55 protein-coding genes (2 of these 55 running past the window's edge) are annotated in these 57671 nt (G+C 62.6%); 19 read left to right on the top strand and 36 right to left on the bottom strand.

The features are described from left to right. Both F758_RS0102610 and F758_RS0102605 read left to right on the top strand, forming a co-directional pair. On the top strand, window positions 1-342 hold the final stretch of the coding sequence (locus F758_RS0102610; RefSeq protein WP_035720449.1) for an NAD(P)-dependent oxidoreductase. It extends 555 nt beyond the left edge of the window; only the last 342 of its 897 coding nucleotides appear in the window; its start codon lies beyond the left edge, outside the window; its stop codon occupies window positions 340-342. After that, window positions 339-1271, top strand: a complete 933-nt coding sequence (locus F758_RS0102605; protein ID WP_024506383.1) for an AEC family transporter — start codon at window positions 339-341, stop codon at window positions 1269-1271. Before F758_RS0102610 ends, F758_RS0102605 begins: the two co-directional genes overlap by 4 nt. Window positions 1272-1297: 26 nt before the next feature. Here F758_RS0102605 and F758_RS0102600 read toward each other — a convergent pair whose 3' ends face one another. After that, on the bottom strand, window positions 1298-2155 hold the full coding sequence (locus tag F758_RS0102600; protein WP_024506382.1) for a LysR family transcriptional regulator: 858 nt from the start codon (window positions 2153-2155) through the stop codon (window positions 1298-1300). 135 nt (window positions 2156-2290) lie between these two features. Here F758_RS0102600 and F758_RS0102595 point away from each other — a divergent pair, with 135 nt between their 5' ends. From F758_RS0102595 to F758_RS0102590, 3 genes are all read left to right on the top strand, one after another. Further along, a complete protein-coding gene (locus tag F758_RS0102595; RefSeq protein WP_157449825.1) occupies window positions 2291-2824 on the top strand; it encodes an MFS transporter in 534 nt (177 codons plus the stop codon). A gap of 26 nt (window positions 2825-2850) precedes the next feature. Beyond that, window positions 2851-2982 (top strand): hypothetical protein, encoded by a 132-nt coding sequence (locus tag F758_RS52715; protein ID WP_283805838.1) that lies wholly within the window; start codon window positions 2851-2853, stop codon window positions 2980-2982. Window positions 2983-3081: 99 nt separating this feature from the next. Then, on the top strand, window positions 3082-4521 hold the full coding sequence (locus F758_RS0102590) for an MFS transporter (RefSeq protein WP_035720580.1): 1440 nt from the start codon (window positions 3082-3084) through the stop codon (window positions 4519-4521). Window positions 4522-4564: 43 nt separating this feature from the next. Here the strand turns inward: F758_RS0102590 and F758_RS0102585 are convergent, their stop codons facing one another. Further along, entirely contained in the window at window positions 4565-5500 is a 936-nt protein-coding gene (locus F758_RS0102585) for a lactate/malate family dehydrogenase (RefSeq protein WP_024506379.1), read from the bottom strand. Window positions 5501-5884: 384 nt separating this feature from the next. On the opposite strand from F758_RS0102585, the gene F758_RS0102575 reads away from it, so the two are divergent. From F758_RS0102575 to F758_RS0102555, 5 genes are all read left to right on the top strand, one after another. Then, window positions 5885-6778: an SDR family oxidoreductase gene (locus tag F758_RS0102575; protein ID WP_024506378.1), complete on the top strand. Its 894-nt coding sequence runs from the start codon at window positions 5885-5887 to the stop codon at window positions 6776-6778. A gap of 250 nt (window positions 6779-7028) precedes the next feature. Beyond that, entirely contained in the window at window positions 7029-8051 is a 1023-nt protein-coding gene (locus F758_RS43190) for an AraC family transcriptional regulator (RefSeq protein WP_024506377.1), read from the top strand. A gap of 512 nt (window positions 8052-8563) precedes the next feature. Continuing rightward, complete coding sequence (locus F758_RS0102565; RefSeq protein ID WP_035720446.1) at window positions 8564-11470, top strand: ATP-binding protein; 2907 nt, start codon at window positions 8564-8566, stop codon at window positions 11468-11470. A 408-nt stretch (window positions 11471-11878) separates the two neighbouring features. Beyond that, entirely contained in the window at window positions 11879-14710 is a 2832-nt protein-coding gene (locus F758_RS0102560; RefSeq protein WP_024506375.1) for an ATP-binding protein, read from the top strand. Window positions 14711-14796: 86 nt separating this feature from the next. Next, on the top strand, window positions 14797-15537 hold the full coding sequence (locus F758_RS0102555) for a hypothetical protein (protein ID WP_245286400.1): 741 nt from the start codon (window positions 14797-14799) through the stop codon (window positions 15535-15537). A 19-nt stretch (window positions 15538-15556) separates the two neighbouring features. On the opposite strand, the gene F758_RS0102550 is transcribed toward F758_RS0102555, so the two are convergent. From F758_RS0102550 to cyoA, 7 genes are read right to left on the bottom strand one after another with little or no spacing between them, the layout of a single operon-like run. Next, the gene (locus F758_RS0102550) at window positions 15557-16090 is read right to left on the bottom strand and encodes a response regulator transcription factor (RefSeq protein ID WP_024506373.1); all 534 of its coding nucleotides are present in this window, start codon (window positions 16088-16090) and stop codon (window positions 15557-15559) included. Then, window positions 16080-17474, bottom strand: coding sequence for an ATP-binding protein (locus F758_RS0102545; RefSeq protein ID WP_024506372.1), 1395 nt, complete (start codon window positions 17472-17474; stop codon window positions 16080-16082). Before F758_RS0102545 ends, F758_RS0102550 begins: the two co-directional genes overlap by 11 nt. Further along, window positions 17446-18303 (bottom strand): SURF1 family protein, encoded by an 858-nt coding sequence (locus tag F758_RS43185; RefSeq protein WP_035720576.1) that lies wholly within the window; start codon window positions 18301-18303, stop codon window positions 17446-17448. The genes F758_RS0102545 and F758_RS43185 overlap by 29 nt, the downstream gene beginning before the upstream one ends. 17 nt (window positions 18304-18320) lie before the next feature. Continuing rightward, complete coding sequence (gene cyoD, locus F758_RS0102535; RefSeq protein ID WP_024506371.1) at window positions 18321-18698, bottom strand: cytochrome o ubiquinol oxidase subunit IV; 378 nt, start codon at window positions 18696-18698, stop codon at window positions 18321-18323. After that, window positions 18695-19324, bottom strand: a complete 630-nt coding sequence (cyoC, locus tag F758_RS0102530) for a cytochrome o ubiquinol oxidase subunit III (RefSeq protein ID WP_024506370.1) — start codon at window positions 19322-19324, stop codon at window positions 18695-18697. The genes cyoD and cyoC overlap by 4 nt, the downstream gene beginning before the upstream one ends. Further along, window positions 19324-21330 carry a cytochrome o ubiquinol oxidase subunit I gene (gene cyoB, locus F758_RS0102525; RefSeq protein WP_024506369.1) on the bottom strand — a complete coding sequence of 669 codons (2007 nt, stop codon included), beginning with the start codon at window positions 21328-21330 and terminating at the stop codon, window positions 19324-19326. The genes cyoC and cyoB overlap by 1 nt, the downstream gene beginning before the upstream one ends. An 11-nt stretch (window positions 21331-21341) precedes the next feature. Then, entirely contained in the window at window positions 21342-22508 is a 1167-nt protein-coding gene (cyoA, locus tag F758_RS0102520; RefSeq protein ID WP_024506368.1) for a ubiquinol oxidase subunit II, read from the bottom strand. A 186-nt stretch (window positions 22509-22694) separates the two neighbouring features. On the opposite strand from cyoA, the gene F758_RS0102515 reads away from it, so the two are divergent. Beyond that, on the top strand, window positions 22695-23993 hold the full coding sequence (locus tag F758_RS0102515) for an MFS transporter (RefSeq protein WP_035720574.1): 1299 nt from the start codon (window positions 22695-22697) through the stop codon (window positions 23991-23993). A gap of 18 nt (window positions 23994-24011) precedes the next feature. Here F758_RS0102515 and F758_RS0102510 read toward each other — a convergent pair whose 3' ends face one another. The 5 genes from F758_RS0102510 to F758_RS0102490 are packed head-to-tail and all read right to left on the bottom strand — an operon-like array spanning window position 24012 to window position 29066. Beyond that, window positions 24012-25037: an aromatic ring-hydroxylating dioxygenase subunit alpha gene (locus F758_RS0102510; protein WP_024506366.1), complete on the bottom strand. Its 1026-nt coding sequence runs from the start codon at window positions 25035-25037 to the stop codon at window positions 24012-24014. A 15-nt stretch (window positions 25038-25052) separates the two neighbouring features. Then, window positions 25053-26414: an amidohydrolase family protein gene (locus F758_RS0102505; RefSeq protein WP_024506365.1), complete on the bottom strand. Its 1362-nt coding sequence runs from the start codon at window positions 26412-26414 to the stop codon at window positions 25053-25055. Beyond that, on the bottom strand, window positions 26411-27211 hold the full coding sequence (locus tag F758_RS0102500; protein ID WP_035720443.1) for an ABC transporter permease: 801 nt from the start codon (window positions 27209-27211) through the stop codon (window positions 26411-26413). Before F758_RS0102500 ends, F758_RS0102505 begins: the two co-directional genes overlap by 4 nt. Beyond that, on the bottom strand, window positions 27208-28062 hold the full coding sequence (locus F758_RS0102495) for an ABC transporter ATP-binding protein (protein WP_024506363.1): 855 nt from the start codon (window positions 28060-28062) through the stop codon (window positions 27208-27210). The genes F758_RS0102500 and F758_RS0102495 overlap by 4 nt, the downstream gene beginning before the upstream one ends. Window positions 28063-28070: 8 nt before the next feature. Then, window positions 28071-29066, bottom strand: a complete 996-nt coding sequence (locus F758_RS0102490) for an ABC transporter substrate-binding protein (RefSeq protein ID WP_024506362.1) — start codon at window positions 29064-29066, stop codon at window positions 28071-28073. A gap of 261 nt (window positions 29067-29327) precedes the next feature. Between F758_RS0102490 and F758_RS0102485 the strand changes: the two genes are divergently transcribed. Next, window positions 29328-29723: a RidA family protein gene (locus tag F758_RS0102485; protein ID WP_024506361.1), complete on the top strand. Its 396-nt coding sequence runs from the start codon at window positions 29328-29330 to the stop codon at window positions 29721-29723. Window positions 29724-29920: 197 nt separating this feature from the next. Here F758_RS0102485 and F758_RS0102480 read toward each other — a convergent pair whose 3' ends face one another. Genes F758_RS0102480 through F758_RS0102460 form a run of 5 tightly spaced genes read right to left on the bottom strand, consistent with a single transcriptional unit; the run spans window position 29921 to window position 33942 of the window. Then, window positions 29921-30505: an NAD(P)H-dependent oxidoreductase gene (locus F758_RS0102480; protein WP_024506360.1), complete on the bottom strand. Its 585-nt coding sequence runs from the start codon at window positions 30503-30505 to the stop codon at window positions 29921-29923. 1 nt (window position 30506) lies between these two features. After that, window positions 30507-31862 (bottom strand): FAD-binding oxidoreductase, encoded by a 1356-nt coding sequence (locus F758_RS0102475; RefSeq protein WP_024506359.1) that lies wholly within the window; start codon window positions 31860-31862, stop codon window positions 30507-30509. Window positions 31863-31868: 6 nt separating this feature from the next. Further along, window positions 31869-32678, bottom strand: a complete 810-nt coding sequence (locus F758_RS0102470) for a cysteine hydrolase family protein (RefSeq protein WP_051386613.1) — start codon at window positions 32676-32678, stop codon at window positions 31869-31871. Between the two features lie 3 nt (window positions 32679-32681). Next, window positions 32682-33101 (bottom strand): cupin domain-containing protein, encoded by a 420-nt coding sequence (locus F758_RS0102465; protein WP_024506357.1) that lies wholly within the window; start codon window positions 33099-33101, stop codon window positions 32682-32684. Window positions 33102-33126: 25 nt separating this feature from the next. Beyond that, a complete protein-coding gene (locus F758_RS0102460; protein WP_024506356.1) occupies window positions 33127-33942 on the bottom strand; it encodes a creatininase family protein in 816 nt (271 codons plus the stop codon). A 157-nt stretch (window positions 33943-34099) separates the two neighbouring features. Between F758_RS0102460 and F758_RS0102455 the strand changes: the two genes are divergently transcribed. Next, the gene (locus F758_RS0102455; protein WP_245286399.1) at window positions 34100-35005 is read left to right on the top strand and encodes a LysR family transcriptional regulator; all 906 of its coding nucleotides are present in this window, start codon (window positions 34100-34102) and stop codon (window positions 35003-35005) included. Between the two features lie 36 nt (window positions 35006-35041). Here F758_RS0102455 and F758_RS0102450 read toward each other — a convergent pair whose 3' ends face one another. From F758_RS0102450 to F758_RS0102405, 10 genes are all read right to left on the bottom strand, one after another. Then, window positions 35042-35908, bottom strand: a complete 867-nt coding sequence (locus F758_RS0102450; protein WP_035720442.1) for an aromatic ring-hydroxylating oxygenase subunit alpha — start codon at window positions 35906-35908, stop codon at window positions 35042-35044. 18 nt (window positions 35909-35926) lie between these two features. Beyond that, complete coding sequence (locus tag F758_RS0102445) at window positions 35927-37312, bottom strand: amidohydrolase family protein (RefSeq protein WP_024506353.1); 1386 nt, start codon at window positions 37310-37312, stop codon at window positions 35927-35929. Continuing rightward, complete coding sequence (locus F758_RS0102440) at window positions 37309-38901, bottom strand: GMC family oxidoreductase (protein ID WP_024506352.1); 1593 nt, start codon at window positions 38899-38901, stop codon at window positions 37309-37311. Before F758_RS0102440 ends, F758_RS0102445 begins: the two co-directional genes overlap by 4 nt. 2 nt (window positions 38902-38903) lie before the next feature. After that, complete coding sequence (locus F758_RS0102435) at window positions 38904-39512, bottom strand: thiamine pyrophosphate-dependent enzyme (protein ID WP_024506351.1); 609 nt, start codon at window positions 39510-39512, stop codon at window positions 38904-38906. Beyond that, window positions 39509-40009, bottom strand: a complete 501-nt coding sequence (locus tag F758_RS0102430) for a thiamine pyrophosphate-binding protein (RefSeq protein WP_024506350.1) — start codon at window positions 40007-40009, stop codon at window positions 39509-39511. Before F758_RS0102430 ends, F758_RS0102435 begins: the two co-directional genes overlap by 4 nt. A 95-nt stretch (window positions 40010-40104) precedes the next feature. Beyond that, window positions 40105-41028 carry a LysR family transcriptional regulator gene (locus F758_RS0102425; RefSeq protein WP_024506349.1) on the bottom strand — a complete coding sequence of 308 codons (924 nt, stop codon included), beginning with the start codon at window positions 41026-41028 and terminating at the stop codon, window positions 40105-40107. Window positions 41029-41032: 4 nt separating this feature from the next. Next, window positions 41033-42835 carry an adenine deaminase gene (locus F758_RS0102420; RefSeq protein ID WP_024506348.1) on the bottom strand — a complete coding sequence of 601 codons (1803 nt, stop codon included), beginning with the start codon at window positions 42833-42835 and terminating at the stop codon, window positions 41033-41035. 33 nt (window positions 42836-42868) lie between these two features. Continuing rightward, window positions 42869-43501: a glutathione S-transferase family protein gene (locus F758_RS0102415; protein WP_024506347.1), complete on the bottom strand. Its 633-nt coding sequence runs from the start codon at window positions 43499-43501 to the stop codon at window positions 42869-42871. Next, window positions 43498-44211, bottom strand: coding sequence for a Rieske 2Fe-2S domain-containing protein (locus tag F758_RS0102410; RefSeq protein ID WP_024506346.1), 714 nt, complete (start codon window positions 44209-44211; stop codon window positions 43498-43500). Before F758_RS0102410 ends, F758_RS0102415 begins: the two co-directional genes overlap by 4 nt. Window positions 44212-44259: 48 nt before the next feature. Then, entirely contained in the window at window positions 44260-44499 is a 240-nt protein-coding gene (locus F758_RS0102405; RefSeq protein ID WP_024506345.1) for an acylphosphatase, read from the bottom strand. 397 nt (window positions 44500-44896) lie between these two features. Between F758_RS0102405 and F758_RS0102400 the strand changes: the two genes are divergently transcribed. Genes F758_RS0102400 through F758_RS0102375 form a run of 6 tightly spaced genes read left to right on the top strand, consistent with a single transcriptional unit; the run spans window position 44897 to window position 51924 of the window. Then, window positions 44897-46009: a BMP family ABC transporter substrate-binding protein gene (locus F758_RS0102400; protein WP_024506344.1), complete on the top strand. Its 1113-nt coding sequence runs from the start codon at window positions 44897-44899 to the stop codon at window positions 46007-46009. 31 nt (window positions 46010-46040) lie between these two features. Next, window positions 46041-47633 (top strand): ABC transporter ATP-binding protein, encoded by a 1593-nt coding sequence (locus F758_RS0102395; RefSeq protein WP_024506343.1) that lies wholly within the window; start codon window positions 46041-46043, stop codon window positions 47631-47633. 2 nt (window positions 47634-47635) lie between these two features. Further along, the gene (locus F758_RS0102390; RefSeq protein WP_024506342.1) at window positions 47636-48679 is read left to right on the top strand and encodes an ABC transporter permease; all 1044 of its coding nucleotides are present in this window, start codon (window positions 47636-47638) and stop codon (window positions 48677-48679) included. Window positions 48680-48692: 13 nt separating this feature from the next. Further along, window positions 48693-49628 (top strand): ABC transporter permease, encoded by a 936-nt coding sequence (locus F758_RS0102385; protein ID WP_024506341.1) that lies wholly within the window; start codon window positions 48693-48695, stop codon window positions 49626-49628. A 3-nt stretch (window positions 49629-49631) separates the two neighbouring features. Then, entirely contained in the window at window positions 49632-51032 is a 1401-nt protein-coding gene (locus tag F758_RS0102380) for an 8-oxoguanine deaminase (RefSeq protein ID WP_024506340.1), read from the top strand. Between the two features lie 31 nt (window positions 51033-51063). Further along, window positions 51064-51924 carry an aromatic ring-hydroxylating oxygenase subunit alpha gene (locus F758_RS0102375; protein WP_024506339.1) on the top strand — a complete coding sequence of 287 codons (861 nt, stop codon included), beginning with the start codon at window positions 51064-51066 and terminating at the stop codon, window positions 51922-51924. A 37-nt stretch (window positions 51925-51961) separates the two neighbouring features. Here F758_RS0102375 and F758_RS51540 read toward each other — a convergent pair whose 3' ends face one another. The 7 genes from F758_RS51540 to F758_RS0102340 form a co-directional block, all read right to left on the bottom strand. Beyond that, window positions 51962-52405 carry a hypothetical protein gene (locus F758_RS51540; protein WP_245286398.1) on the bottom strand — a complete coding sequence of 148 codons (444 nt, stop codon included), beginning with the start codon at window positions 52403-52405 and terminating at the stop codon, window positions 51962-51964. A gap of 87 nt (window positions 52406-52492) precedes the next feature. Beyond that, entirely contained in the window at window positions 52493-53296 is an 804-nt protein-coding gene (locus F758_RS0102365) for a lytic transglycosylase domain-containing protein (RefSeq protein WP_245286397.1), read from the bottom strand. Window position 53297: 1 nt separating this feature from the next. Continuing rightward, a complete protein-coding gene (locus F758_RS43175) occupies window positions 53298-53774 on the bottom strand; it encodes a hypothetical protein (RefSeq protein WP_024506336.1) in 477 nt (158 codons plus the stop codon). A gap of 59 nt (window positions 53775-53833) precedes the next feature. Next, on the bottom strand, window positions 53834-54364 hold the full coding sequence (locus F758_RS0102355; RefSeq protein WP_024506335.1) for a YbjN domain-containing protein: 531 nt from the start codon (window positions 54362-54364) through the stop codon (window positions 53834-53836). 27 nt (window positions 54365-54391) lie between these two features. Continuing rightward, window positions 54392-55444, bottom strand: a complete 1053-nt coding sequence (locus tag F758_RS0102350) for a peptidylprolyl isomerase (protein WP_024506334.1) — start codon at window positions 55442-55444, stop codon at window positions 54392-54394. After that, window positions 55441-56034 carry a hypothetical protein gene (locus tag F758_RS0102345; RefSeq protein ID WP_024506333.1) on the bottom strand — a complete coding sequence of 198 codons (594 nt, stop codon included), beginning with the start codon at window positions 56032-56034 and terminating at the stop codon, window positions 55441-55443. Before F758_RS0102345 ends, F758_RS0102350 begins: the two co-directional genes overlap by 4 nt. A gap of 2 nt (window positions 56035-56036) precedes the next feature. Further along, window positions 56037-57671, bottom strand: partial view of a putative porin gene (locus tag F758_RS0102340; RefSeq protein WP_024506332.1) — the 3' portion only. 231 nt of this gene lie beyond the right edge of the window; only the last 1635 of its 1866 coding nucleotides appear in the window; the start codon falls outside the window, past its right edge — the gene reads right to left on this strand; its stop codon occupies window positions 56037-56039.

Here is a 57671-nt window from a genome sequence, read left to right as displayed (position 1 = left end):
ATGGTCACGGGCCTTGCGGAGGCAACGCATTTTGCAGAGCGCCACGGGCTGGATCTTGAGCGGTTCGTGGCAGTGCTCGATGCCGGACCAATGGCAAGCGATGTATCGCGCGTCAAGGCTGCGAAGCTGTTGCACCGGGATTTCGCCCGGCAGGCGGCCATCGCTGATGTGCTGAAAAACAATCGCCTCGTGGTCGAGGCCGCGCGCGAGGCGGGGATTGCATCGCCGCTCATCGATGTCTGCTCCGCGCTTTATGGACAGACCGAAGCACTGGGATTCGGCGAGGAAGACATGATCGCGGTCATCCGCGCGATCGAACGACGCTCCGCCGCGCTTCCGTGATCAGCTTCGTCCTGCTCAGTCTGCCGATCTTCGGCATGGTCGCGCTCGGCTGGGCCGCGGTCAAAGCGCAGCTTACGCCGCCATCCGCACTCGACGTGCTCGGCGCATTTTCCTTTCGCTTCGCGCTTCCCGCCCTCGTGATACGGCTGATCGCCAGCGAGCCGCTGGGTCGCTCGTTCAATCCGGTCTTTTTCGCAGGTTACCTGGCGAGCGGATGTCTCATGTTCGCGCTCATGTTCGCCGTTTTGCATCTGCTGCAGCGACAAAGACCCTCTGTCGCCGGCGCGCGCGCGACCTCGGCGACTGTCAGCAATCTCGGCTTTCTCGGCCCTCCCATCGTTCTTGCGTTTTTCGGCGAGCGTGGAGCCGGTCCGCTCGCGATGGCGATCGTCGCCGAGGTCATGATCCTCATGTCGGTTGGCGCCGCCATCATGGCTGGCAACGAGAGCGGCCGCGTGGGCGTCGGTCCGCTCATTCTCAAAAGCACCATCTACAATCCGATCATTGTGGCGATCGTTGCCGGCGCGGCCATCGCCGCTGCCGGGTTTGCGCTGCCTGTGCCGATGGATCGCTTTCTGGCGCTGCTGGGCGCCTCGGCCGCGCCGACGGCCCTCTTCGCCGTGGGCGGTGCGCTCGCCGTACAACGGATCAAGCGTTCGACCGGTTTGGCTGCGGCGAGCGTCACGATGGTCAAGCTCGTGATCTATCCCCTGACCGTGTGGTGCGTGCTCGCGCATGTGCTGCATATCGATGCGTTCTGGAGCGGCACGGGAGTTTTGATCGCCTCATTGCCCTCCGCCGGCAGCAACTATGTCCTCGCACAGCGTTACGCCGCAGATGCGGATCAGGTTTCGGCGGCGATTGTGCTGTCGACGATTGTCAGCGTTGTCACGGTACCATGGGTCGGATGGCTGATAGCGCCTTCATGAATGCCCGTTCTCGGGTGAACGAGGCGTCACGGCGACGGAGCCCGATGCTCCCTGAAAGCAGCCGCGACTGTGCGTAGTGCTCCCTTTGAGCGCGCATCCGATACGCTCGAGTGGAGCACGATCTCGGATGGAGGAAGCGGAGGAAGAGCGAACCGCTCGCCAATCTCGACCACTCCAACCGGCGCGACGCGGTGCGCCAAGGCGCCGACGGCAAGGCCGGCCGATACGGCCGCAATGACCGCCGCAGTCCCGCCTCCGGTAAAGACCTCGACCCATCTCACGCCGGCTGCATCGAGCGCCCGCGTGGCGATGTTGCGGACGCCGCAGGAAGCTGCCAGCGAGGCCAGCCGAAGCGCCTGGCCTTGGCGATGTTCGAAGCCTGGCGCGGCAAACCAGCCAAAACGCTCCTGCGCCAGGATCTCGCCATCGCGCCGATCATCCTCGCGGCGAACGATCGCCGCATCGAGCGCGCCGCGGTCGAACGCATCCAGGAGGTTGCGCGACGCTTCGATCTGAACCTCGATCAAGAGCGCGGGATCGTAGGCATGAAGCCGTGCCAGCAGAAGCGGCAACTCGGGACCGGCGACTTGATCGGCAATACCGAGCGTGAAGCGGCGGGACGTAGACGACAGACCCGCCAAAGCGCGCTCATGCGCCGCGATGAATTCGCGTGCGACACCAAGAAAGGCTGCGCCTCGCGCCGACAGGCGTACCAGGCGCGGCGTCCGCTCGATCAGCTTTTCGCCCAGCCTGTCCTCGAGCCGCTTGAGCTTGACGCTGATCGCAGCCTGCGAGGTGTCGAGCGCCTCGGCGGCTCGCGTGAAGCTCTGAAGATCGGCCACCAGGACGAAAGCCTGTACGGCATCGACATCCAAGGTCAGCACAGGAAAAATGCCAATACGTTATCTCTGAAATATTCAATCATCCTATTTTTATATGGTCAAGCTCCCTCTATGTAGCTTTCCGGCCGCACATGAGGATCGGGCGGGTACTGCGCCGCCAGCGATCGAGGAGCCTGGATGAGCGCGGAAACTGACCAACTGCTGGATCGACAACTAACCCCGATGGATCCGGGCATTGCGACGCTGCCGTATGTGAGCGGCAGTTTCGTCGCCTCATTGGCGTCCTCCTACCTCATGCAACGGCTCGGATCTTATGCGCTGACCCTCGGCTTCGGCCTTCAGGCGCTCGGTTTCTTCCTCCTCATGCTGGCCGTCGAATCCATGCTTCCTGACGGCGGCCTTATCGGCCTCGTCGCAGCGGGGATGGGCTTTGGCATCATCATGCCCTCGGTGATCAAGGCTGTCGGCGGCGGCGTTGATCTCCGTCGCGCCGCGCTCGCGTCAGGCGCTGTTATCTCCGCCCTGCAGATCGGATCCGCGCTCGGCATCGCGATCATCGGTGGCGTCTTCTATGGCGCGCTCGGAGCTGCGCAGAGTTCAACCGCTTATGCGCACGCCTTCACGCTTGCGCTTGGTTGTGCGGTTGCGGTCCTGATCCTTGGCGGCGCCCTGTCTACCTTGGTGGCGAAAGAAAGCCGCCCAACTGTTTAACCCCCCGCTCCAATTGAGAGTAACGGATGCTCGATATGTACTACGCGACCCTGCTCGAGGCGGCCGATGCTGTTCGATCACGCAACGTCTCCCCTGTTGAACTCACCCGCGGATTGCTCGAGCGCATCGGCGGGCCACGCCTATCAGCAGGCGACTGATTGGCATTGCAAGCATCCGCTGCCCTGAGATCTAAGCGTCCACCAATTCACAACATGCCGGCCGATCGACCGGATCGCGCCGGTGAGCGGGAGCAAGTCATGAGCGTCAACGCAGCAGCCCTTGCAAAACGGAGCGTTTTGGAAGCGGAAGGCGATCCGCGCCGCTGGTTCGCGCTTCCTGTCCTCTTGATCGGCGCGTTCCTGCCGGTGCTCGATTTCAACGTCGTCAATCTCGCACTACCTGCAATCCGCCAGAGCCTTGATGCGACGTCGAGCGACGTGCAATTCGTCATCTCCGCCTACGCCGCGACTTACGCCGTCTTCCTGATCACGGGCGGTCGGCTCGGCGACTGGCTGGGGCGCAAGTGCATGTTCGTGCTTGGCGTCGCCGGCTTTACGCTCGCATCCGTACTTTGTGGCCTTGCGTGGTCGCCGGGCGTCCTGATCGCCGGACGTATCCTGCAGGGGCTGACGGCGACGGTGATGGCGCCGCAGGTGCTGGCCTCGATCCGCATCCTGTTTCCCGCTGCCGAGCAGGGCACGGCGTTTGCGCTCTACGGCGCAACGTTCGGGCTCGCCAATATCGCCGGCCAGATCCTCGGCGGCGTTTTGGTGTCGTCACATCCCTTCGGTTTTACCTGGCAGGCGATCTTTCTCGTCAATGTGCCGATCGGTCTCGTTGCTATTGCGGGCAGCCTGCTCTTTCTTAGCGACTCGCGAGCTGACCACGGACAGCGGCTCGATATCGGCGGCGTCGTGCTGCTTTCGGCAACTCTCGGCCTTCTCGTCTATCCTCTGGTCCAGGGTCGCGAGACGGGGTGGCCGCTCTGGATGATCATCATGCTGGCGCTGTCACCGGTCGCGCTGTTCGCCTTCATTCGGTTTGAACGTCGGCTGACCTCGCGGGGCGGCTCACCTCTCGTCGACCTCTCGCTGTTCCGGGAATCGGGATTTGCGATCGGCGTGGCCATGGCGCTCGTGTTCTACATGCTCTCGTCCTTTTACCTGACCTTTTCGGTCTATCTGCAGGGAGGTCTCCATCTGACGCCCCTTGACGCCGGCCTTCGCACGCTTCCTTTCGCCATCGGCTATTTCGTCGCCTCTTTCGCCTCGGCGGGCATCATGCAACGCCTCGGGCCGCGCGCCCTGACGCTCGGCTTCGTTGTCCAGGTCGTCGGCTTCGGCACGGTGATCCTGTCTGTCCTGGGCGCAACGCCGGGATATCTCGAGGTTGCGCTTCTTGTGGCCGGCCTCGGCTATGGCATCGTGGTACCCTCGGTGATCAAGGCGGTGGTCGGAGGCATCGACCAACGTCATGCCGGCCTGGCATCGGGAGTTGTGATCTCCACCTTCCAGATCGGCGCGGCACTCGGCGTAGCAATCGTCGGCGGTGTCTTCTTCGGCAGGCTTGGTACCGAACCGGACCTAGCGGCCTATGCGCATAGCTTTGCTGTTGCGCTCGGCTGCAACGTCGGCCTCCTGGTCCTCGGCAGCGTGCTGTCGCTGTGGCTGCCTGATCCGAAGAGACTTGGGGCCTAGTTCTCAACCGAAGACTTAACGTCGGCTGCCAGAGGCCGCGTGCTCAAATTTTCATTCGGCCGATTGCGGCCTTCAACGCATCGACGCTTCGCATCAACGCATCCTGCTCGCCTTTGGAGAGCTCCGGCTGCAGCGTCTCGATGACGCCCGCTCGACCGACGACGGCTGGCAGGGACAGCGTAACCTTGTGCTCCGGATGATAGCGGCCGATCGGTATCACCGCGCGTTCATCGCGCAGGATCATCTCGGCAATTCGCGCACAGACCATGCCGATGCCGTGTTGGCTCGCGCCGATGCCTTCAATAATGGAGATATTGGCGTATTTTACCTCTTGCTCGACTTCGCGCCGAAATTCCTCGAAGTCCCCTTTCGGTCGGCGCGACAACAAGGCTTGGATCGGCACACCGTTCACCTGTGCCGAAGACCAGACGAACACTTCCGACGTGCCATGTTCGCCCAAGACCTGAGCACTGGCTGAATGAGGGCTAACGCCAAACCGCTGCGCCAGATGAAACCCAAATCGCAGACTGTCGAGATAGGTCCCGGTGCTGAGGACACGGCTGTGCCCCATCATACGTACCGCATCGGCAAGCGGGTCCGGGGGATCGGTCACGACCAGCGTCAGCATCTCGGGCACGACGGCATCAAGCTGCGAGATGATGTCTTTATAGACGGCGACATTGGTATCGAGCAGGCGCAGCCGGCCGGCGGGATCGCTGCGATCGGTCGCGCCGCCAGCCTTCTCATTGACGCCGGCCGTAATGATCACCAATGCGGCGCCCTTCAGATCGGCATAGTCGCCGGCTCGCACCGTGACCGAGGGTGAGAGTGTCGCGCCATAGCGAACATCTGTCGCCAGGCCTTGCGCCTTCTCCCGCGTCTTGTCGATCAGAACAATCTCGGTTGCACAGCCGCGCATCACAAGAGCCATGAGCGACGCAGCCCCGACCGCCCCCGTGCCAATGATCGCCACTTTCATATTATTTCTCCCGAGAAAGCCGCTGACATACCGATTGGCATTCATCTCCGCTGTTTCGAGGTCCGAAGGTATCACGGCGATCGGGAGCGAGTGAAATCAGCAAACCGCGAACGAACGGCTCAGGGCGACAAGATTTCGACGAGGCACGGCAAATTGCAAACTTGCACGGCGATGCCCTGTCCCAGCCTTGTGCGAATCACGCAACGCGCCAATGACAGGCGGGTTCGCGAGCGGTCTCCTCGGTCAAAATACGGGCCTTTCCGAAAATCTCGTTCGTTTTGAAAATCGCTCGTGAGGCCCGAAAGACCTGGCGCGCCGAAACCGCGTACACCCGCGCGTCCATCGCGCGATAACGATATAATCGGAATACGGTCAGGGAATGGAATGCGCAAAATCATCGTCGTCACCGGCGCTTCAAATGGCATTGGACGAGCGACATGCAAGGAATTGGCACTCGCTGGGCACACTGTGTACGCTTCGATGCGCGAAACCAAAGGCCGCAACGCGCATTGCGTGGAGGAGATCGAAGCATTTGCACGGGAGCATGGCATCGATCTGCGCAGCATGGAGCTCGATGTCTCGTTCCAGGATTCGGTCAATGCGGCAATTGACGCAATCGTCTCCGAGAACGGCCGGCTCGACGTGGTGGTCCATAATGCAGGCCAGATCGTTTATGGACCGGCCGAGGCGTTTACGCCGGAACAGCTCGCCCAGATTTACGATACGAACGTTTTGAGCACGCAAAGGGTCAATCGCGCCGCCTTGCCCCAGTTGCGAAAACAGGGACGGGGTCTGCTGGTCTGGATTTCCTCAAGCAGCGCGCGAGGCGGCACATCCCCCTATCTGGGGCCCTATTCCTCTTCAAAGGCTGGTCTGGACGCTCTGGCCTTGAGCTACGCTGGCGAGCTCGCGCGCTGGGGCATTGAAACCACCATCGTCGTCCCGGGCGCTTTGGGACCCAATCATTATATCCGCTCTGGCAGGCCCGGCGACACGATCAGGGCGGAGGAGTATGCGGATGGGCCGACTGCCGATATCAGCGAAACCGCGCTCAGGGGATTGGCCGCGCTCTCTGCGCTAGATCCCGATGCCCAGGGCATCGCAAGTGCGATAGCGAAACTCATCGACACTCCGTTCGGTACACGCCCCCTGCGGATCCACTTCGACCCGGACCATGACGGCGCGGCTACCGTCTGCGGAGTTGCCGATCGTGCGCGCGCGGAACTGCTGCGGCGGATCGGGCTTGAGGACATCCTCAAGCCGGCGATTATCGAATGAAAGGCGACACGACTTCCGCCAGCATTGCGCGTTAAGCAGTGTGAAGGCCCGCCAACCCATTCAAACCGTGACGATATTTGCGCGTCTTGCCTGGCGCGCCGGCAAGGGCGATTTGCGATATCTAACAGACGCTAAGCATCTATAACGAGCTTCATCGCGGGAAACGTCTAAGCTGTCGAGCATCGCAACTGTTGCATTCGCGAGTTCTGCGGTCGCCCTCGGGCCGGCGGGAACTCAGAAAGGATCAGCGATGCTTACAGAGAGCTTCAGCGCTCAAACTGGCCGCCCCTACATCAACGTTCAGCCCGAGCCGCAATTTCGGCATGGCAGCGACGACGCGAAAGGCCTTCGCCTTGAACCAAAATGGCGTCACCTGGACCTAGAATCGGACGCTGCAGAAGATGTCGTGGTGTCGCGGTGGGTCGATGGCCGAAGCTCCTCCCGATGGGAGGCAGCAGCAAGACCGGCCGACCGTTACGTCGTCGGAATCGCCCTGAAGACGACGCGCCTGAAATTGACAAGCGGTCGTCAGATCATATTCGACGGCATCATGCCGGCGGGTACGCTGCATGTGACCGCGCCGGCCAGGCAGCTCAGTGCCGAGTTTTATGCACCCTGCGACTTTCTGCACTTCCACATCTCGGCCGATTATTTACGCAGGCATCGCGATGCGACCGATCCTGACTTGGCCGAGACCAGCTTGAACGACCTAATTTTGTTGCGCGACTCTTTCGCTGAGCAGCTCGGCAAGACGCTGATCAAGCACGGTAATGCTGACTATCGGGATTTCACCCGCTGCATCGGCCAGGCCCTTGCAATGCATCTCGCCCGCCTCAAGCTGCCGCGGGCCAGAGTGAACGCGCTGCCCAAATGGCGCCTCAGGCGCGTAGAGGACTACGTCGACGCACACCTCCATCGCCGCGTCAGTCTCCCTGACCTGGCCAGGGCTGCCAACCTGTCACGCATGCATTTTGCCGCCCAGTTCCGAACAGCAACCGGATATCGTCCTCGCGAATACCTTCTGCATCGGCGCATCGAACGTGCCAAGCACATCCTGTCAACCACGGAGATGCCCCTTGCCGAGGTCGCGCTGGCCGTCGGTTTCTGTACGCAGGCTCATTTCTCAACCGTGTTCAAGCGCATCACCGGAGAAACCCCGGCGCGCTGGCGAAGCGGCAACAGAATGGCGTCGGTCCTCAGCCAACAGCTTCCGTTGAAGTCCAACATCGGCGCGTTCGGCCTCGAGACATCCGACGCGGCCAGGCTCGGCTAGAACCTGGATCACCGCCGTCATTCCGCAACGGTCGGGATGCCCACATCTCCCGCATCCGCCGCGTGACGCTTGCTCATCAGAGCGGCCGACCCATTAACGGTCCGCATCGCGCTCTCCGCTTCACGATGGCGTCCAATCCACGCGCTGTGGAACCATCCGATCCCGGACTGGGTCCTCCGATGAAGACGCCGACCAGCCCGCAGCATTCAACCAGCCCGCAGCATTCAAAAGGAAGAATTCGGAATCATCTGTTTCACCGGACCAAGAACTAAACGTTCGGATGACTAACCCCGCCCGGACAACTGCGCTACAAATGGGCATGGGATTTTCCTGCCAAACCTCAGGATATGTTGCGCCGGTCCAGAGCTGCGGCGATTTGGCAGCCGATGTCCGCAGGATTGCTGGCCGTAACGCGCCAAGCGGATACAACGACCCAACCGCATACCAAGTCTCGTCGCTGACGCCGCGGGCAGGATCGGCCCGTCGCCTGGCTTCCCAAAACGGGCGGCCGCATGCGAAGCATAATCGGCAATAGTGATATGGACCCGACCGCCGAACATGTCGTGTCCTTTGGACCCTTTCGGCTCCATGTCGCGGAAAGACGAATTGAAAGGGATGGCAGCGCCGTCCACCTGGGCGGCCGCGCACTCGACATACTCATTGCCCTGATCGAGCAAGCGGGGACAGTCGTCGGCAAGAACGAATTGATGGCCAGGGTGTGGCCGAACGTCACCGTCGATGAGGGCAGCCTCAGGGTCCATGTGGCCGCCCTTCGAAAGGCGCTCGGCGATGGCAAGGATGGCGCGAGATATCTGACCACCGTTTCGGGACAGGGCTATTGTTTCGTGGCGCGACTGTCCCGTCCCAGTAATCCAAAATCGTCCCTGATGCGACCGAGCTGCGAGCCGCAGCACAACCTGCCGGCACTGCCGATGCGGCTGGTGGGGCGCGATCAAACCATTTGCGACATAGCGGACAAGTTGAGAGGCGAACGCTTCGTCACCATCGTTGGACCGGGCGGCATCGGCAAGACGACCGTGGCCATCTCTGCAGGTCACGCCCTGCTCGGCGAGTTTGCCGGTGCGGTGTCCTTTCTTGACCTCGGAGCAATCCACGACGCCGCCCTCGTGCCTGATGTCGTCGCCTCGACGCTCGGGCTGATGGGGCAGTCCGAAGATCCGTCGGACGGGCTCGTCCAATTTCTCCGTAACAAGCGAATGCTGCTCGTTCTGGATTGCTGTGAGCATGTCATCGAGAACGCAGCAGCGCTGGCGGAGCGGCTTTACAGGGAAGCGCCGCGGCTCCACATCCTGGCCACCAGCAGGGAATCGCTGCGCGTCGAGGGCGAGCACATTCACCGCCTGCTGCCGCTGCCGAGTCCGCCGGATCACGCCAGTCTGACGGCGACGCAGGCACTCGCCTTCCCTTCGGTTCAGCTCTTCGTCGAGCGCGCCAGCGCCAGCAGCGGCCAATTCGAGCTGAGTGATGCGGACGCCCCTCTGGTCTGTGAACTATGCCGCAGGCTGGATGGTATCGCCCTTGCAATCGAGCTCGCAGCCAGCCGCGTCGGCGCCTACGGCGTCAAGCACACGATCGAGCTCCTGAACGACAAGTTCAAACTGCTGTGGGAAGGACGACGCACCGGGCTGCCGCGGCATCAGACGCTACGCGCAACGATGGATTGGAGTTATAATCTCCTATCGGAGCTGGAGCGCATCGTGCTTCGCCGGCTGTCCGTTTTCGCTGGCAATTTCACCCTGGAAGCCGCTTGCTCGGTGGCCGGATCAGATGATGCCGATGACAGCCAGGTGATGGCTGCCTTGGCCAACCTGGTCGCGAAGTCGATGTTGACCGCGAGCGCCACCAGCTCATCGACGCGATACCGGCTGCTCGATACGACACGGGCCTATGCGCTAGAGAAACTGGCGGCCAGCGCCGATTCCCAAACGACGGCGCGACGTCACGCATGCTATTTTCTGCACCTGCTCGAACGCATCGGCGACCAGTCGAGCGAGACGCTTACCGAAGCTGCCGACCAGTTCGGAAACATACGTGCTGCGCTGATGTGGTGCTTCTCCGAACGCGGCGAGCGCGCGATCGGCGTCGCGCTGGCCGTGGCTTCGATGCCTCTCTTTCTCGAGCTGTCGCTTTTGACGGAATGCCAGCTCTGGGCCACGCGCGCCATCGAAGCGCTCGACGACGGCAACCGAAATGCCAGGCGAGAACTCAAGCTTCGCGCGGCCTTGGGTCTCGCGCTGATGCTGACCAAGGGAACCACCAGCGAGGTCGGCGCTCTCTTCACGACGGCGCTTCGGCTCGCCGAAGATGTCGGCGACGTGGCGAGCCAGCTCTGCCTGGTCGAGCGACTCCACCTGTTCCACATGACCGCCGGCAATTTTGGCGAAGCATTGGACGTAGCCAAACGAGGCGAAGCTGCCGCCTCCAAGGCAAACGATCCTGTCCGGCTCGCGCACATGCAGGTGGCGCTCGGCATTTCCCACCATCTTGCAGGCGAGGCTGCCCTGGCGCGCTTCTACGTCGAGGCGGCATTGTCACGGTTGGCGGTGGCGAGACCTGGCATCCACGGTCAACTGAGTTTTGATTATCCCAGTCGCGCCAGAATTACCCTGGCTCGCATCCTTTGGCTGCAGGGATACCCCGACCAGGCTGTCGAGATCGCGCGAGCAGCAGTTGCCGACGCGATCCGCGTGGGCCATCCCGTCAAACTCTCAAGAGCCCTGCTCTGGTCCCTCGCCATTTTCGTTTGGAATTGGGACACGGAAAATTTCGAAGAATATGTCGACAGGCTCCTGCTGGAAGCCGGCAAGCATTCTCTTGCGCCGTACCAGGCGGTTGGCGAGGGCGCAAAGGGGATGGCCATGATGGCGCAGGGCCGGCTGGAAGCCGGAATCGATCTGCTGCGAGGCGCGATGGAGAAAATGCGGAACCATCGCTATGGCCCGCTCACGGATTTCAGAATCCAGCTCGCGGAGGGCCTGGCCGCGCTCGGAAAAACGCAGGAAGCGCTGGACACGATCGATCAAGCGATCGCTCACGACAGGCCTGGCAAGTACCTGTTCAATATGCCCGAGATGCTTCGCGTAAAGGCCGAAGTGCTGATCGCGACGAACGGCGCCAAGTTTGCGCAGGCGGAAAGCTGCCTTGAGGAATCGCTTGATCTCGCGCGACGTCAGTCCGCATTGGCCTGGGAGCTGCGGACAGCCACCAGCCTTGCGAGGCTGTGGATGGCACAGGGGCGGTATGACGAAGCGCGCGAGGTCCTTGCGCCGGTTTACGTTCGATTTTCCGAGGGATTCGGCCGCCGCGATCTCAAGGCGGCCGGCCAATTGCTGGATCAGTTGGCATCGCTGCAGCCGAATGTGTGGGCCTGCGTTTCTGCTTCTTCAGCCCGGCGATGAGAACCGCTCAGAGACATTGGCCGCAACAAACAGGCGCGGGCTGCAGGAGACGCAAGGCAAATCGTGCCAGCTCGAAAATGACATGCGCGTGCGAAAGATTACGCTGGTCCGAGTTGATAGGTTGAGCCTATCAGAGGACCACCAGCTTTCTCTGCAGGCTCGAAGCCCCCTCCCCGCAATCGAGCCTCGGGGCCGTCCCACCCCCAAGGACGGCCCCTTTTCGTCTCCATGATGCATAAGTTGGCCGGGATGCGGCTCACGCGAGCCTGCTTCCTTACTTTGCCTTGCAAATCGGGTTGCCGGTTCCGTCGAGAGACGTTACCCGTAGCGAAACAGGCTGCAGATTGCCTTGGTCCGGGCGCGAATTGGTGCCGAACCAAGGCTGCCGGCCCAGCAGGCAGGTAACGCGTGCACAGCAATGGTATCGACGAGTCTGCGCTGATCTTCGACCGATTCCGACTGTTGCCGAAGGCGCGGCTGCTCGAGAAGGATGGCGTTCCGCTTCCTGTCGGAGGTCGGGCGCTGGACATCCTCATCTGCCTGGCAGAGCGCGCTGGTGAAGTCGTCAGTAAGAGGGAGCTGGTCACGCGGGTCTGGGCGGACGTCAATGTCGACGAAGGCAGCCTCCGCTTCCACATCAGTGCTTTGCGCAAGGTGCTCGGCGATCGCGCATCGGGCGCGAGATATGTGGTGAACGTTCCGGGACGAGGCTATTGCTTCGCTGCGCCGATCGTGCGCTCGGAGGCGGCGGCACGCATGGCGGCGCCGGCCGCTCGTCCGCCTATTCCCGCCCCGATCGGGAGGATGATTGGACGTGCCGAGACGATCGACAGACTGTGCAATGAGCTCGCGCTTCATCGCCTGGTGACGATCGTGGGTCCGGGCGGCATTGGCAAGACCACCGTCGCCTTGGCGGTTGGCCATCGCCAGCTCACCGCTTTTGCCGGAATGGTCCGCTTCGTGGATTTCGGCGCCCTGAGGGATGCACGCCTGGTGCCGAGTGCGGTTGCCTCGGTCTTAGGCCTCACAGTCAGTTCGGAAAACCCGGTGCCGAGCCTGCTGGCGTTTCTGCGCGAGAAACGTCTTCTATTGATCTTTGATAGTTGCGAGCATCTCCTGGAAAGCTTGGCAACGTTGGCGGAGAGCATCATCCAGGAGGCGCCTGAGGTTTGCGTCCTGGCCACCAGCCGTGAATCGCTCCGCGCCGAAGGCGAACAGGTTCATCGCCTCTTTCCGCTCGATTGCCCGCCTGACCGAGCAGCACTGAGGGCATCCGATGTGCTGGCCTACCCTGCGGCACAGTTGTTTGTCGAACGTATTGCCGCGAGCCTGGGCGGATTCGAACTCGGTGATGCCGATGCGCCGCTCGTTGCGGAAATCTGTCGCAAGCTCGACGGCATCGCGCTTGCGATCGAGCTTGCCGCCGGCCGCGTCAACGCCTACGGAATCCAGGGCATCGCCACTCTGCTCAACAGCCGCTTCTCGCTGCTGTGGCAGGGCCGCCGCACCGCGATACCCCGGCATCAGACGCTCAGTGCTGCACTGAGCTGGAGCTACGACCTGCTGCCTCCGGCCGAAAGTCTGACGCTGCGCCGACTGTCCGTCTTCACGGGTCCGTTCACGCTGGAAGCCGCCCTGGCGGTTGCCTGGGGCGATAGCATCGGCGAACCCGAGGCGGTCGAGGCCATCGCCAATCTTGTCGCAAAGTCGCTGATCTCGCTGCCGTCTGCGGCTCAGCCCATACGCTACCGGCTGCTCGACACCACCCGCACCTTCGCTGCGGAAAAACTGATCGAAAGCGGGGAGGCGACAAAAGTATCGCGCAGTCACGCGATCTATTTCCGCGACCTCCTTGCAAGCGTCTCGAACGGAGCCGACGGTCTTTCGCCCGCCGTCAGTTTCGCTCCTTACGCCGATCATCTCGCCAATATCCGCGCCGCTCTGGATTGGAGTTTTTCGGACCATGGTGATCGCGCAATCGCCATCGCGCTGGCCGCGGCCGCCGCTCCGTTCTTTCTCGAGCTGTCGTTGTTGACGGAATGTCATCGCTGGACGCAACAGGCGATCGCGGCAGCCGATGCCGCTTCCGTCCCCCCTCGCGACGAGATGGTGCTTCAAGCCGCGCTTGGCGCGTCCTTGATGTTCACCCGCGGCAATAGTGAAGACGTTCGTGTCGCCTTCAACCGTAGCCTGGAACTGGCGCAGGCTCTGGAAGATCCGCACTGGCAATTGTGCCTGCTGCGGGAATTTCACATCTATCTCACCCGCATCGGCGACTTTCAGGGCGCGCTCCGGGTCGGCGAGCGCGGCGAGGCGGTCGCGAAGCCCTTGAATGATCCCGCCGCAACGCGCACGGCCGAGTGGATGCTCGGCGTTGCCCATCACCTGATCGGCACCCAGGACAAGGCCGTCGTCCTTTGCGAAAGCGCGATGATCCATGGTCCGGACTCCAGACGGATCAACATGCTGCGTCTCGGATATGACGACCGGATCATTGCCCTCGTGGCGCTGGCCCGGAGCCTCTGGCTGACCGGACGTCCGGACCGGGCGGTTGAGGTGGCAAGATACGCGGTCAGCGAAGCCGAGTGCACCGAGCAGCCGCTCACGCTCGGCATTTCCATGATCTGGACCATCTATGTCTTTCTTTGGGTGGGTGATTGGGACAGCGCGGACAAGCTCATCGATCGGCTCGTCGGCCATGCCGCCAGGCATTTCCTCGGTCCCTACCAGGCCGTGGGACTTGGGCTGAAGGGCGAGCTGCTGATCCGCCGCGGCGACGTCAGGCCGGGCGTCGAACTGCTCCGACAAGGCGCGGGAACGCTCAGAGAGACGCGCCACGCGATCTTAAGCACGGTGTTCGCGGCAGCTCTCGCGGAGGGCCTGGTGCAGATGAGGCAATATGAGGAGGCGCTGGCAGCAATCGACGAAGCCATTGCGCAACGTGAGCAGATCGGCCAGTCATTCGATTCCCCGGAGATGCTTCGCGTCAGGGGCCATGTTCTTGCCTGCTCCGCACATGCGGCGGAAGCCGAGAGCTGTCTTCTGGAAGCGCTGACATTGGCGCGCAAGCAATGCGCGATAGGCTGGGAACTGCGTACCGCCTTGAGCTTGGCGCAGCTCTGGCGTGATCAGGGTGATGCCGCGAAGGCGCACAGGCTGATCGCTCCGCTCTATGCGCGATATCAAGAGGGCCTCGACAGTGCCGACCTCAGGAGCGCAAAGGTCCTGCTCGACAGTTGATACGGCGATACCGCTGGCCGACATGCCCGCCTTTCAGCATCTAACAACATCTAACAGGCCAAGCGTCCCCTTCGGGTTCATCTTCGATGGCCGCATGTGTGCTGCGCCGAGGACCCGCGAAAATGGCATTGCTTGACGACGTTCTTGCAGCCTGCGGCGGACTGGATCGGTGGCGTCGACTGAAGCAATTTACGATCCATGTTTCCATGGACGGCGACTTCTTCTCGCGCATCGGGAGAGCTGGGCTCTTCAAGGACATGGTCGCGGAGGGACCCACGCAAAGCCAGTCCCTGCAATTGACGGGATTCACCGCTCCCGACAAATGTGCGCTGTATCAGCCCGATCGTGTGGCAATTCAAGACCTGGGCGGTGAGGTTCTCCAATCATGCAGCGATCCGAGGCAAGCATTTCCGGTCCGGAACGGTGAGCCGTGGGATGACATCCATCTCGTCTATTTCTGCGGCTTCTCAATCTGGAATTATCTGACCACTCCCTTCCTGCTCGCGCAGCCGGGTATCGAAATCGAAGAGCTGGAACCCTGGAATGTCAACAACCAGGTTTGGCGACGTTTGCGCGCGTCGTTTCCTCCGAGCATTGTTACGCATTGCCGCGAACAGATCTTCTATTTCGATGCCGACGGTCTTCAGCGGCGCACCGACTACCATGTCATGGGGACTTCGATCGCTCACCTCAGCTGGGCGCACCAGAGGTTCTGCGGCATCCTCATTCCGACCCTCCGCCGATCGCTGTTGCGTCAGCCGGATGGCACTGTTGTCGCCAGACCGGCTCTCATCGACATCGAGATATTTGACGCATCCTTCGAGTAGGCGCGCTCGAAGCGATGCTTCACCTCACCTGCCGCTTCTCAAGCTTCCGGGCAAGGGTGCGGCGATGCATGCCGAGACGCCTTGCAGTCTCCGATATGTTGAAGTCGGTTTCGATCAGCGTCTGGTGGATGCGTTCCCACTCGAGGGTCTTGATCGATGTCGGCCGCTCCGCCAGGGCAATTTCGGCGTTGCCTGCGGCTTTTTGGAATGCCGCTTCGATATCGTCGGTGTTCGAAGGCTTGGCAAGATAATGGCACGCACCGAGCTTGATGGCTTCGACCGCGGTTGCGATACTCGCAAATCCGGTTAACACCACGATCAGCATCTCCGGATCGTGCGCATGCAATGCCTCCACGCAGGCGAGCCCCGACGCCCCTCCGAGCTTGAGATCCACGACGGCATAGCCCGGAGATTTCTCTTCCAGGACCTTGCGCACTTCCTCGAGCGAGGCGGTGACGACGACCTCGTAGCCGCGGCGCTCGAAAGAGCGTTTGAGCGTACGGGCAAAGCCGGCATCGTCCTCTACGATCATCAAGGTCCGTTCAGGCATCAAAATCGTCTCCGATCGCAAGCGCCGCCAAGGGCAGCGAGAGCCTGACGGTCGCGCCGCGCTTCCTGTGATTTTGCGCCGTCACCACGCCGCCGAGCTTGCGTATGACGTTGACGACCAGGAACAGGCCCAAGCCGCCTCCCGCACGGCCCTTGCTCGATTGATAGGGCTTGCCCAGTTGCGCCAGCATTTCCGGCGCGAAACCGGGGCCGCGATCGCTGACGGACAGCGCGAGGGTGTCGCCGTCGCGTTCGGCCACGAACTCCACCCAATCCCGCGACACTTCGAACGCATTGTCGAGGACGTTGAAAATGGCCTGCTTCAGCGCGACGTCCGAAACGATCGCGACATCGGCGCCGATCGAATTGGTAAAATGCAAGCTCGTGACCGAACGCGCCCTGCGCCATTCCTCGACGAGGTCGGTCAGAAACGCAGTCACCGTCGTCGGAACCGATTCCTCGCCACGCGCCTGGCCCGCCGACACGAGAATGCCCGTCACGATCGACTTGCAGCGCTGCAGCGAGTTCTCCATTTCGGCCAAATCGTCAGCGATCTCGGGATTCGAGGTGAGCGCCGGCATACGGCGCCAGTCGCTGAGAATGACTGAGAGCGATGCGAGCGGCGTTCCGAGCTCATGTGCCGCCCCGGACGCGAGCAGCCCCATCCTGACGATGTGATCCTGCTCGGCGGCGTGCTGACGCAGCGCAGCCAGATGCGCATCGCGCTCACGCAGGTTGCGATTGATGCGGGTCATGAACACTACAAGCAGAACCGCGTTCAGGCCGAAACCGATGAACATACCGATGACGTGCAGCCTGAACGGATCACTGAACTCCTGATGCGACAGTTCCAGCGGCCGATACGAGAACGTCAGCCAGGCGAAGCTCATGCAGGTGACGGCAACGAGCGACCAGGTCGAGCGCGAGTCGAGCAATACCGCCCCAAGCGTGACCTGCAGCAAATATAGGGATGTGAAGGGATTGGCGGCTCCCCCGCTCAAGTAGAGTTGAGCCGTCAACGCCGCGACGTCGAGCATGAGCGCGAGGAGCAACTCGCGATTGTTGATTTGGGCGCGATAGCGCACCCAGATCAGGCTCACGACATTGAGCAGGACCAGCGCCCAGATCACCGCGCCCATCGATTCGAGCGGCAGCTTGATTCCGAGCCACGAATAGACGAACGCGATGGTTCCGATCTGACCGATGACGGCTGTCCAGCGGAGCTGGATCAGCAACGCCATGTTCTTGCGATTGGTCTCGTCGTCCGTCGGACTCGATTCAGCCGGGCTATTGGGGTCGGGATTCCTCTGGAGGGAAGACGCAGCCGCCTCGCTGCCGGAGGCCGTTTTTTCCCGGGGATCAGCCAGATTGGATGGCGGTTTCAGCATCTGCTCCGGTCCTGCGGGCGGAGATCGAGTCTCCGCCTACCGGGGTGCTGTCCCGGGTACCCGAGCCGCGGAGATGCATTCCGCCCCTTGCGACAAACATAAGCCTGCCGGCAATCATAAGAGCCAGGCCAAACCATGTCAGCGCATAAATCAGGTGGTTGTTGGGGAATCTGACCACCGTCAGTCCGCCGAGCGGGTAGCCGCCCGGATTGGGTGTCGCGTCGGCATCAATAAAGAATGGCGCCGTCTGCGGCAAGCCCCGCGCCGCAGCGATCGCGGCAACGTCCCGCGAGTACCAGCGGTCTTGCTCCGGGTCGTTCTTCCGCAGAAAAGCGCCTTTCGGCTCGGTCATCCGCAGCAGGCCGGTCACCTTCACCGGCCCCGCCGGGTTGCCCTCACGGCGGGTCGCCTGGTCGCGCCGGTCTGGCGGGACGAAGCCGCGGTTGACCAGGACGATAGCGCCATCCGCGGTTTGCAGCGGCGTGAGGACCCAGAAGCCACCCCCGGCTTCCGTCACCGCTTGAACCAGCGTTTCACGGTCGTGGAGGAACCGACCGGCAACACTGACGCGCCGGTATTCGTCATCGGCGGTATTAATCGCCGGCCATGATGAAGACACCGGCATGGGCGAGGGTGCGGCATGGATGCGCTGCTCGACGCGATCGATCAGCGCCAGTTTCCAAACCCGGCGCTCGAGCTGCCACACGCCAAGCGCAGTGAGAACGGCCACGCAGACGAGAGCCACGATCCCAAGAACCAGGGACCGCGCGGTCCGCCTGCCTTGCCCTGGTCCCCTCGGCCATGGGCCATCCGGCGCAGGCTCGTTCATGACGGGCGGCACCCCGGTCACTGCATCCGGCTCATCTCATGGGTCGGCATCATGTTGGTGTTGAGGTGGCGCATGATCCACAGCGACCCCGTCATCGTGATGACCAGCAGGATAAGCGTGAAGATGAGCGCCAGCATGGACCAGCCGCCCTCCGAGCGGGTGTTCATGTGCAGGAAGTAGATCATATGAACCACGATCTGCACGGCGGCGAACCCGAGGATCACGACGGCCGTCAGGCTCTTGTCGCCAAGCGCGTTGGTCATGACGAGCCAGAACGGAATCGCGGTCAAGATGACCGACAAGCCGAAGCCGGTCAGATAACCGGAGAGCGTGATGTCCCCGTGCGCCGTAGCATGGTCGGCGGCGTGGTGCGCGGAGTGGCTGTGTGCGGTCATCGCAGCATTCCCATCAGATAAACGAAAGTGAAAACACCGATCCAGACCACGTCGAGGAAGTGCCAGAACATGCTGAGGCACATCAGTCGCCTCTGGTTGGCCTCGATCAGGCCATGGCGCCAGACCTGCGCCATCAGCGTCACCAGCCAGACCAGGCCGAACGTGACGTGCAACCCGTGGGTACCGACCAGCGTGAAGAAGGACGACAGGAAGGCACTGCGCTGCGGCGTCGCGCCTTCATGGATCATGTGAGCGAATTCGGAAAGCTCGATTCCGATGAATGCCAGACCGAACAGCCCGGTGATGGCGAGCCAGGCCTGCGTGGCGCCGACGCGCGACTTCTGCATCGACAGCATGGCAAAGCCATACGTGATCGATGACAAGAGCAGCATCGACGTGTTGATGGCGACCAGCGGCAGATCGAACAGATCCTTGGGCGCCGGGCCCGCGGCATAGTTGCCGCCGAGCACGCCGAAACTGGCGAACAGGATCGCGAAGATGAGACAGTCGCTCATCAGGTAGATCCAGAAGCCGAGCATCGTCGAGGCACCCTCGGGATGCTCGTGCTCGTCGACGACGTAGAAGATCGGCTCGTAAGCCTGCGCGGGATTTACGTTGATGCTCATCACTTCGCTCCTGAGGCGAGCAGCTTGGTCCGCGCATTCTCGACCCGGGTGACCTCGTCAGCCGGGATGTGGTAGTCGCGGTGGTAATTGAAGGTATGGCCGATGGCGACCGCGAGGAGCGCGATGAAGCTCGCCGCAGCCAGCCACCACATGTACCAGATGAGGCCGACCGCCATCGCCGTGCTCAAGCCGGCGAGGATGATGCCCGTCCCGGTGTTGCTCGGCATGTGGATCGGCTTGAAGCCGGTCAGTGGACGCTTGTAACCGCGGCTCTTCATGTCCCACCAGGCATCGGTCGTATGGACGACCGGCGTGAAGGCGAAGTTGAAGGCCGGCGGCGGCGACGAGGTCGCCCATTCCAGCGTCCGCGCGTTCCATGGATCGCCGGTGGCATCGCGGAGTTGTTCGCGCTTGAGCACGCTCACCGCGATTTGCACCAGGAAGCACATGATGCCGCAGAAGATGAGAAGCGCGCCGAACGCCGCGATGATAAACCAGATCTGCAGCGACGGATCATCGAACACGCGCAGGCGGCGGGTGACGCCCATCAGGCCGAGCACGTAAAGCGGCATGAAGGCGAAGTAGAAGCCGACCACCCAGAACCAGAACGACATCTTGCCCCAGAACGGATCGAGCCTGAAGCCGAATGCCTTCGGGAACCAGTAGGCGATGCCCGCGAAGATCCCGAACACCACGCCGCCGATGATCACGTTGTGGAAATGCGCGACGAGAAACAGGCTGTTATGCAGCACGAAGTCCGCCGGCGGCACCGCGAGCAGAACGCCGGTCATGCCACCGATGACGAAAGTCAGCATGAATGCGACCGTCCACATCATCGGCAATTCGAAGCGGATGCGGCCGCGATACATCGTGAACAGCCAATTGAACATCTTCGCTCCCGTCGGGATCGAGATGATCATGGTGGTGATGCCGAAGAAGGAGTTGACGGATGCGCCCGACCCCATGGTGAAGAAGTGGTGCAGCCAGACCAGATACGACAGGACGGTGATGACGACCGTGGCGTAAACCATCGAGGTGTAGCCGAACAGCCGCTTGCCCGAGAAGGTCGCCGTGACTTCGGAGAAGATGCCGAACACAGGCAGGACCAGGATGTAGACCTCGGGATGGCCCCAGATCCAGATGATGTTGACATACATCATCGGATTGCCGCCGAAATCGTTGGTGAAGAAGTTGGTGCCGACGTAACGGTCGAGCGTCAACAGCGCGAGCACCGCGGTCAGCACCGGGAAGGATGCGACGATCAGGATGTTGGTGCAGAGCGTGGTCCAGGTGAAGACCGGCATCTTCATCAGCGTCATGCCAGGCGCGCGCAGCTTGACGATAGTGCAGATCAGGTTGACGCCCGACAATAGCGTGCCGACGCCTGCGACCTGCAGCGCCCAGATGTAGTAGTCGACCCCGACGTCGGGACTGTAGCCGATGTTGGAGAGCGGCGGATAAGCGAGCCAGCCGGTACGTGCGAATTCGCCGACGAACAACGACATCATCACCAGCACGGCGCCGGCGGTAGTCATCCAGAAACTGAAATTGTTGAGGAAGGGGAACGACACGTCGCGTGCGCCGATCTGCAGCGGCATGATGTAGTTCATCAGCCCCGTGACCAGCGGCATCGCCACGAAGAAGATCATGATGACGCCGTGCGCCGTGAAGACCTGGTCGTAATGGTGCGCCGGCAGGAAGCCGTCGGAGCCGTTGAAGGCCATCGCCTGCTGCGCGCGCATCATCAGCGCGTCAGCGAAACCGCGCAGCAGCATCACGATGCCGAGGATCATATACATGATGCCGATGCGCTTGTGGTCGACCGTGGTGAACCACTCGCGCCACAAATAGCCCCACAGCCTGAAATAGGTGACGGCGGCAAACAAAGCGAGGCCGCCGGCAGCGACCACGGCGAAGGTGCCGACGATGATCGGCTCGTGCAGGGGCAGCGACTCCAGCGTCAGGCGGCCGAAGACGACTTTTGCGAGGGTTGAGCTATCGAACATGGCAGTCTCGTTCAGGACTCGGACTTGCGGCGCAGGCCGGGGAGGAAGGATGTGGAGGACGCGTCGGCCGGAGTGAACAGAGAACGCGTCGCGCCGTTGCCGAGAAGGGGCGTGGCGTTCTGCGACACGCGATTCGCGATGGTCTCCTGCCCCTGTGGCGCATCAGGCGAACACAGCGCCGCCACATAGGACGGCTCGGCGCCAAACACCGCGCCGCGTCGGGCGTACTTGTCGTAAGCCAGCGGCAGCGTGTTGCGGATGCCGGCGAGCCCCAGTCCGCCCTTCTCATCGACCGCCATCATGTCGCTCACGCACATCTTGCCGGGCTCGACGCACATGTTGACGATCGCGCGGTAAAGGTCCTTATCCACGGAGGCGTAACGACGCACGGGCTCGTTGAGGCTCGGACGCTCAAGCGCGAGATAGTCGCTCTTCTCGAGAGCGCCCCCACCCGCCTTCACGCCGGCAATCCAGCCATCGAAATCCTTATCCGACAGCCCCTTGAAGGTGAAGCGCATGCTGGAGAAGCCGGCACCGCTGTAATTGGCGGAGAAGCCCTTATAGGTACCGGCCTTGTTGATCACGGCATGTAGTTGCGAGTCCATGCCGGGCATGGCGTAGATCTGACCGGCAAGCGCAGGGACGTAGAAGGAGTTCATCACCGAGGAAGCGGTGATATGGAAATCGATCGGCCGATCGACCGGCGCGGCAACCTCATTGACGGTTGCGATCCCCTGCTCCGGATAGATGAAGAGCCACTTCCAATCCAGCGCCACGACATTCACCGTCAGCGGTCTGACGTTCGGGTCGACGGGCCGCCCGGCCGCGATGCGCCCCAACGGGCGGAATGGATCAAGCAGATGGGTGCCGGTCCAGGTCAGCGCGCCCAGGCAGATGATGATCAGGAGCGGCGCGGACCAGATGACGAGTTCGAGCTTGGTGGAATGGTGCCACTCGGGCTCATAACGGGCCGTTGTATTCGAGCTCCGATAGCGCCAGGCGAACAACGCTGTCAGCGCCATCACCGGTATTATGATAAGGAGCATCAGGACGGTCGAGATGAGGACCAAATCGCGCTGCTGCGCCGCAATATCACCGGAAGGGGAAAGGACGACGAAGTCGCATCCGCTCAATAATGCCGCAAAGGGCAGCAAAGCCAGGATCTTGAGACGATTCAAGACGGAACCTGCAAGTTGGAATTACTCTTAGTCGCACGTGCCTAGCGGCGACAACGGCAGTGCAACATTGGACAATTTGTCCAATGTCGCACTGCACACTGAAGTCTACCAACGCGGATTTCGGCAACCTCAGGGGATCCCATTCGTGCTATGTCGGCAGCAAGAAGCGCGATTAAGAGGAATCTGATGGTCTTTTTCGGCGATCCCGGCGTGGTCAAGGTCGGCCACGACCATGCGAATCCTGGCGAGATTGCAACCGGCGTCATCATCGGCCGGACGTCGGAATTCTTCGATTTCTTCGTCTATGCCATCGCCTCGGTAATCGTTTTCCCGCGCCTCGTGTTCCCGTTCACTGACCCGCTCACGGGCACACTCTATTCTTTTGCGATCTTCGCGCTCGCCTTCATCGCGCGGCCGTTCGGAAGCGCTATCTTCACCACGATCGACCGCAAATGGGGCAAGAGCGCCAAGTTGGTCGTCGCGTTGGTGCTCCTGGGGACCGCGACGGTCGCGATCGCGTTCCTGCCCGGCTACGAGTTGATCGGTGCGGCAGCAATCTGGCTGCTTGCGCTGGCCCGCGTAGCCCAAGGCCTGGCCTGGGGCGGCGCATGGGATGGCCTTGCCTCGCTTCTCGCGCTCAACACGCCGCCGCATCATCGCGGGTGGTACGCCATGATCCCCCAGCTTGGCGCGCCGCTGGGGCTGATCGTGGCCAGCGCCTTGTTCGCATTTTTCGCGAGCAGTCTTTCCGCGGATGATTTCTTCGATTGGGGCTGGCGCTATCCTTTCTTTGTCGCCTTCGCGATCAACGTCGTGGCGCTGTTTGCGCGGCTGCGCATCGTGGCGACGTCGGAATACGATTTCCTGTTCGAAAGTCGCGAACTACAGCCGGCGCGCATCTCCTCCACGCTTCGTCATGAAGGGCGCAACATCCTGCTCGGCGCCTTTGCGCCGCTCGCAAGCTTCGCCCTCTTCCACATGGTCACCGTGTTCCCGCTGTCCTGGGTGTTTCTCTTCACCCGTGAAAGCCCCGTGCGGTTTCTGGTGATCGAAATGATCGGCGCCGTCTTCGGGGTGGTCGCGATTGTGGCGTCGGGCTTGATCGCGGACCGGATCGGCCGCAAATCGCTGCTGATGGCTTCCGCCATGGCGATCGCAGCCTATAGCGGTTTCGCCCCGCAATTGCTCGATGCCGGTCCGGCCGGCGAGACGACCTACATGGTGCTCGGCTTCGTCCTGCTCGGGCTTTCGTTCGGACAATCCTCGGGCTCGATCGCCTCAAACTTTGCGCGGTTCTATCGCTACACCGCTTCCGCGCTGACCTCAGACCTTGCCTGGCTGTTCGGTGCCGGATTTGCGCCGCTGGCAGCGCTGCTGCTCGCCGCCCATTTCGGCCTGATGTCCGCCGGCGCCTATCTTCTCTCCGGTGCGGTGTGGACTCTGCTTGCGCTCTGGCTGAGCGGGGTGCGCCCAGCCGAACGTTAGTCGCCTTCGACCAACAGCTCAGGCTGTTTCGTGCCTGGGCTGCTCCTCTTCATTGTGTTCGCGCAGCAATTCGAGCAGGCGCTTGCGCATGATCATGCCCGGTCGATCCGAGGGCATGTGCATCTCGATCTTCCGGCTCATGTCGACGATGGCGTCGGGATCGGTCGATTCCAGCATGTCGCGATCCTCGGCGATGATCGCCGCGTCCCAATCGATCAGCTGCTGGGTGGAGCAGTCCGCCTCGGTGTCGTTGCGGAAGAGAAGCTGAACCACCTGGATCTGCCCGTCGGCAATCGGCGTGGCGCAGTTGAAGATGATGTGGCGGATACCCGAGGGATATTCCATGTCGAGTCGACGGCAGAACGGCATGAACCATTTGTTGCGCTGATGCCGTTTCGTGGTCGGCTCGCTCGTACCCGTGATCCTGAAGGCCCCCGGCGGGTTCTTGACCGTGATGATCGTCTCGGCATCGAAGCCGTAATCCGTTTCAGTGATCTCGTACTTCTCCGGCTTCGGCTGGCTGATGTCGCCAAAAGTCCCCTTGTGGACGAAAGCGAAATGGGCGTTGTCGAAAGAGTTTTCCATCAGCCGCAGCGCCGCCGTGTTCCATTTGTCATAGAACTGGTGGATACGGCGATAGCGTGGATTGCCCTCTTCGGGAATGTCAGGAATGTCGCTCAGAGGCTCATCAAGCGCGACCCAGACGTAGCCATAGCGGGCCCTGGCGCGGAACGATCGCGCCTTGGCATCGGGGACCAGCTGCTCGAACGGAAATTGTGGAATCATGACCAGCCTGCCGTCGCGATCGTACTCCCAGCCGTGATAACCGCAGACGATGTTGCCATTGTTGCACCAGCCCTTTGAAAGCTTCGCCGTGCGGTGGCAGCAGCGGTCCTCGAGCGCGGCAGGCTCCCCCTTCGCATCAACGAACAGCACGATCGGCTCGCCTAGAAGCGTAAAGGGCTTCGGCCCGTCCTTCAGATAATCAACCGGCATGACCGCATACCAGAAGCGGCGAAGCACGGGTTGTCTGGTGTTCAGCATCGTAGGCCTCCGAAATCAGGCAGCCAGGCGCGTGACGACACGGGCCGCATCGGATTTGAGTTTTTGAACGTCGAGCCCCGGAACGGCGCCGTTCTCGACGACGATCCGGCCGCCGATCAGGAGATAGCGCAGCTTGGCCGAGCCCGCGCACGTCACCGGCGCAATCATCGGATCGTGCATGCCGAAATGGCGCGGCTCAGCCAAATCGAAGATGGCGATGTCGGCCTGCTGCCCCGGCGCGAGCGTGCCGACGTGGGGCATGCCGAGCACGCGGGCGCCGCCGGCGGTGGCCCAATGCACGACGTCCTCCGCAGTTACCACGCCGGCTCCCTTCACGGCACGATGGGTGTGCCAGGCGCTGTGCATCTCGCAGATCATGTCGGCCGCCTCGTTGGACGCCGCACCGTCGACGCCGAGCGAGACCGCTCCGCCCAGCCGCGCCATCGCATCGGCGGGGGCAACACCGGAGCCGAGGCGGCAATTGGATTGCGGACAATGCGCCATCCCCGTTCCTGTATTGACGAGAATCCGGACCTCGTCGGCATCGAGATGCACCAGATGTGCGAACCACACGTCCTCACCGAGCCAATCGTGATCGGCCAGCCAATGCACCGGCCGCTTGCGGTGAACCGAGAGGCAGAAATCGACATAATCGGAGGTTTCCGAAAGATGGCTGTGCAGCCGCAGCTTCATGCGCCTCGCCGCCGCAATCACTTCCTTCAGTTCGCCGGGATCGAGCGACCAGGTGGGCGTGGTCGGCGCAAGCGCCACGCGCGACAGGCTGCGGGGTGAAGGATTGTGAAACCGCTGCGCGCAGGCTTCGACCGATTGCAGCATGCGATCGAGCGTCTCGACGGGCGTCGGCATCGATTGCGTCGCGTCAACGTGACGCGCCATCGTGGCGCCGCCGCGGCAGAGCACCAGGCGGATGCCGAGACTGCGCGCGACCTCGAAGATCACCTGCGCCGGGTCGAACCGGAACGTGTCGCTGAAAAGATAGTGGTGATCGGCGACCGTCGTCGTTCCCGACAGCAGCATTTCCGTCAATCCGATCCGGGCGGCGATAGCGAGCGCCTCTTCGTCGATCTTGGACCAGTAGCGGTAAGGCACCGAACGCAGCCATCCCGCGAGCGGCAGGTCGATGCCCGACCGCACGCCCTTCAGCACGCTTTGAAACAAGTGATGATGGGTCGAGATCAGGCCCGGATAGATTACACCGCCGCCGGCATCGAGCCTCTGCTCGTCCGGCCTTGGCTGGAGCGCACCGATCTCGACGATGACTCCGTCGCGAATCCGAATGCTGCCCGAAGTCCTCATTGCGGAGCCGGCGAACCCCGTGAAGATCCCGGCTGCGTTCTCGATCAGCATGGTCGTCATGTCTCTGCTCTTATCTCGCTCTCATGCCAGTTCGACAGTGCCAGCCGCGACAGTGCCACCATCGCCGCAAACAATGCGACGCCGGTCAGCGTGATCAGAAATAGCGCCGCGAACATGCGGGGAATGTCGAGCGTAAATCCCGCATCAAGGATCTCATAGGCAAGCCCGGACGAACGACCGCCGGTGCCGGCCACGAACTCGGCCACCACGGCGCCGATCAGCGCGAGCCCGCTCGATATCCTCAAGCCGCCAAAGAAATAAGGCAGCGCGCCCGGGATTCTCAGCTTGATGAGCGTCTTCAGCCGGCCGGCGCGATTCATCCGGAAATAATTGGCAAGGCCCGGATCGACGCTGCGGAGACCAAGCGTCGTGTTAGAGATGATGGGAAACAGCGCGACCAAAGTCGCGCAGATGGTGAGCGAAGCCTGCGTGTTCTTCACCAGGATGATGACGAGGGGCGCGACCGCAACGACTGGGGTCACCTGCAGGAGGACCGCATAGGGAAACAGGCTGACCTCGATGGCCCGGCTCTGCACGAACATGAAGGCGATCAGCGTACCAAGGACGATCGCCGCCGCGAAAGCCTGCAAGGTCACGCGCAAGGTGGCGAGCAGCGCCCGCAGGAGCGAGGGGCCGTTGTGCAGGAAACTTGTGAAGATATCGCTCGGCTTGGGAAACAAATAGACGGGAACGGAGGCAAGGCGAAAGCCGATCTCCCATAAGGTGAGCAGCACAACGCCCACGGCGACCGGGGCTGCGATCCGCACGAACGCCTCCGATTGCAGCAGCGGTTTCACGATGCGCCTCCCGATGCTGCCGGTAGCGATGCTTTTGCAAGCCAGGTCGACAATTCGCGGCAGTAGGCGGCGAATTTCGGGCTGTCGCGAAATGCCTGATCGCGCGGCTGCGACTGGTCGATGGTCATGGTCCGGAAGATGCGGCCAGGATTTGCCGCCATCACGACGATCCGCGTCGAGAGAAACACGGCTTCATAGATCGAATGCGTAACAAACACGGTCGTCAGCTTGCGCTCCCACCACAGCCGGACCAGATCGTTGTCGAGCTTGTTGCGGGTAAATTCGTCGAGCGCGCCGAATGGCTCGTCCATCAGAAGCAGGTTTGGGCTCGTCACCAGCGCGCGAGCGATGGAGACGCGCATTTTCATGCCGCCGGAGAGTTGCCGTGGATAATGGCGCGAAAAGACCGACAGCCCGACCCGCGCGATTGCATCGGCCACCAATGGATTTGCCTTGGCGTTGGGCATGTCAGCCAGTTCGAGCGGCAGCCGCACATTGGCATCGACGCGGGCCCACGGCATCAAGGTCGGCTCCTGGAACACGAAGGCGAAGCGTCTCCCCTCCTGCCCCACCCGGGCGAAGTCGCCTCGCCACCATAGCAGCCGGCCGTCCGACGGCTCCATCAAATTGGCAATCAGCTTGAGCAGCGTGCTCTTGCCGCAGCCGGACGGGCCGATGAGGGTCAGAAACTCGCCCTCAGTGATGGCAAGATCGATCGGCGAAAGCGCACGCGTGCCGTTCGCGAAGACCTTCTCGGCGGAGAGCACTTCGACAGCCGGCGGGCGATCACCACCGGCCGTCACGCGCTCCGCCTTTTCCTCGAAGCTTTCGCCGGGCGAAAGGGCGTTCATGGCCACACCTAGTCGACGCCGATTTTCAAATCCTTGACGAAGCGGTCGTCAAAAGCCTTCCACCAATCGACCTTGGGATCGAGCAGGCCGCCGGCGACCAGGAAATCGTAGATCTGCTTGTAACGATTGGCGGTGATGATGCCGATACCGAGCTTTGCCGCATCGCCACGATCAAGGGCCTTCATTTCCTTGAGCTTCTCGATTGCGAAAGCGATCTGCCCGTCGGTCATCTTGGGATTATCGGCCTCGATAAGTGCATTGCCCGGTGCGGGATCCTTCATGTAGTCGCGCCAACCTTCCAGCGAGGCCTTGACAAAGCGCGCTACCACGTCGGGCTTTTCGGCGATCATCTTCTCGGTCGTGACGATGGTCGAGCCGTAGGGCGGATAGCCGCCGTCGGCGAGCAAGAAGAACTTCACTTTCTCATGCTGCTGCCCCGCCTGATAAGGCTCGGAGGACGGATAGGCCTGCTGCGCCATGGCCTTGTCGGCGAAGAACGGCTGCAAATTGAACGTGTAGGGCCGGATCTGATCGTCGGTGTAGCCGTATTTGGCGCGCAGCCAGGGCCAGAACGTCACGCGCGACGATCCGGCGATCAGGATGGGCCGGCCTTTCAGCGCAGCCAGATCCGCCACATCATCGTGGGTCATGATGCCCTGCAGATCGAATTGAAAAGAAGATGCCACAGTGACCAGCGGCAGGTTCTGCTCGCGGCCCTTCAGCACCTGGATGTCATAGCCCATCAGGAAGTCGGTTTCGCCGGCGAGCAGAAGCTGGGAGCCGTTCACCTGCGGTCCGCCCATCTTGATGGTCACGTCAAGCCCGGCCTTCTCGTAGAGCCCGGTCGCCTTGGCCTGATAAAACCCGCCATGCTCGGCCTGCGCAAACCAGCTCGTTAGAAACGTCACCTTGTCGGCGGCCCGCGCCGGCGCCAACGCGGCCGTCAAGGCTTCCGTCGCGATCACGGCGGTCACCATCATTCGCAGCAGGAATTTCGTCCCCATTCGTGGCACCCCCATGTCGAGCCGGCAACGGCCGGCGCCGTCATCCTCGCCTGCACTTAAGGATGCACAGACGAGCTGTGGCCTGAAAGCATTTTTATTCGAGCGACCTGTTGCCTTCCAGGCAACGCCGATTTCGTGAGCAACACGCCGCGACCGTGCCAGGCGAGCCCTGGCATCATCTCTCAACATTCCCGGATGACGGTTGCGCGGGACTGACCTAACATCCACCCGCATCGGGCCGCCGCTGACCTCGGAGCGATCATCTTGCGCGCACTCTCCCCACCCTCGATCAGACCTCCCTTTGCACACTACAGTCACGGCATTGCTGTGCCGGCCGGCCACAGGCTGGTCTTCACCTCCGGACAACTCGGCATTGGCCCCGACGAAAAAATCCCCGCTGGCGGCGAGGCGCAGGCCGAGCTCTGCTTTGCCAACATCGCAGCGATCCTCGCCGAAGATGGCATGAGGCTCGCCGACGTGGTTCATCTGAACGCTTATGTGACGGCGCGCGAGCATATGGCCGGCTACATGCGCTCGCGGGATCGGCAATTTCCGGGAACGCCGCCGTCCTCGACATTGGTGATCGTGTCCGGCTTCACCCGGCCGGAATTCGTCGTCGAGATCGAGGCGATTGCTGCGGCCCTTGATCAGGGCTGATGCAGCGACGAAGCACCTTTCATTCGGGCTGAAGCGGGCGCTGCACTCAACCCGTCATCCTGAGGAGCCTGCGACGCAGGCGTCTCGAAGGATGAACGGCGCGCTGCGGGCAGCCGGGCCGTCGCCCTTTCGAGACGCGCGCGATGCGCGCTCCTCGGGGTGACGGGCTCAACTTGAGCGCTCGTTTCGCTATTAAATTAGAAGCGAACCATCTGCCGCCGAATATTTGCGAGGAAACGGCTCCGCTGCGTCGGCGTGGCAATGTTCATATGGTAGAGCGCGTGATAGCGCACGATCGCCTTTCTGCCGGCGAACCATGGCAGATAGCGCTTGATGATCTTGCGCGGCGGATCGGCCATCGCGATCGCCTGCCAGCGTGGGCGGCCATAGGTCGCGATCCCGGTGATGCGCTTGATGTGAAGCAGCATCGGCTTGGCCTGCGCGGGGTCCGACAGATCAAGCGCGATACCGGGACCGAACATCCGATCGAACCAGCCTTTCAACATCGCCGGCGGTCCGAACGACCACGTCGGAAATTGCAGCACGATGGCATTAGCCGCCATCAGCCGGTCGGCGTGGGCCTCGTTGTTGGCGCGATTGCGCGCGGGATCGTGGTAGTCGCGCCGGCGCTGTGCGGTCAGCACGGGATCAAAGCCTTCGGCGTAGAGATCGAGCAGGTCGATCTCGTGGCCCGCTTCCTTCAATCCGGCCAATGCCTCCTTGCGGATCGCGGCGTGAAAGCTGTCATCCAGCGGATGGCAGTAGACATAGAGCACGCGCATCTCAAGGCCTTGGGGTCACGAAGCTCCGCATCTTGCCGGGATTGAGCAGGCCGTGCGGATCGACCTCATGCTTGAAGCCGAGTTGATCGGCATCGGCGCGCTTGAAACGGCTGCCATCCTCAACGCTGAAGACATGGGGATTTGCGATGTAGACCCCGTGTTGCTCGTGCAGGCTGATGATCTCGTTGAGCCGGTCGGCATTGCTGTAACGCACCACCGGCAGGGCACTGCACGTGACGCGGCCGCCAAAACGGATGAACTCGAGGTGCTGCAGCACCTCATCGGCAAACAGCTCCCGCATCTCCAGGACCTTTTCCATCGGACGGTCGTCCGGGTAGAGGCACTGCAGATAGGTCACGGAACGATCGGACTTCAGCACCTGCAGCGTGGTGTGATTCCAGGTGTATTCATAGAGCGGCACTTTGCCCGGACTGTCGTCGGTCGGCATCTCCAGCGTAATCTTGCCTCGCCCGCCGAGCAGCGATCTGAAGCTTTCGAGCGACGGCTCGGCAATCATTGCAATCAGGATGCTTGCTCCATCAGGACAAGACGGCCGCAGCGCGCCGAAATAGGACGGCACCGGCCAGGTGATCGCTGACAACAGTTTCTTCACGATGCCGTCGGCGAGCGCAACCTCATAGCCGAACGCGGCAGCCTCCATGAAGTCGTCGAAGGCGACGAGAACGTCGATCCATCTCCAAGCAGGCGCGAGCGGCATTTCTAGCGCGGTGATTATGCCGGTCGTCCCAAAAGTGCGGTTGATCTTTTGCGCCGCATCGCCGCGCAACTCGAGGATGCGCGGCTCTTCCTCGACTGTCATGATGCGCGCCGCCAGGATATTGCCGCCCTCGCGCAGGCCGCCAAAGGCGACCGAGCCTATGCCGCCAGACCCACCCGCTACGAAGCCGCCGATGGTGGCGGTCCGCTTGGTGGACGGATGCATGCGCAATTCCCAGCCTTGCGGCTGCAGCTCTGTATCGATCGCGTTCAGCTTCGCGCCGGCATCGACGCGAATGAGCCCGGGCTTGACCCACTCGATGCGGTTGAGCGCGGTAACATCGAGCAGCACACCGCCCTTGAGCGGCACGGCCTGGCCATAATTGCCGGTGCCCCCGGCGCGCACGGTGATGGGCACACGATGGCGCGCGCAGGCTGCGGCAGTCCGGACGATATCCTTCTCGTCCCGTGGCGCGACAATGAGATCCGCCGACTTGCCGTCGAGCTGCTCGTTCAGGACCGGGCTGTACCAGAAGAAATCGCGCGAACGCCGGCGCACGACCTTCTGGTCGGTGACGACCGGAATATCGCCGAGATCGGCGACCAGCTTCTCCAGAGCACTAAATGAGAGATCGTTCACGGTTGCTCACCCCGGGTTCGATTCGAGCTCTCTCAGAACAGCATCCGATCTGATAACGAAACCGAAGCACTGGCGAACGTTGTAAAGAGTCGCAGCCATGCAATAGTCCGGCGAGGTCGTCGCCGCGCAATCCTCCAAGAGCAGGCAATCATAGCCGCGAAAATTGGCATCCTGCAGCGTGCAGAGCACGCACTGGTCCGCATTGACGCCGGCAAACATCAGCGTGGTCACGGCGAGATTGCGGAGGATGCTGTCGAGCTCGGTATCCTGAAAGCCCGACATGCGGTATTTCCCGACCTGGATATCGGAGGGATCGGCCCCAAGTTCATCGACGATTGCCGCCGACCAGCTCCCGCGCTCGAGCACTTTGGCGCCGGAACCGGGCAGCGCATCGCCGAGGCCAATGCCGGCGCCGCTCGGCTTATAGACATGCAGCAGCGACGGGCTGAGATTGAGCCGGTCGGGCCGGTTGCCCCAATTGACCCAGATCACCGGCACCTCCCGGCTGCGCAATGCTGGCAGCAATTGCTGCAGCGGCACGATCGGCGTCCGCGCCGGCGTGATGTCGACGCCAAGCTGCGCCAGCCAGCCCTCAGGATGGCAGAAATCGTTCTGCATATCGACGATGATGGCGGCCGTGCGCGCGAGGTCGAACGTCACCAGCTTGCCTTGCGCCTGCACCGTGATCGGCCGCGGCGGGATCGGCTGGCGCACCAGATCGGCGCGGCTCTCCGAGACCATCCAGCCATTGCGCCGGCTCGACCCAAGGGGCCGCAAGCTTTGCCCGCCTGGAGAGCCGTTCGGCCCGGCATCCATGGCCTAAAGCTCCTGAAGGATGCGGACATCTTCCGCATCGAGTTCGACCGGATCACCGCCGCGGATCAATTCCGCAAAGCCTTCGTTCGGGGTCATCACGGTGAGCGTGTACAGCTTGCCGGGACCGGTGTTTTCGATCACGTGCTCGGAGCCGGGATGAAGCAGCAGCGAGTCTCCCTTCTTGATGGCCACCGCCTTGCCGTCGCAGCGTGCAAGACCCTCGCCATGCAGCACATGAAAGAATTCGTGCGCCGAGGCATGCTCATTGGGCGGTGTCGCGCCGCCGGGCTTGAAGATCTCGATGACGAAGATGTTGTCGATCGCATCAGTCTCATGGTCGAACAGCATCACGAAATAATTGGTGTCCTTCGGCGAGATCCGGAACGCCTTCGCCCGCGCGAGCCCGGCAACACTGAACGGCATGCGATGCTCCCTCGAACAGCAACTCTCATCGCGCATCGAACACGGGACGTGTGGCCAGTCGCGACATCGGGTGGCGGCCGATTTCCTCGACCAGCGCCACGAGCCGCCTTGCCGAGCGCTCCACCAGCTCGCTGCCGAGCTCCGCCGTCGCCTTGCTTGCGTCACCGCAGGCGCCCTTCGGGTGAAGATCCTGCGCTTGCCAGCCGAAATAGGCCACGCCTTGGCCCAGCATTGCAGACTCGCGTTCGGTCTCCACCGAAACCGGAGCAAAATTCTCGGCCCGTTTCATATCCACCAACTCAGGATGCAGGTGCAGCATCACGCTGGTTTCGATCTGGCCGCCGTGGATGCCGTGCCTGATCTCGCCGGCATCGAACAGATCGCTCATGTCGATCAGCCGCGACCACATGGTCGTCAATGCGAACATGCCAAGCTTGACGCGCAAATCGCGGCAAACGATCTCCAGCAACTGCGGCTGGCCGCCATGCGAATTGAGGAACAGGATCTTGCGCAGGCCGGCGCGGTGCACGCATTCGCCGAGCTCGTACCACATCCGCGCCAATGTCTCGTGCGACAGCGTCAACGTGCCGGGAAATGCCAGATGCTCGTCCGATTTGCCCACCGGCAGCATCGGCAAGACCAGCGCCGGGCAATCTTGCGGCATCAGCTCCACCGCCCGCGCGACGATGCCCGCGTTGATCGCGGCATCGACCCGCACCGGCAGATGCGGCCCGTGCTGCTCGATGGCGCCAACGGGCAGAATCGCCACCATCCGCTCGCTATCGAGTTCGGCGAAATCGCGTGTCGTCAGATCCCACCACCAGCGCGACTTGGGAAACATGCCTGAACCGAACCTGTGCCGAGCGAGTGCCCGCTTGTCTTCCTTCGTGCCGATCTTGCACGCCCGGCCATGACTTGAAAGCGCTTTAATTCGGCAGACCCGTTGCCTTTTAGGCAACGTGCCGCCATCCTGATCGCGAGCCCCTTTGCGAGCCAGAATGATGCTTCACGGTCGCCTATTAAACTATGTTGACGAGGTTGCCCGCACGGGCTCCATCCGCAAGGCGGCAAACCACCTGAACGTTGCGGCATCAGCCATCAGCCGCCAGATCCTGGCACTGGAAACGCAGTTGGGGACGCCGATCTTTCAACGCCTTCCGAAGAAGCTGATCCTGACGGCGGCAGGCGAAGTCCTGATCGGTCATGTCCGCCAGACGCTCAAGGAGCTGACGCGCGCGCAAGCAAAAATCGAGGAGCTCAAGGGCCTGCGACGGGGCGAGATCACGGTGGCGCTGATGAGCGGGCTTGCCTCAAATCTGGTCCCCGGCACGGTGAAGGAATTTCGCCTTGCCAATCCTCGCGTCAAGCTCAACCTGACGCTCTTCAACACCGGTGCGGAGATCCAATCCGCCGTCGCCAATGGCGAAGCCGACCTCGGCATCGGATTTGACTTTACCAAGGACGGCAATCTCAAGGTACTCGCCCGCACCGTCGGCAGGCTCGGCGCGGTGATGGCGCCGAACCATCCGCTGGCGAAGCGGAGCAGCATCCGCCTCAGCGATTGCATCGATTATCCGCTCGTCATCGCCGACATCAGCAGCGCGATCCGGCCTTACCTTGACGCAGCCTTCACTCGGGCATCGATCGACCTGCAGCCCGTCATCGAGACGAACGCGATCGAAATCATGCGGCACGCTGCCATCCTCGACAACGGCATCACCTTCTTAACGCCGTTCGATATCGAATTCGAACGCCGCGCGGGACGCCTGATCTACGTCACGGTCCGTGAGCTCGCCCATGATGCGCAGGCATTGATGCTGATCGGTCACGAGCGCGGGACCAGCGCCATCGCGAGCGTGCTTGCGGAAATGCTCAAGGCCATGATGCGGGAGGCCGGTTCGTGAAGCCCGCCGGTCGGGCGCCCTTGCGATGTGTTGCGATCAGAGCGAACCGGCGATCGTGCCGTAGCGGAGCCCCTTCTCCTTGAGCCAGCGACGATAGGCCACCGACGAGCTGTCAGCCCGGGTCGGAATTTCCGCGCGTGGCTCCAGCGGCAGCCGCAACGGTCGCTGGTTCTCGACGACGATACGATCCTGCAGAAAGATGACCTGCTCGAATGTCAGAAGGTCATTGTGCGCGGATTCGACGTCGACCAGAAACATCACCGGTTGGGCGCGGCACAGTTCTTCCTCGATCGGTTGGATGAACATCGCAATCGCATCCAGCCGCGACGGCGCCGACGGGCAAGCCCGGTAGAGCATCACCGCAAATGGCGACGGCACGCGATAGGTGAGCTTCACGAAATCGCCCGACGATTCCGTAACCGCAATTCGCGGCTGGAAGAACCGGCAGTTGGTCGCCCAGACCTCGTCGACGTCGCGCCGAATCTCGCTCTCATAGGCCGGCACCTCCGTGTGCGGCTCGGCCCCGAGAATTTCGTTATGCACGTAAGGAAAATGCGCCATGTCGAGAAAGTTCTCGATCATCCGCGGCGCGGAGGTGCGCATTTTCACCCAGCCGCAGATGACGAAACGTCGGTCCGGTTCGGCAGCTTCCGGGATTTCGAAGATCTCGCGCGACGGAGTGCCGATGCTCGTCCAGAGGCAGCCATAGCGCTCGCGCACGGGCAGCGCCTTGCCCGGTCGTCCTGCTGCATCCAGCTCCTTCACGTTGGGCGCGCCGTCTTCGCGATAGAGCAAAAGGTCCTGGCCAAGCAGGCGCGTGCGGCGCGGAGAGGCCGTCACATCCGACAGCGTCTCGATCGCGTACCATTCGTTCAAGGCGACGGGATCATCGGTCCTGACCATGGCTTGTTCCAGTCCTTCTCAAGTCGCGCCGGTCCACTGCACCGAGCCGTGGACGTGCTCGGCGAGCCAGGCCGCGCGACGGGCGAATAGACCCGGCGCAACCTCGTGCAGGTGAGCGATCAGCGCCTGCAGGTCCGCTGTCTTCAGCTTGCCGTCCTCGACGATGGTACGACCATCAACCATGGTCAGCGCGACGTCGCCGCCGCGGACCGCATGGACCAGATTGTGCTGCAGGTTGAAATAGGGTCCCTCGCCGAACAGCGGTGTCATTCGCGGCGTATTGGTCCGCACCGCAATCAAATCGGCCTTTTTGCCAACTTCCAGCGATCCGATCTCCCGATCCAGCCCGAGGGCGCGCGCCCCCATGATCGTCGCCATCTTGAGCGTCGTCCAGGAATCGAGCGCGGCAGCATCGAGGCTCTTCAACTTGCCGAGCAGTGAAGCCGCTTTCATCTCCTCGAACATGTCGAGATTGTTGTTTTCCTTCTCTCCATCGGTGCCGAGCCCGACGGCGATACCCGCCTTGAGCATGGCTTCCACCGGCGCAATGCCGCTCGCAAGCTTCATGTTGCTGACCGGATTATGCGCAACCGAGACGCCGCGACGGGCCAGCAGCGCGACCTCGCTCTCGTCGAGCCAGACCGCATGGGCGATCATCGCTCTTGGCGCCTCGAAGAAGCCGAGATCGTCGAGCGCAAACATCGGGCGCTTGCCATAGCGCTTGTCGAACTCTGCGACTTCGATCGAGGCCTCACTGCAATGGGTGTGAAAGCCGGTGGCAAACCGCTTGGCCATCTCGATAGCGCGACGCTGGCCGGCCTCATCCGCATAAAATAGATGCTCGAGCCCGACCCAGACGGCGATGCGGCCGTCGGCTTTGCCTTGCCACGTCTCAATCATCCGCTCATTGTCGTCGAGCGTGTCGAAATAGTCGTAGTCCGGATGGGCTCCGACATAGGGCACCGCCACCAGGCGGTTGCCAATTCCGCTTGCCGCGCGTGCGCTGCCGTCCATGAAGCGCCACATGTCGACCAGCGTGGTGGTGCCGGAAAGCACGCTCTCGGCATAGCACAGCCAGGACGCGGCCTCCGCTTCGCGCGGTTCAAGAACGCGATGCATCGGGTTGACGTGGAGACGAAGCCAATCCCACACCGGCAGGTGCTCGGCGGTGCCGCGCAACAGGCCCGAATGCATGTGGCAGTTCACTAGCCCAGGCATGATCAGGCAGTTTTTCAGCCGCCTGACATCTAGCGCAGGCTCCAAGGTAGACAATGCTTCGCGCTTGCCTACGGCAGCGATGCGGCCGTCGCGCACCAGCACCGCGCCGTCGGTGATCACGCGATCGGTTGCGTCCATGGTGAGAACGAAATCGGCCGCGATGATCTGGTCGCGTGTTTCGTTCATGCCCGCTCCATCGCGCTTGCTGAGACCTTTGCAGTTTTCGTGGCAAGTTTTGTGCCGGTGATGAAATCAGCGGCGCGCTCGCCGATCATGACCACCGGTGCATGGGTATTGCAGGATGGAATGATCGGCATCACCGACGCGTCTGCGATGCGCAAGCCGTCGACCCCGCGGACCCGCAATTGCGGATCGACCACGGCCCGCTCGCCCTCGCCCATCGCGCAGCTGCCGCAGGGATGAAAGAAGGTGGAGCAGCTCATCCGGATGTACGCGATCTTCTCCCTGCGCGACAGGCGGCGATCGGGCGCGGCCGGTCCCGCGACGAGATCGGCAAAAGCCTTTGTACCCGCCAGCTCTGTCATCGTATCCATGCCGGCGATCAGCGCCTCTACATCCCCAGGCTCAGCCAGAAAGTTCGGTTGAATGTCGAGGGCGCCATCCGGCGCAGCGCTCTGCAGCCGAAGGCGGCCGACGCTGGTCGAGCGCATCAATCCGGGCGACATCGCGAAGATATCGCCTGAGAGATCATAGGCCGACGCCACTTCCGCGCCTGCGTGCGCACCTTGCACGACGAAGGCATGAAGATCCGGCGCCGGCAGCGCGGGCGCGCTCTTCCAGTTCATCATGGCGCCGCCGCCATTATCGCGCACCGGCCCAAGCGGCCGGCGCGCGCGGAAATTGATGCCCATCAGCAGCGGGTGGTCCTGCAGATTTTCGCCAACGCCGGGGAGATCGCAAAGGACGGGGACGCCGAGACGCCCGAGTTCACCGGACGGCCCAATCCCTGACATGAGTAGAAGCCGCGGCGTGTCGATTGCGCCGAGCGCCAGGACGATCTCCGCTTCGGCGCGCGCCTCCGTGACCACGCCATCGATGATGAAACGAATACTCCGGCAGCGGCGCCCGTCGAAACGGAGGCCGATCGCGAGTGCGTGGGTGCGAATGGTGAGATTGGGCCGGTCGGCGACCGGATGCAGATAGCCGCGCGCGGCGCTCCAGCGCCGGCCGCCGCCGATGTTTAGATTGGGCAGGCTCGCACCCTCGTTGCTGGCGCCGTTCGGATCGCCGATGACGGGAAAGCCAAGTTCGGCGGCAGCGTCCAGCATGGCGCGTGCAATCGGATGCGGATCGCACGGCCGCTCGATCCGCAATGGCCCACCGGCGCCGCGCAATTCGGATGCGCCGTCCTCCCAATCCTCGGCGCGCTTGAAATAGGGCAGCACGCTTGCAAAATTCCAACCCGTCGCGCCTGCCGCTTCCCAGGCGTCGTAATCGGACCGATGGCCGCGATACCAGAGCATCGCGTTGATGCTGGAGGAGCCGCCGAGCACGCGCCCGCGCGGGATCGCGATGCTGCGCCCGTTGAGCTCGGGCGAAGGCGCGTAGCGATAGCCCCAGTCATAGGGACCGCCGAGCAGCGCGGTCCAGTTCGCTGCATCCTCGATTGCAGCAAGGCCAATGTCGGATGGTCCTGCCTCGAGCAGCAGCACCTTCACCTCGCCGCGCTCGGCGAGACGCCGCGCGACCACCGCGCCGCCGGACCCGCCGCCGACGACGATGTAATCATAGGTGGGGAGAAGCGGCTGCCCCATGGTCAATTGTGCTCACTCGGCCCCATGATGACGGTGCCTTCCGTGCGCTCGACGTGGCGCACGAAGATATATTTGTCCTCGCGACCGTCGCTGTGCTTGCGCCTGATGCCGGGCTGCACGGCCCCTGCGACTTTGGCGACGATCAAATAAGGCTCTTGTGCTGCTAAGCCTTCGGCGCAATGCGTGTCGAATTCCTCGACGGTGCGCGCCGTATAGGCCCGTGTGAGCCCGGCGCCACGTGCGATAGCCGCGATATCGACGCGGCCCGAGGCGGTATGGGTCGGCGGCCCCCCGATCGACTGGTAGCACTCGTTGTCCCAGACCACGATGAGGAGATTTTTCGGCTGCTCGTTGCCGATGGTCGCGAGAATGCCAAGGTTGAACATCATGCCGCCGTCGGTATCCAGCGAGACGATCCGACGATGAGGAAGCCCGGCGGCGAGCCCAAAGGCTTGCGGCGTCACGCAGCCGAGCTGCTGCTGAAACAAGCTAGCCTCGCGCATATGGGGCGCGGCGTTGTACCATTCGTCGACACTGGCGCCGAGCGAAAGGATCACGAGTTCATCCGACAGCCGACGCGCCAGCACGCTCATGCAATCGAACCGCTTCACCGCACCACGCTCCCGCCGAGCGCGACCGCGGAATGGTAATAGGCGGCATAGGACCAGCTAAACGCGTCCATGATGGCGCGCTCGACCTTCTCTTCCTCCGTCACGATCCGATAGGGAATGCGCAGCGCGTTGAGCACCGGCTCCATGGTAATGCCGTGGGGGATAGCCCACCAATTGTTCTCGCCGAGCTCGCCGCGATAGCTCATCAGCATCACGACCGGAATGCCCGCGCCCAAACCCATGCGCGCCAGCGGCTCGACCGAGGCGCGCAAGCCTGAGTTTTCCATCACCAGCGCAGCCCGCTTACCCGACAGAAAAACGCCGCCGCAGATCGCCGCGCCCTCGCTTTCATTGGTGACGCGAATGGTGCGGATGTCAGGATCCGTATCGAGCGCCGGATAGAGCTCCCTAAATAGCGAGTCGGGCAAATAGCAGACGATGGAAACGCCTGCCTTCTTCAAACCGCGGATCACGGCGTCGACGGCGGATGGCTTCATGCGGCAATATTCCTTTGCGACGAATTTTCCAGCCGGCAGATGTTCTGCATAGCTCCTGTTTTCTCACCAAGCTGATGCGCTGGGCGCAACATCGCTCATCCGCCCGATAGCCCCTCGATGGCCCGCGTCAGCATGGTGGCAAGGCTTGCGGCGGCTTCCGACATGCCCGACTTGGCACGGGAGAGCAGCACGAGCTTGCGCGGACGCAGCTTGGGATCGTGCAAGGGAACGAACACCAGCGCGCCACTCGCAATCTCGCGCTGAACGCCGATCCGGGTCTGCAGGGCAACGCCGTTACTGCGCATGGCGAGATCGGCCATCACAGCGATTGAATTGGTCAGCGCGCGCCGCCCGAAATCGATCGACGAGCCGTTCAGCGCCTCTTCGAGCGAGGCACCGAGCGAGAGGCTCGCGTCCGACAGCACCACCCGTTCACCGGCGAGATCGAACAGGCGCAATTCGCTACGGTTGGCCAGACGGTGTCCGGGATGCATGACGGCGCCGAGGCTCAGCACCGTACCGCCGAGCCGCTGGGCGTTGCGCGGCGTCTTGATGTCGAAGGCGATGCCGATGTCGCACTCGCCGTCAGCCACCGCATCGAAGGCGTGCTGCGATCCCATGACCTTGATGTCGACGGTGATGGCCGGATAGTTCTCCCAGAACGCGGACATCACATCGAGCAGAAGACCGCGCGCGATGCTTTCCACGACCGCAACGGTGACGCTGCCGCGCCGCAGCCCCTGGAGATCGTTGATTTCGGTATAGGCGCGTGTCAGCTCGCCAAGGCTGGAGCGGGTGCGATAGAGCAGGATTTCGCCGGCGCTGGTCAGCTTCAGCCGCTGGCGAATGCGCTCGAACAGCGGCGTGCGCAACTCGTCCTCGAGCTGGCCGACCACGCGGCTGATCGAGGACGGGGCCACGTTGAGCACGCGCGCAGCCTGGCGGATCGAGCCAAGCTGGGCGACGAGCTGGAAGTAGTGCAGGCGCGTCGAGATCAGGCCGAGCCGGTGCGGATCCATCGGCCTATTCGAACAATGGAGCGAGACGCATTTCCGGCACCAGCACCAGACCCTTATCGGTGATGCGGATCTCCGGGATCACTGAGAGCGGGATCAGGTTGAAGCCCATATAGGGAATGGTGCAGCCCGCCTCCTGCCATTCCGCCTTCAGCTTTTGCACCTCTTCCGCAACCTCCGTCACCCGCTTATCCGACAATAGACCCGCAACCGGTAACGGCACGAGCGCCTTCACCTTGCCGTCGGCGACGACGCAGACGCCGCCTTGATGCGCCTTGATCGTTGCAAGCGCAAGCTGCATGTCAGCTTCATTGGTGCCGGCGATGATGATGTTGTGGCTGTCATGGCCGACGCTCGAGGCCACCGCACCGCGCTTTAAGCCGAAATCCCTAAGCAGGCCGTAGGCCACATTGCCGGCCGATTTGCCGTGACGCTCCACGACGGTGACGAAGCAAAGACCATGGCGCTCGAACAGCGTGGTCCAATCGTTCACCGGTTCGATGGCGACACGATCGTGGATCAGGGTGATGCCGGGCAGTGCCGTGCGGATCGCGTTGACGGTACAGGCAACAGTCGGAAGCTCAGGCGTCAAGCGTACTTTCTCGGGCAACTTCACCGTCGCATAGGCGGCTTGTGGATAGCGGTAACGCTCCGACAGAGCGGCATCGAGCAGCGGCGTGATCTTGCCGTCTTCCACCACACACTGCCCGCCGTACCAGGTCGCATGCGGCTTCAACGCATCGTCCAGCAGAACCAGGTCGGCGCGGCGGCCGCCACCAAGGCCGCCGATGTCATTGTCAGCGCTGAAGCGCGTCGCGCCATGCAGTGAGCCCATCGACCAGGCCTGCTCCGGCGATAGGCCGGCCTTCACGGCCTCGCGCACCACCCAATCGAGCCCGAACTGCAGAAGATCGTCGGCGTCGCGATCATCGGTACAGACGGCGACGCGCTTGTGCGAGGCGCCGAGCTCGGTGATGGTCCGGATTGCCTGCGGCAGCGAATGCCAGGGTGTGGTCGGCGGGCCGCCACGCAGGAATATCCACACGCCGGCCTCGAGCAGATCGTCGGCGATATCGCGATCGATCGCCTCGTGGGTATCGGTCACGCCGCTCGCCGCATAGGCCGCAACAAATTCGCGACCGTAGACGTGGCCCGACACCGGCCGGCCGCGCTTCAAGGCGGCAGCAAGGATCGCGTGGCTGCGCTGGTCTCCCCGCGTGACCGGCACAAAATCCATCTTTTCGCCAAGCGCCACCGCCTCGGGCCAGCGGTCGAACAGGCCCGCGATCTTCTCAGCGGTGAGATCACCGCCGGCTGTCTCCAGCTCAGGCGATGTCGCCGGAACCGTGCTTGGAACCGTGAGGAAGATCGATAGCGGCGCCTCGCGCGCATCCTCCAGCATCGCCTCGACGCCCGCGACGTCCATCACGTTGCCGATCTCGTGACTGTCGCAGAAGATCGTGGTGGTGCCGTTGAGCAGCGCGGCTTCCGCGTAAGCGCAGGCCGTCACCATCGACGACTCGATGTGGATGTGCGGATCGACGAGCCCCGGGGCGACGATACCGCCGGCGACATCCTTGATGACCGCGCCGCCGCCGGCCGCTTTGTGTGTACCGGCCGGCTTGACGGCGGCGATCCGCCCGCCCGAGATCCACATCTCTCTGTTATCGATGATGCGTTCGGAGTAGGTCGACAACACGCGCGCACCCGTGATGACGAGATCGGGCACGGCGCGACCCGAAGCGACGTCCGCGAGACGCCGCGTCATGGTATGCAGCGGCTGAACGGAGAACCGGGTGAGCTTGGCCATGATGCGCCTCCTCTTGCGTCAAGCTGATTGACGTCAATAATAGTCCGGAATCCCGGGCATGGTGATGAAACCCGGAATGGCGCGTACCCGGCGCATCCAGCGCCGCAATGCGGGATAGGTTTCGTGCTCGACGGCGAAATCGCGGCTCAAGGCGATCGCCGGGAACAGCGCGAGATCGGCCAGTGACGGCGCAGTTCCCACAAACCAGGCCGCATCGTCGAATTCACGTGCCGTCATGTGATCGTCCATCAGCCGGAACGCGCGGCGCGCAGCGTGATGCAACGCTTGCTCATCGCCTGATGCGTCGAACATCGCATGACGCCGCGCACGCCAGGCCGCGTGCAGGTCACGCGACGCGAATTGAAGCCACATCGCCACCATGGCAAGCCCATTAGCATCCGAGGGCAACCATTTGTCAGCGGCATCATAGGCGCGGGCGAGATAGATCATGATCGGCTCGGCCTCGCTGAGCACAAGCTCGCCGTCGAGAAGAATCGGCAGGCTGCCGCGCGGATTGAGAGCCAGCAAAGGCGGCTCAAGATGTTCCCCGCCGGGAATCATGTTCACGGCCATCTTGCGGTAGGGAACGGCCAGCACCGACAACAGCAAACGAACCTTGTAGCAGTTCTCGTCAAGCTCGAAATCGTATAAGCGAATCTCGCTCATGATGTCGCCCCGGGACGAATCTGACTGGTGGAGGTTTCGAGTTTACGCCGCAGCGCCTCGCTCCATGCGGAGATGCGCTTCTGGCTCGCGCCACGATGTACATCCGCCGGTCCTGCAATCACGATATGCAGCGCCGTCTCCTGCTCCGACAAGGGCTGCACCGCGATGAGGATTTCGTCGCCGCTGATCGCAAGCGAGACCAGCGAGGCCGTCCGTGAGCATTGTGTTCCGCTGGCAGCATTATCGACCGCCCGATCGATCGTCGAAGCAAGCGCATCGAGGACCTTTGCTGTTGTCGCCTCGACATAAAGGCTGCGCACCGGCGTCACGGTTCGCTCCGCGAACTGAAGCGGCTCCGGATCGGCGCGATCGAGCTCGCCATACGCCCAGACGAACCCCAGCCGTTCGAGCGACGCGTAAGTCGCGACCCGGATCGAGTTCGGCACAGCCAGATCAGGATGGGCCGGGATGTAACGGCATCGTGCGGAGGCGTCGTACTGCCAACCGTGATAGAGGCAGGCGATGTGATTGTCGCGCACGAAGCCAAAACTCAGGCGCATCCCGCGATGGGGACAGCGATCCTCCCACACATGCGACGAGCCGGCCGCGTCGCGCCAGACCACGAGTTCGCGGCCAAACAATCTCGTTCCGACTGAAGTGCCGCGCTCCAGCCCCTCGGCAAGCGCGATCGGATACCACGCAGATTGCATCAGCTCATCTCCATCCGGGCTACGTGACGTTGCCGAATCCTGCAGGACTCATGCCGCACTGCTGCGCTCGACCTCTCGCACCAAGCAGTCAATGGGCCCGAGACTGCAGGCCATCTCGAAAGCGTCCACCAGATCGCGCGGTCCCGATACCGCGACGTCGATGCGGTCCGCGCCGGTTCTCTCCACCACCACATCGAGCTGCAGCCTCCGCGCGCGATGCTGGACAAACTCGATAAAGCTCTCGGGATCGAATCGACCGCGGAAAACGATGATGGTTGCTCCCTGCATGCGTCCGCCCTCATGATTTCAATTTATTCGGTCGCATCCGGATCGGAGCAAGCGAAAAAATCGTCCATGCTCACCGTTTGAGCAGCCAGTCAGCGATCTGCTTGTTTTTTAAGGCATCATTGCCAGACGGTGTTGCGCTTCAGAGATCACCGCGATCGAAAAAAAACGCCTATGCGGAACAGCGAGCAGCGGACAGGCTCGCTCAAGCGCGTGCGGGCGGGATGGGCCGGAGATGCCGCCGGCGTGCGAGCTGCGGCACGGACCTTGCTAGACGATTTCAGCGGCCGGGCGCCGACCAGTGGGTCGACGAGCGGTGTTGCGCGGAAACGTTTCAGGGTTCGCCGCGGCAGCCATCCGAACCCAGAACGTGGGCTCCAACACGAGGCTTTGCTCAAACATGTCAGATCTTCGCCATCTGTCGCGCCGGCGCTTCCTGAATCTCGGCGCCGCCGCCGGCTCCTCGCTTCTGCTGCCCTCCGGCTTGATCCATCCGGCGCGCGCCGCAACGCCCCTGCCCGCGGTTGCCGAACAGGATGCCGTCATTGCCTTCGGCCACACCGGTCCGGTCACCGACGAAGGATGGACCTGGAGTCACGATCAGGGAATGAAGGCGGTGAAAGCGGCGTTCCCGAAACTGAAGACGCTGTTCGTCGAGAGCATTCCCTATTCCGCCGATGCGACGCGGACGTTCCGCCAGTTCGTTTCCGAAAACGCTTGCATGGTGTTTGCAACCTCGAACTATGGTGATTTTCTCTATGACGTCGCCAAGCGCTCGCCGAAGGTCGCCTTCTTCGAATGCGACGGTCGCAATCCGCTCGACAATCTCGGCACCTATTACGTGGCGCATTGGTATCCGACTTATGTCACCGGCGTTGCGGCCGGGCTGATGAGCAAGAGCGGCAAGCTCGGCTACGTCGCCTCCTTCCCTGTCCCCTCAGTGTTTTCGGGCACGAACGCCTTCTTGATGGGTGCACGTTCGGTCAATCCCAACGCCACCATGCAGGTGATCACCATCAACTCCTGGTTCGATCCGCAGGCCGCCACGCAAGCGGGCACAGCGCTGCTCGACAATGGCTGCGATCTCCTGTTCGGCATCATGGATGAGGCGGGATATCTGCAGGTCGCCGAGAAGCGCGGCGCCAAGGCAGTGATGTGGAACACCGACATCCGCCGTTATGGACCGAAGGCCTATATCAGCTCGATCATCGTCGATTTCAAAGCCTATTACGTCGACCAGGTGAAGAAGCGGCTGGAAGGGACCTGGACGCCATCGACCACTATCCTGCCCATGGGCGGCGGTATCGACCGCGATGCCTGGGGCGAGAGCGTGCCGGAGGAGGTGCGCAAGCAGGCCGACGCGGTGCGCGAGAAGATCCTTGGCGGCTGGTCGCCCTTCGTCGGCGAAATCAAGGACGGCAAGGGCAACGTGAAGGTCGCCGCCGGCCATCATATGAGTGAGCAGGAGCTCTATAACTGGGACTGGCCGATCGCCGGCATTTCGGGACTCTGACGCCAAGCGAGCCGCCCAAAGGATGGTCGCGATGCCCAATGCCACCGAGCGCACCGGGCCTGCCCCCGGCACGCCGCCGCTCGTGCAGTTGAAGGGCATCGCCAAATATTTTCCCGGTGTCGTTGCCAACCAGGATGTGGACCTCGAAGTGAGGCCCGGCGAGATCCACGCCCTGCTCGGCGAGAACGGCGCCGGGAAATCCACATTGATGAACATTCTCACCGGCATCTATCAGCCTGATGCCGGTGAGATCATTATCGACGGATACCTCAAGACCTTTGCCTCGCCGATCGAGGCGATCGCGGCGGGGATCGGCATGGTGCACCAGCATTTCAAGCTGGTCCGCGCCTTCACGGTGGCGGAAAACATCCATCTCGGCTGGTCGGAGACGCCGCGGATCATAAGTCCTCAGGCGTTGGAGGCGCGCACGGCGGAATTGTCCGCCTCGCTCAACCTTGCCGTCCGGCCCGATGCGCGCGTTGACGAGTTGTCGACGGGCGAGCAGCAGCGGGTCGAGATCCTCCGCGTGCTCGCCCGGCATGCACGGGTCCTCATTCTGGACGAGCCGACCGCGGTACTGACGCCCTCGGAAGCGCGCGAGCTGTTCAGGGCGTTGAAGCAGTTCGTCGCCGGCGGCAACGCCGTGATCTTCATCAGCCACAAGCTAGACGAGGTCCTGGAAATCTCGGACCGGATCACGGTGCTGCGCGGCGGGCGCCGAGTGGCCACGGAAAAGACCAGCACCTGCAACGAAAAGATGCTCGCAAAGCTGATGGTCGGGCATGAAATCGTGCTCGACGATCTTCGCGCGTGCGGAACGAAGCCGGTCGCACAATCCGGCGAACCGGTCGTCAGGCTGCGTGACGTGACCGTCCACGATGATCGTGGTCACACCGTCCTGAACCGGATTTCGCTGGAGGTCGCACCTGGAGAGATCCTCGGCATCGCCGGTGTCGCGGGCAATGGACAAAAAGAGCTCAGCGAGACGCTGACCGGCATGCGCAGCATCGCCGCGGGGCAATTGATGCTCGGCGGGCAGGATTTTTCCGCGGCAGGCCCGGCCGATTTCGCCAAATTCGGTGTCGGCCACATTCCCGAAGACCGGCTGCGCAGTGGACTCGCACCGGCGCTCAGCATCACCGACAATGCCGTAATCCGCGAGTATGATCGGGCGTCCATTTCCATCGGACCCTGGTATCGGCCGCGCGCTGCGCTAGCACTGGCGCGAACCATTGCCCACGCGGCCTCGGTGCGGGTGCCGAACTTCGCGATGCCGGTTCGCAACCTCTCCGGCGGCAACCAACAGCGGTTTGTGGCGAGGCGCGAGATGCGGATCGCCAGCAAGCTATTGGTCGCGGCCTATCCCAGCCGCGGGCTCGATGTCGGGGCGATCAACACCATGATGCGCTATTTCGTCGAGCTGCGCGATGCCGGCGTCGGAATTGTGGTGATCTCCGAAGAGCTCGAAGAGCTTCTCAACCTGTCGGACCGCATCGCGGTGATGTTCCATGGCGAGGTCATGGGCGTCATGGATACCGCGAGCGCCGATATCGAGCAGATCGGGCTCATGATGGGCGGCCAAGGCACGGCAGCTCCGTCCCGCATGGGTGCGATGGTGCATTGAGAATGGCGCTGCGCGTACAAAGGTTCCCGTCGGCATCGCCTTCCGCTGCGATCGCGGCGCGTGCCGTTGCGATCGTGCTAGCACTTGTGACCGCCGGACTTCTGCTCGCCGCCGCTGGTGCCCAGCCGATCAGGCTCGGCCAGCAGGTGCTGCGATCGACCTTCTCCGGCTTCGGCATCGAGGATGTCGGGCTGCTGGTGACGCCCTTGATCCTCACCGGCCTTTCAGTCGCCGTGGCGCTCCGGATCGGAGCCTGGAACATCGGGGCGGAGGGACAGTTTTACGCCGGCGCTTTCGCCGCGACCGGCATCGCGCTGTTCGTTCCCGGTCCCGGCGTGGTGATGCTGCCGGCCATGTTCGTCGCCGGCGCGCTTGGCGGGCTGATCTGGATCATGGTGCCGACGCTGGCCCGCGCCTATGCCGATGTCAGCGAGCTCATCACCACGCTGCTGCTCAACTTCGTCGCCACACTGCTCGTTTATTATGTCTCGACCGGCCCCTGGCTCGACCCTGGCGGCCACGCGCTAGCGACCACGGCGCGGTTGAAACATGATGTGCCGGAGTTTTTCGGCCTCGTGCATTGGGGCTTCCCGATCGCCGTGCTGCTCGCCGTCACCCTCGCCGTCGCATTCAGCTTCACGCACTGGGGCTACGAGGTACGGATCGCCGGCTCCAATGCACAGGCCGCGAAATATGCCGGCATGCCGTTCCGCAGGCATCTGATCGTGGTGATGCTACTGTCCGGCGCGATCGCCGGCATCGCCGGCATGCTCGAGGTCGCCGGCACCGTGCATCGGCTGCAGGGCGGCATCTCCAACAATTTCGGCTATCTCGGCATCATGGTGGCGGTGCTCGCGCGCGGCTCCTGTATCGGCGTCCTCGCCGGCGCGGCCCTGATGGCCGTCATCCTGAACTCAGGCATCGTCCTGCAGACCCAGGGCGTCAACACCTCGACCGTACTCGCCATCACCGGACTGATCCTGTTCTTCACTGCGATCGGCGACGAGCTCGCGCATTTCAAGATCACCCGCAGCCAACCGGCCTGAAGGCAGTCATCCGATGGACCTGGTCACGGGCATTCTGCACACCTCGCTTCTCGCCGGCGGCGTGCTCGCGCTTGCGGCGCTTGGCGAGGTACTGGCCGAGCGCGTCGGCGTGGTCAATCTCGGGGTCGAAGGACTGATGGCGCTAGGTGCGATCACAGGAATAGCCGCGGTGGTGACGACGAAAAGTCCGACTGCGGGTTTCCTGCTGGCGCTCGGTGTTGGATTTCTGGTCGGGATGGTCTTCGCGGCGATCACCGTCTTGCTGCGTGCCAACCAGGTGCTGTGCGGGTTGGCGCTGACGCTGATGGGCACGGGCTTTGCAGCCACTGTCGGCAAGGCCTATTCCGGTATTCCGGCGCCCGCGACCTTCGTAGCGCTGCCGCTGCCTTACCTGAGCTCGATCCCGCTGCTCGGCCCCGTGCTGTTCACGCAGAACGTGCTGGTTTACCTGATCTATATCGTCCTGCCTTTGCTCATTCATTTCCTGATGTTCAGGACCCGCCATGGTCTGAACCTGCGCGCCGTCGGGGAAAACCCCGCCGCGGCTGATGCCGCCGGCATCGCCGTGCAGAAGATTCGCTTCTGGTATGTGACGATGGGTGCGGCGCTGGCCGCCGGAGCCGGCGGCTATCTGACGCTCGCCTTCGTGCCGTCGTGGTCCGAGGGCGTCGTCGCCGGCCGCGGCTGGATCGCGGTGGCGCTCGTGATCTTCGCCGGCTACCGACCGCTCAATGCAGTGCTCGCAGCACTGCTGTTCGGCGTGATCACCTCGCTCGGCTTCGTCGGCCAGGCGCGCAATTGGCCAATCGCTGCGCCCATTCTCTCGATGCTGCCTTATCTCGGCACCATCGCGTTCATCGTCGTTCCGGTCGTTGCTTGGCATCGCATGCGGCAGGCGATGGCCGCGCCGGCCGCGCTTGGCATTCCCTATTATCGTGACCTGCGGTGATCCATGTCCACGCTGCTCGTGAAGAACATCGACTATCTCGCGACCTTTGACGATACACGGCGCGAGATCAAGGATGGCGCCTTGTTCGTCCGCGACAATGTCATCGAGGCGGTCGGCAGCAACGCCGAGCTGTCCGGACTTGCCGCGGATGAGGTGCTCGATCTCGCGGGACATCTGGTGATGCCGGGCATGATCAACACCCATCATCATATGTACCAGAACCTGACGCGGGTGATGGTTCAGGACGACGAATTGTTCGTTTGGCTGACCACGCTGTACCCGATCTGGGCAGAGCTCGATGACGAAGCGATCTACTTCAGCGCGCGCATCGCCATGTTGGAGCTGATCCAATCGGGCTGCACCACGAGTTCCGACCATCTGTATATCCAGCCCAACAATGTCCGGCTCGACGCGACCATCCGGGCCGCCCAAGAAATCGGCTTGCGCTTTCACGCGGCGCGCGGGGCAATGTCGCGCGGCCAGAGCCAGGGCGGGCTGCCGCCCGATAATTGCGTCGAGAAGGAGGAGGATATTCTCAAGGACGCCGAACGGCTGATCCACACCTTTCACGATCCAGGCCGACACGCCATGAGCCGAATCGTGCTTGCTCCCTGCTCGCCCTTCTCGGTCACGCCCGGGCTGATGAAGGAAGCCGCGCAATTGGCGCGCCGCCATCAGGGCGTGCATCTGCATGCGCATCTCGCCGAAGACCTGGACGAGGAAGTCTATTGTCGCGACATCTACGGCATGCGGCCGGTGGAATTCGCAAGCTCAGTGGGCTGGCTCGGGCCGGACGTCTGGTTTGCGCACGCCATCTTTCTCGACAGCTTCGAAATCCGAAAGTTCGCCGAGACCGGCACCGGGATGGTGCACTGTCCCTCCGCCAATATGCGTTGCGGCCAGGGCATCGCCAAGATTCGGGAAATGCGCGACGCCGGCGTAACCTGCGGGCTCGGTGTCGACGGCTCCGCCTCCAACGACACCTCCAACCTCTTCCTCGAAGCGAGGCTCGCGCAAATGCTGCAGCGGATCGCACCTCACCGGTACCTGTCGGAAGCGCCGGGCGGGCGCGGTGGATTCGGCGGCAGTCCGAAGGCGCTGTCGGCACGCGAGGCACTGGAGATGGCGACCCGCGGCGGCGCAAAGCTGCTCGGGCGCGACGATATCGGCCAGCTCGCGCCCGGCATGAGTGCCGATTTCATCGCGGTCCGCCTCAACCAGCTTGGCCTTTCCGGCACCCAGCGCGATCCGCTCGCCGCGATGATCATGTGCGGACCGTTCAAGGTGGACTATTCCTTCATCAACGGACGCAACATCATCCGCCGCGGCGAATTCGTAAGGCACGACATCGAGGCTTCGCTTGCCGATCACGCCAAGATCATGCAACGAATCTACCGGCAATAGGCCGACTGCCGTGAGGAACGGAGCAGCGGGCATGAACACGACCATCGAAGCGGGCACTCTCGATCAATGGTATGTCCTGGATGCGCTGACCGATATTCCGGTCGCGGCCAAGCACCATCGCCTGCTGGGCACCGATCTCACCACGCGACGTGGGCCTAACGGCGAGATCGCCATCAGAGCCGCTGGCCGCGACCAGCCGCTACCGGCGCGGGAGCGTTACGGCTGTCTCTGGACCTCGCTTGGCAAGCCGGAGCGCGATATCGTCGCGATCCCCGAGGCCGATGAGGCCGACCGTCGTCATGTCATCTGCGGCGCGGTCACGGTGCGCGCCTCCGGCTTACGCATTGTCGAGAACTTTCTCGATATGGCCCATTTTCCTTTCGTCCATACCGACATTCTCGGTTCCGAGCCGCACACCGAGGTCAGGCATTACGCCACCGAGATCCGCAGGGATATCGATGAGGTCTGGGCGACCGATTGCGAGTTCTTCCAGCCGCAGGCGGCGCTGTCGGCCACGGGCGGCATCGTCACCCAATATATGTACCGCGTCGCTACCCCGTTCGCGACGCTGCTGTACAAGACTTGTCCAAATGCCGCCGATCGTTGGGACGTGATCTGCCTGTTCGTACAGCCGCTCGATCCCGGGCAGTGTCGAGCTCACCCGGTGATGTTTCTGATCGACGACGCCTCCGCGCTGGCGGACCTCGTTCAATTCCAGCAAATGATCTTCCTGCAGGACCGGATCATCCTGGAGAACCAGCGCCCGCGGCTTCTGCCACTCGAACCGCGTGCGGAAATTCCAACCCGCGCGGACGCGACTTCAGTCGTCTACCGCCGCTGGCTCAAGGAAAAGGGCGTCGTTTACGGCACGACGCTAGGCGGCAGCAGTTAGTCGCGCGAGTGGCACCAACAGTCGCTGCTGATCGCAGTCAGTGTCGCGCCGTCGGTCCGACTGGCGCAATATAGACCGGCGGCGGCGGACGATACGGGAAGGCGGAAACGCCGAAGTTCCTGCCATATTGCTGCTGGACAGCCGGCACATTGACGGTGCCGACCTTGAGGTCCGACGATCTGGCGTCGATCGGCGGAACGTTGAGGACGGGCGGATTGACCCGATCCACCTGGCGCTTGAGCTTTTCGTTCATACAGCCGAAGGATTTTTCGCTGCCGATGACGACATCGACGCAGCGCTCGAACTTTTCGGCCGCCGGGCCGCCCGATGCGCCGTGGGGGGCGGGCTGCTTGTTACCATTCTCCTCGGCATGCGCCGGCGCGCCGATGATGATCTCAGGCAGCGGCGTTCGCTCCTCGGCCTGAACAGGCGCTACGGCCAACGCGAGAAAAGGAATTACAAGAACAACGATGTCTCTCATTGCAATGCTCCTTGCTGCGCCCATCGGCAACAACAACAGGACGTGCCGATACAGCGCCAGCTCCATGAGCGGGCAAGCGATCTCGCGCTATCGTCCAGCTCGAACCTGAACAACGAGTGCGCTCAACTGACTGTTCAGCGCGGCGAGGTTCACCTGTCCTACCCTCGCTATGCCGACGCATTTGCGCCCACACCCGCCCCTTGCTGGCTCACCAAAGGTGGCGACCGGCACGCGTCCTGTGACGGGAAAACCTCGCGCCATCAGTTTGGAGCGCACCGCAAGGCAGTAATTGACCGAGAGGAACGAAAACCGCGTTTCGCCGTGGCCGGCGCGGTATTTCATCACAGCGGTGCAGAGATCGCCGCCCGCAAGACGCCAAGCTTGGGCGAGATAGGTCACGCCATAGTGGATGTTGGTTTCCGGCACGGCAAGATCGGCAAGCGTGCCGCTGAATCCGAGCATGCGCGCGGTGGACGGCAAGATCTGCATCAATCCGATCTCCCCGGCGCCTCCGACGGCACCGGGATTGTAGCCGCTCTCCACCGCCATCACCGCCTCGGCGATCTCCGGTGCAAGTCCGTTTTGGGCCGCTTCCTTCTCGATCAGGCTGCGATAGTGGCTGCGCGCGTCGGCTGCACTCGGGGTGGGTGTCACAACTGCAACCGCGCTGCGCAGAACGTCCTTTGGAGGCTCGGGGGAAGGAACCGTCGGCGCTGCGGGCGCGGATGCCGCCATTTCGGCGGCGGCAAAGCGTGTCGCAAATGACTCGGGCGGCGCCGATTCCGCGAACGTCGTCCTGGCTGCACCTGCCGCGATCACAAACGCCAATGCGATCGCAGAGCACAGACGTGCCCCGCGCATCAGCAGCGAATGAGATGTCCCGCCTGCCATCTTACTGCCCCTGCCCCGGCTGTCCTTTCGGCTTAAGGGAAAGGCGCAGATGCACAGGCTGCAGCATGTCGGAGGGTGGCGTGCCAACATTGGCCCGGGTCAGGAGTGCGCGGAGCCGCACTGCAAGACCAGGGTCGATCTGCCCGAATTCGACCCGCTCGATGCGGCCATCGGACATGATCCAGGCGCGCACCGTCACGACGTCAACGGCCGGGTCCGCGCCACGTCCACGTCTCGCCGCCTCATCCTGAAACTGCCGCACCACATCTTCAGCAGAGAGCTCGTCCTGGAAACGGGTCTGCAGCCGACTGGCGAATGCCTGCCAGTCCGCTGGAGCGGACAGCGCAGACCGGTAATCGCTTTGCGGAGTGTCGCTGGTTGCGGCGCGAGCCGGAACCGGCGCAACCGTGAGCGCCCCGCTCACCGCACCAAGCCAGCCAAACAAAGCTCGCCATCGCAAGACGCCGTTTCCGTTCATTTGGCGATCTCATCAGCCTCCGCTGTCGGCCATGGGCCGCGTCCGCCGGCACCTTGCAATCACTGGATCGTCGGCGACGCCTCCAACTTCGCGCGCTGATGCGCCGGCTCCTCGCCGCTCCCGGAAGCCTGCGCCGCTGGGGCAGTGGCGGCCTTGGCGGCACCGAGCTTGGACAGCTCCTCGCGCAGATAGCCGATCAGTTCCTGCACCAGGCGGTCCCAAATCTCGATCTGTGCGCGCAGATTGTTCGGAGCCACGCCGCCGGCGACGCAAATGTCGAGGCAGAATACCAGGAATGGATGGCTGAGCTGCAACCGGCTAAACCGACGCGTCGCGTTCCAGCGGTTGACGAGATCGAGCGGCAGATCGCCTTGAACCTGCAAGGGTGCAACCAGCGTGACGTCGGCAAAGCTCTGCTCTTCGCCGGCAAAGCGGTTGCCGGGGCGAATGTCGAACGCGAGGCCCGAGGTCGCGGAACGCAGATATTGCACATTGGCAACCGGATCGCTCAGGGTCTCGACGCGGTAGCCGGCGCTCTGAAAGATCTCGCGCAAGCTGTCGAGCGTGAGCTTGGTAATAATATCGGACATGATGATCACTTTCGCCTTGGTTGTTTGTTATTTCTTCGAATTGTCGAACAGGCCGGACAGCGCAAGCTCGTTGAGCACCGGCGGATGCTGCTTTTGCAGCTCCGCCAGATAGGCACGCCGCAACATCGCCGAGCGCTCGGCACGCATTTGCTGCACGAGCTGGTCGCGAACCTCAGGCAGCGTACGCGTGTAGGAGGCCTTGGTGTCGATCAGCTTGAGAATGTGCCAGCCATCGTCGAGTTTGATGGGCTCGGACACTGCGTTCTTGGCGAGCCCCATCACCTGGTTGCGGATTTCCGGGCGAATCTGCGTTTCCGCAAGCCAGCCCAAGTCGCCGCTATCCTTCGCCTCATTGCTGGCGCTTGCGATCGCCGCGAAATCGGCGCCTGGGGCCTTCAGCTTGCGCGCGATCTCGTCGATTTGCTGCTTGGCCTTGTCGTCCGTCGCCTTGTCGGCATCCTTGGGCACCGCGACGAAAATCTGCGCGAGCTGAAATTGTCGGGGCGCCAGCATTGCAGCGCGATTGGCATCATAGACCTTCTGCACCTCTTCATCGCTCGGGAAGTTCGCGGGCGGCACGGTTATGGACTGCAGATAGAGTTCGACCAGGGCGCCCTCGCGAATCCGGTCGAGCTGTGCTGCGACCGCCGGCTGCTGGTCCCACTTCTTCTCCTGCGCTTCCTGCAGAACGAGTCGGTTGGTCAACAGCAGCCGCACGGCCTGGCTGAGCAGTGCCGGGTCTTTCTCCAGCGCGGCCTGTTCCCGCGGCGCGAGCGCGGCGACATAGGAACGAACATCCGCCGCGGAGATGTTGGTGTTGCCGACGCGCGCAACAACATCTTCGTTGCCGGCGATCTTGCCGGCGGCGAGGCCTTGCGTTGCGGTTGCGGGCGCTGCGGCCGGCGCGTTCTGTGCGGGCGCGGCCACGGCCTGCCTTGGCTTTGCCGGGACCGAAGCGGCGCGCGGCGCGGCCGGCGCCGGCGTTTGGGCGGGCGCTGCGAGCGTGGAACAGCAAATCATGGCCGTGACGACGGCGATGCCTGCCGGCCGTGTCAGTTTCAAGATGGATGCATCGCTCATGGGCTCACCTTCTGATCGAGGAACTTGTCATCGGCTTCCTGCAACTGGTTCTGCACTTCGACACGCCGCAGTTGCAACACCGGCTCACGGGCCACAATAGCATCGCCGATTGTGACAGCCTTATAACGCTGCACGAGATCGCGGCCCGCCTTCACCAGCGTATCGTTCTTGGCCACGCAACTTTTGGTGCTGGCCTTGTAGGTGTTGGCCTCACTCTCGAACTTCGCGCGCTCCGCATCCTTGGTACGGGCGACGGTGGCAGCCTCTTCGTAAGCTGTTTTCCATTTGTCCAGAGTCTGGTCGCGCTCGGCGAGGCGCTGATTGAACTCCTCGACCGCCTCGCGATGTTCCTTTTCGATCTTTTTCACCTGGGCCTTCGCGGCCTCGGTCTCTGCTTTCGCGGCAGCGATCTGCCTCTCCGCTTCCGCGACCTTGGCCTGCAGGGCCGCGCGCTGATCCTCCAGCGCGCGAGTTTGCATGGTGGCGCTGCGCAGCGCTTCGCGCAGCTTATCGGCTTCATCGTTGGCGAACGCGCCGGTCGTGAACAATGTTGCGGCCGCCATCACGATCAGGTTGAAACGGATGCGCATGATCAGAACCGAGCGTTGACGTCGACCAGGAGCACGTCGACGGCATAGGGAACACCGCCGATATTGTTGGCGCTCATCCAGCGCAGCGAGCCCCAGACGTTCTCCGCCAGGCCGAGATTGCCGCCGACGAAGTAGCCTTTGAGATTGGTGCCGCCGAGCCCGAAATCGGAATCCACGAAGGCATCGATCATGGCGTCGGACTCTAGATATTTGTAGCCGGCGTGGACGTTCCAGTCCCAGAGATGCTTGATTTCCTTGTTGCCGACGGTGATCTTGCCGAGCCAGCCCTGGTTGCCGCCATTGAATGCTCCCGGCACGTTATTGCCCGGGCTCGGACCGCGGTTATTGATCGCGGTAGCCTCCATCCAAGCACGATTGAAGGCCGTGTTGACCACATATTCGCCATCGAGAATGATGTGCACGGGGTTGAACTCGGCGATATCAAACTCGGCGCTGACGACCGCCGGTCTGAACTGGCTGGCGAGCCCGAAGTATTGATACATGCCGGGACCCGCACCGTAATTGTTCCCCGAGTAGCGGTAAATGTCGCGCAACGCGAAGTAGCTGTTGCCCTTCTGCGCAAAAGAGGGCCGGGTATAGTCGGTGTCGCAGACATCGGATGCCGAAGCCACGATACAGTTGGGACTGGAGAGCTGTCCCTGCACACCGCTGAAATCGTAATAGGCCGCGGCAAATCGGAAGGAATAGTCGGCGTTGAACCTGGCATCAAAGCCGACCTGACCGCCAACCAGCCATTTGTCGTGGCTCGCCAGTTTGATCGGTTGGTTCGGGTTGTTCGGATCGCCGAGATTGATACCGGCATTGAAATCGGTGTTGAAGACCGGGGCGGCGCCAATGACCGCAAACGGGGTGTAGCCTTCAGCCACCTCGTGCTTCGCCTGGATCGCAAAGCCGTCGAAACCGATCTCCTTGTACCAGACCAGATCGGTCGGCGACCAGAACGGGTTGTCGAAACGGCCGGCGGAAATCGAAAGGTCCTTATCCCATGTGGCATAGTTCAGATAGCCGCGGTCCAGCCACAGGGAATATTTGGAGAAGTTGCCGCCGCTGTTTCCGAACGTCTGGTTGGTGGACACTGGCGAACTGCTGTCGCCGGTCGCGATACGGAAGCCGGCTGTGAAGCCGGACGTGAGATCCGCCTCCATACCCAATCGGCCGCGGAACTTGAACTGATCGCGATTCTGCGTGACGTTATACGTCGGAGCAAAATAGGGGTTAACGTTGCCCTGACTATTATCAAACGGCGAACCAGTGTTGATTGCATTGAAGTTGATCGCATCGGCCTGATCATTGCCCGTTGGGAAATAGCTACCCTGATAGCGCATGCGCACATCGCCATAGAAATGGATGCGCTGCGCCCATTCCGGATAGGCGCCGGGTGAGGCCCAGTTTTCCTTCTCGGCCTTGGCCATGACCTCCTTCTTAATCTCGTCGCGCAACTGCTGTTTGACGATTTCCGGTACATAGGTGACATGGCGCGTTCCCGGCGGCTGCGCCGCGGCGGCTGCGGCGGTCGCCGCCTTCGTGGCATCGTCGGCCTTGGCGTTGGCATCCCTGGCGGCTTGCCGCGCCACATAGGCCTCGTCTTCGGCCTGCTTGATCAAGTCGTCGGCCTG

Origin of the sequence: Bradyrhizobium sp. ARR65, assembly GCF_000472385.1 — a bacterium.
GTDB lineage: Bacteria > Pseudomonadota > Alphaproteobacteria > Rhizobiales > Xanthobacteraceae > Bradyrhizobium.
Note: the sequence above shows the minus strand (reverse complement) of the source record. Positions and strands in the feature narration are given on the sequence as shown.

Bases quoted from the DNA above. Each gene is read 5' to 3' on its own strand.
- cyoD (WP_024506371.1), bottom strand. From the start codon at position 18,698: ATGACCGCACACAGCCACTCCGCGCACCACGCCGCCGACCATGCTACG.
- F758_RS0102595 (WP_157449825.1), top strand. From the start codon at position 2,291: ATGAGCGCGGAAACTGACCAACTGCTGGATCGACAACTAACCCCGATG.
- F758_RS0102445 (WP_024506353.1), bottom strand. From the start codon at position 37,312: ATGAACGAAACACGCGACCAGATCATCGCGGCCGATTTCGTTCTCACC.
- F758_RS0102495 (WP_024506363.1), bottom strand. From the start codon at position 28,062: ATGAACGCCCTTTCGCCCGGCGAAAGCTTCGAGGAAAAGGCGGAGCGC.
- F758_RS0102405 (WP_024506345.1), bottom strand. From the start codon at position 44,499: ATGCAGGGAGCAACCATCATCGTTTTCCGCGGTCGATTCGATCCCGAG.
- F758_RS0102415 (WP_024506347.1), bottom strand. From the start codon at position 43,501: ATGAGCGAGATTCGCTTATACGATTTCGAGCTTGACGAGAACTGCTAC.
- F758_RS0102490 (WP_024506362.1), bottom strand. From the start codon at position 29,066: ATGGGGACGAAATTCCTGCTGCGAATGATGGTGACCGCCGTGATCGCG.
- F758_RS0102410 (WP_024506346.1), bottom strand. From the start codon at position 44,211: ATGCAATCTGCGTGGTATCCGATCGCGCTTGCCGAGGGGCTGGAGCGC.
- F758_RS0102420 (WP_024506348.1), bottom strand. From the start codon at position 42,835: ATGGCCAAGCTCACCCGGTTCTCCGTTCAGCCGCTGCATACCATGACG.
- F758_RS0102555 (WP_245286400.1), top strand. From the start codon at position 14,797: ATGGCCGCATGTGTGCTGCGCCGAGGACCCGCGAAAATGGCATTGCTT.
- F758_RS0102345 (WP_024506333.1), bottom strand. From the start codon at position 56,034: ATGCGCATCCGTTTCAACCTGATCGTGATGGCGGCCGCAACATTGTTC.
- F758_RS0102510 (WP_024506366.1), bottom strand. From the start codon at position 25,037: ATGCTGAACACCAGACAACCCGTGCTTCGCCGCTTCTGGTATGCGGTC.
- F758_RS0102430 (WP_024506350.1), bottom strand. From the start codon at position 40,009: ATGAAGCCATCCGCCGTCGACGCCGTGATCCGCGGTTTGAAGAAGGCA.
- F758_RS0102515 (WP_035720574.1), top strand. From the start codon at position 22,695: ATGGTCTTTTTCGGCGATCCCGGCGTGGTCAAGGTCGGCCACGACCAT.
- F758_RS0102575 (WP_024506378.1), top strand. From the start codon at position 5,885: ATGCGCAAAATCATCGTCGTCACCGGCGCTTCAAATGGCATTGGACGA.
- F758_RS0102365 (WP_245286397.1), bottom strand. From the start codon at position 53,296: ATGGCAGGCGGGACATCTCATTCGCTGCTGATGCGCGGGGCACGTCTG.
- F758_RS0102400 (WP_024506344.1), top strand. From the start codon at position 44,897: ATGTCAGATCTTCGCCATCTGTCGCGCCGGCGCTTCCTGAATCTCGGC.
- F758_RS0102390 (WP_024506342.1), top strand. From the start codon at position 47,636: ATGGCGCTGCGCGTACAAAGGTTCCCGTCGGCATCGCCTTCCGCTGCG.
- F758_RS43185 (WP_035720576.1), bottom strand. From the start codon at position 18,303: ATGAACGAGCCTGCGCCGGATGGCCCATGGCCGAGGGGACCAGGGCAA.
- cyoC (WP_024506370.1), bottom strand. From the start codon at position 19,324: ATGAGCATCAACGTAAATCCCGCGCAGGCTTACGAGCCGATCTTCTAC.
- F758_RS0102395 (WP_024506343.1), top strand. From the start codon at position 46,041: ATGCCCAATGCCACCGAGCGCACCGGGCCTGCCCCCGGCACGCCGCCG.
- F758_RS0102505 (WP_024506365.1), bottom strand. From the start codon at position 26,414: ATGACGACCATGCTGATCGAGAACGCAGCCGGGATCTTCACGGGGTTC.
- F758_RS0102480 (WP_024506360.1), bottom strand. From the start codon at position 30,505: ATGCGCGTGCTCTATGTCTACTGCCATCCGCTGGATGACAGCTTTCAC.
- F758_RS52715 (WP_283805838.1), top strand. From the start codon at position 2,851: ATGCTCGATATGTACTACGCGACCCTGCTCGAGGCGGCCGATGCTGTT.
- F758_RS43190 (WP_024506377.1), top strand. From the start codon at position 7,029: ATGCTTACAGAGAGCTTCAGCGCTCAAACTGGCCGCCCCTACATCAAC.
- F758_RS0102355 (WP_024506335.1), bottom strand. From the start codon at position 54,364: ATGTCCGATATTATTACCAAGCTCACGCTCGACAGCTTGCGCGAGATC.
- F758_RS0102465 (WP_024506357.1), bottom strand. From the start codon at position 33,101: ATGCCGTTCAGTGTTGCCGGGCTCGCGCGGGCGAAGGCGTTCCGGATC.
- F758_RS51540 (WP_245286398.1), bottom strand. From the start codon at position 52,405: ATGAGAGACATCGTTGTTCTTGTAATTCCTTTTCTCGCGTTGGCCGTA.
- F758_RS0102455 (WP_245286399.1), top strand. From the start codon at position 34,100: ATGATGCTTCACGGTCGCCTATTAAACTATGTTGACGAGGTTGCCCGC.
- cyoB (WP_024506369.1), bottom strand. From the start codon at position 21,330: ATGTTCGATAGCTCAACCCTCGCAAAAGTCGTCTTCGGCCGCCTGACG.
- F758_RS0102545 (WP_024506372.1), bottom strand. From the start codon at position 17,474: ATGCTGAAACCGCCATCCAATCTGGCTGATCCCCGGGAAAAAACGGCC.
- F758_RS0102425 (WP_024506349.1), bottom strand. From the start codon at position 41,028: ATGGATCCGCACCGGCTCGGCCTGATCTCGACGCGCCTGCACTACTTC.
- F758_RS0102380 (WP_024506340.1), top strand. From the start codon at position 49,632: ATGTCCACGCTGCTCGTGAAGAACATCGACTATCTCGCGACCTTTGAC.
- F758_RS0102590 (WP_035720580.1), top strand. From the start codon at position 3,082: ATGAGCGTCAACGCAGCAGCCCTTGCAAAACGGAGCGTTTTGGAAGCG.
- F758_RS0102440 (WP_024506352.1), bottom strand. From the start codon at position 38,901: ATGGGGCAGCCGCTTCTCCCCACCTATGATTACATCGTCGTCGGCGGC.
- F758_RS0102470 (WP_051386613.1), bottom strand. From the start codon at position 32,678: ATGGATGCCGGGCCGAACGGCTCTCCAGGCGGGCAAAGCTTGCGGCCC.
- F758_RS43175 (WP_024506336.1), bottom strand. From the start codon at position 53,774: ATGAACGGAAACGGCGTCTTGCGATGGCGAGCTTTGTTTGGCTGGCTT.
- F758_RS0102450 (WP_035720442.1), bottom strand. From the start codon at position 35,908: ATGGTCAGGACCGATGATCCCGTCGCCTTGAACGAATGGTACGCGATC.
- F758_RS0102565 (WP_035720446.1), top strand. From the start codon at position 8,564: ATGCGAAGCATAATCGGCAATAGTGATATGGACCCGACCGCCGAACAT.
- F758_RS0102460 (WP_024506356.1), bottom strand. From the start codon at position 33,942: ATGTTTCCCAAGTCGCGCTGGTGGTGGGATCTGACGACACGCGATTTC.
- F758_RS0102375 (WP_024506339.1), top strand. From the start codon at position 51,064: ATGAACACGACCATCGAAGCGGGCACTCTCGATCAATGGTATGTCCTG.
- F758_RS0102385 (WP_024506341.1), top strand. From the start codon at position 48,693: ATGGACCTGGTCACGGGCATTCTGCACACCTCGCTTCTCGCCGGCGGC.
- F758_RS0102585 (WP_024506379.1), bottom strand. From the start codon at position 5,500: ATGAAAGTGGCGATCATTGGCACGGGGGCGGTCGGGGCTGCGTCGCTC.
- F758_RS0102350 (WP_024506334.1), bottom strand. From the start codon at position 55,444: ATGAGCGATGCATCCATCTTGAAACTGACACGGCCGGCAGGCATCGCC.